The sequence below is a fragment of the Brevibacillus sp. NPDC058079 genome, from assembly GCF_042885155.1.
GTDB lineage: Bacteria > Bacillota > Bacilli > Brevibacillales > Brevibacillaceae > Brevibacillus.
This window is the reverse complement of the sequence record NZ_JBHVSO010000011.1, coordinates 57,672-115,342: the sequence shown is the minus strand read 5'-3', so window position 1 is coordinate 115,342 and position 57,671 is coordinate 57,672. Positions and strand designations below refer to the sequence as shown.

At 54.1% G+C, this 57,671-nt stretch carries 11 protein-coding genes and 1 pseudogene (2 of these 12 cut by a window edge); all 12 read right to left on the bottom strand.

Going from position 1 to position 57,671, the window contains the following annotated elements:
* Positions 1-14, bottom strand: a pseudogene (locus tag ACFVS2_RS34615) (beta-ketoacyl synthase N-terminal-like domain-containing protein) (its annotated part extends 2,947 nt beyond the left edge of the window); the annotation flags it as partial.
* 440 nt (positions 15-454) lie between these two features.
* The gene (locus ACFVS2_RS27270) at positions 455-6,286 is read right to left on the bottom strand and encodes an SDR family NAD(P)-dependent oxidoreductase (RefSeq protein WP_390239525.1); all 5,832 of its coding nucleotides are present in this window, start codon (positions 6,284-6,286) and stop codon (positions 455-457) included.
* A 16-nt stretch (positions 6,287-6,302) separates the two neighbouring features.
* Positions 6,303-7,049 carry a polyketide synthase gene (locus tag ACFVS2_RS27265; protein WP_144619018.1) on the bottom strand — a complete coding sequence of 249 codons (747 nt, stop codon included), beginning with the start codon at positions 7,047-7,049 and terminating at the stop codon, positions 6,303-6,305.
* Positions 7,050-7,055: 6 nt separating this feature from the next.
* Complete coding sequence (locus ACFVS2_RS27260) at positions 7,056-7,820, bottom strand: enoyl-CoA hydratase/isomerase (RefSeq protein WP_390239524.1); 765 nt, start codon at positions 7,818-7,820, stop codon at positions 7,056-7,058.
* On the bottom strand, positions 7,820-9,070 hold the full coding sequence (locus ACFVS2_RS27255) for a hydroxymethylglutaryl-CoA synthase family protein (protein WP_144619016.1): 1,251 nt from the start codon (positions 9,068-9,070) through the stop codon (positions 7,820-7,822). The genes ACFVS2_RS27260 and ACFVS2_RS27255 overlap by 1 nt, the downstream gene beginning before the upstream one ends.
* Before the next feature lie 25 nt (positions 9,071-9,095).
* On the bottom strand, positions 9,096-10,334 hold the full coding sequence (locus tag ACFVS2_RS27250; RefSeq protein ID WP_390239523.1) for a beta-ketoacyl synthase N-terminal-like domain-containing protein: 1,239 nt from the start codon (positions 10,332-10,334) through the stop codon (positions 9,096-9,098).
* Positions 10,312-10,554, bottom strand: a complete 243-nt coding sequence (locus ACFVS2_RS27245) for an acyl carrier protein (RefSeq protein ID WP_144619014.1) — start codon at positions 10,552-10,554, stop codon at positions 10,312-10,314. The genes ACFVS2_RS27250 and ACFVS2_RS27245 overlap by 23 nt, the downstream gene beginning before the upstream one ends.
* Positions 10,551-23,909, bottom strand: a complete 13,359-nt coding sequence (locus ACFVS2_RS27240; RefSeq protein ID WP_390239522.1) for an SDR family NAD(P)-dependent oxidoreductase — start codon at positions 23,907-23,909, stop codon at positions 10,551-10,553. The genes ACFVS2_RS27245 and ACFVS2_RS27240 overlap by 4 nt, the downstream gene beginning before the upstream one ends.
* A gap of 18 nt (positions 23,910-23,927) precedes the next feature.
* A complete protein-coding gene (locus ACFVS2_RS27235) occupies positions 23,928-29,453 on the bottom strand; it encodes an SDR family NAD(P)-dependent oxidoreductase (protein ID WP_390239521.1) in 5,526 nt (1,841 codons plus the stop codon).
* 24 nt (positions 29,454-29,477) lie between these two features.
* Positions 29,478-45,206, bottom strand: coding sequence for an SDR family NAD(P)-dependent oxidoreductase (locus tag ACFVS2_RS27230; RefSeq protein WP_390239520.1), 15,729 nt, complete (start codon positions 45,204-45,206; stop codon positions 29,478-29,480).
* 8 nt (positions 45,207-45,214) lie between these two features.
* Positions 45,215-53,212 (bottom strand): SDR family NAD(P)-dependent oxidoreductase, encoded by a 7,998-nt coding sequence (locus ACFVS2_RS27225; RefSeq protein WP_390239519.1) that lies wholly within the window; start codon positions 53,210-53,212, stop codon positions 45,215-45,217.
* Positions 53,172-57,671 carry the 3' end of an SDR family NAD(P)-dependent oxidoreductase gene (locus ACFVS2_RS27220; RefSeq protein WP_390239518.1) on the bottom strand. Its footprint extends 5,232 nt past the window's final position, so the window shows 4,500 of its 9,732 coding nt (coding positions 5,233-9,732); the start codon falls outside the window, past its right edge; its stop codon occupies positions 53,172-53,174. Before ACFVS2_RS27220 ends, ACFVS2_RS27225 begins: the two co-directional genes overlap by 41 nt.

Below are 57,671 nucleotides of genomic sequence, written 5' to 3'. Positions count from 1 at the left end.
TCGACAAGCGTCATCGATCCGTTCGGGAATATAATATCCGTAGCGGCCGTATTTCCGCACAGCACCTGCGGAAGTGCTCGGAGTGCAGCGTCGACAAGGATCATTTGCGCGCCGGAATCCGGGTGATGCCTCCACTGCTCCAAATGCCGATCCCAATGAGCCCAGACGTCTGCATGGTCTTCTTTCCGATTCGAATCGACGACGTATTCGCCGACAACCTCCGATATAAAGCCATAGCGAAGCAAATAATCGATGCTAGTCTCCAACCATCTGTCGTAAAGCCGAGATTGGCCCAGCAATCCGGCCAGCTCCTCCTTGGATTGCCGCTCTCGGTTAAAGAAGCCGGCAGCTTGCAGCTGCACCCAAAGAAGCTTGACCAGAAGCTCTTCTTCCAGGCGTTTCACATCCCGTATGCTCTCCACCATACCGTTCACCTGACCGCTCCTTTCGTCCATTACGATACACCCAGCTTCCCTCTTATATCTGCGATCCTATCCGCCAACTCTCTGAAGCTCCTGTGCCGAATGACCAGCTCCGGCGTTACATCTATTCCGAGCCGTTGATTGATCATTTCCGTGAGTAAACTCATCTTAACCGGATCAAGGCCGTATTCCGCTAATTCCGCGTCGGGTTCTATGTCCTGTTCGTCGACCTTCAAGAGCATTGCTACTGCTTCCCTCACGAGAGACAGCACCTCTGCCCGCTGCTTCGCATCCGAGATGCTTCCCGTCTTTTCCTCTATAGGTCGTGCTGCAGACGAGAGGGCTTGAAAGGGAGCCGGAGCGAAGACGCTTCTGATCCTGCTGATGACTGATCCGAAGCGTTCAGGTAGAACCGTTATATGCTGGTCTGCGGCGGTTTCCTCTATATACAGCGGCTTGGTCGTTTTGACGAAGCACAGTTGATTCACCTTCCCGGCAAGCAGTCTTTCCACGACGTCCATGGCTTCGTCCGGCTCGACGGACCCCATTCCGATCCGGGCCATTTTCTCGCGGAGAGCCTCGTTTGAAACCGTCCCCACACTTCCCCAATACCCCCAATTGATCGTCTTGACGGCACAAGACCATTCGGAGGCGAGCTTCGCTGCGAAAGCGTCGCTAAAAGTACACCCGGCTGTGTAATTGCTCTGACCACGCGATTTCAGAAACGAATTAAAGGATGAAAAGAACAAAACAAAATCCAACTGCTCACGATCAAATACTTGAGCTGTTCTTACAGCTGTGCCGTTTTTGGCTGCATACCCCGCTTCAAACCGCTGCTCGTCCATTTTTGCCAAACTTTGATCGAGCAGGACGATCGCGGAGTGAACAATGCCATGAATACGCGTATACCGCGCCTTTATCGTCTCGTAGGCCTGTTGGAGCGATGCCAAATTTGCCGCATCCGCCCGGATATAGGATGGCGCAGGTCCAAGATCCCCTAACCGTGCGATCTTAGCCCGAATGGCTTCATCCATCTCTCTGCGGCCAATCCACACGATTTGTGCTTGATAGGTACGGATCATATACTCGGTCCATACCTCGCCAATGCCTCCGGCTCCCCCGATGACGACATAAACGCCGCCGTGCCGGTAAGCGGTACGCTCCATCGGCAAGCTTTTGACAGGAACCAACATCTGCTTGTACCAATCGCCTTTTCGGTAGCCCCATGCGTTTCCCTTGGCATCCCTTGGCAGCGATGGCAGAACGTCCAACGGCAGTTCGTCCTTCAGGCCTATATCTAACAGACAAACGCTCCAGTTCGGATATTCCTTCGCCATCGACCCGACCAAACCATGGACACCGGCATGTGCAAAGCCAGATGTTTCGCCTGCACGAATCGGCTGAGCCTCCACGGTGATGATGGACCAGTGCAAGGGCCTCGATCCGAAGCCGATTTCGAGCAGTGACTTTATTAGCCTAAAAAGCTGGAATACCCCATCCTTTTGTTCGCTGATAATACCTTCGTCCCGCACGGTTTGAATCGGATGAACCGGCGAAATCCATATAATATGCTTCAGATCGTTATAGTTGCTCAGCTTCTGAGCCATATCCTCAATCGAAGCTTCGTTTTCAAATGACAGCGGCTGAGCCGCGGGATACCTGTGGTTGATTTGGTTTATTTGCTCTGGCGTTCCGCCGATCACGATGTCGGCATCCGGAACATGCTGCTGGGCTGGCGCTTCGTTGAATGCGGCAAGTTCCCAGGTAGGAAGCAGCAACAATCCATCAGGTAATTGGTGAGAACCATCAGTCTCGGCTTGATGGGGGTTAAAGCTCCATGCCCCTGATTTCCCTGCACTCTTGGTTGCCAATCCCCGCATGGCCGCACAAACATGGCCTTCCTCGTCACACAAATCGATATCGAAGACGCGAAGCGAATCTCCCGAAGCTTCTGCTTTCCTTATGCGGGTGACCGCCCACATCTCTGAAGTACAAGGACGGTAGACCGTAAGCTCCTGAATCGCAAATGGCACATAGGGCCCGTTTGCACAAGCGTCGATTTGGCGTCCATGATTGTGCAGGGCGAAGCCGATCGTGGACTGAGCGGCAGCGTCGAGCAATACCGGATTGCATCCAATCCGCTGCGTCTCGTCACTCAAGGCGGCCGGCAAATGAATCTTAGCGATCGCACAATCTTCGCCGATTTCAATCGTCTTTACTGCTCTATAACCTGGACCATATGCAATTCCCATATTTTCGAAAGCGCCATAGCACGTTTCCGAATCCAGCTTTGCCACCGAGCATTGGGCGCGAATGGCCTGCACGTCCAGCTGAGGAGGGGCAGAAGCCGCATGAATAACAGCTGTCCCTTTGCTATAAATCGGGCCTTCATTCGCATCAGCCTTCGAAGGTCCTGCCAGAATACAAAATGAAACTTGGTTGTCACCCTCCTGCGTTAAGGAAACATGAAGGTGTCCGGCCGTCGCTTTCGCAATAAAAGGCCGCAGCCATACCACATTTTCCAGTGTAATGGCCTGTCCCTTATGCACGTAATCGGTCGCAAGCTCGACTGCAGCACGGGCCATCTCAAGGTAGGCCATTCCTGGCATGATAGACTGTCCGGAGACAACATGGTCTCGCAGCAGCGTCTCCTCATTTGTAAAAGAAGCGCTGAACCGGGTCTTCCCTAACACCGACGTATTTCTGTGCACAAGCGGATGAAGGCGCTCAGTCAAAATCTTCGTATGGAGCAGGTCCCGGTCCGAAGCCTTCGCTTCAAGCCAATACCGCTCCTTCGCAAACGGATAGGTCGGCATGTGGATGCGCTCCCCCCCGTTCACCAAAGGCAGCGCTTGTAAACCCTGCACCCACTTCGTTGCGGCATCGGCAAGCTTTACCGCTTGAGAGGAACTGGTCTCATGCTCCGATGGAAGTTCTTCGCCTGATGCGATCGCATTCCTTATCTGCCGTCTGTTTACTTTCCCAGAGAATACACAAGAAGAAGGCCTCCGCAGCAAATGGTCCTCCATTGCCTGCAGGAGCTCCTCCTTCGTGTTTGCCGTGAACGCCGCACGGACATCCATCTCTTCCCTCCCCGCTTGCAACGTCAACGCCACATCTGACAAACAAATGTCTGTTTCCCGCAGAAGAAAGGCTTTGAGGGATGCGACAGCGTCGTCCAGCCCATCTTCGGTCTTGGCCGATACCGGGAATAATAGCGGTTGATCCATAGGTGGGGCCGAATGTCCGGGCGATTCCGGATTGTATTCCTCAATGACCATATAGGCGTTCGTTCCGCTAAACCCGAAGGAGCTGACGGAGGCCCGTCGAATGCCGGATTCGATCTCCCACTTCTTCAAGGACGTGTTTACAAAGAAGGGGCTTCCATCAAGTCGGATATGCTCATTCAAGGAATCGAAATGAATGGTTGGCGGCAGCATACGGTGCTTCAGCGACTGTACGACCTTGATGACGCCCGATACGCCGGATGCCGCGAGCAAATGACCGATATTGCTCTTAATGGAACCGAGTGCGCAGTAGCCCTTTTTGTCCGTATATGCGGCGAACGATGCCGTAAGGGCTTCGACCTCGATCGGATCGCCGAGCTTTGTTCCTGTACCATGTGCTTCGACAAGCGAAATGGTTTCCGGGTTAATGCCGAATTTATCAAAGACGGATTTCTCCAGCTCTTCCTGTGAAGCGGCGCTGGGCGCTGTAATTCCGTTTGTCTTCCCGTCCTGATTAATACCCCAGCCGCGTATGACGGCATAAACCGGGTCTTTGTCGCGGACCGCATCGGACAGCCGCTTAAGCAGCAGCACGCCCGTTCCTTCCCCCGGAACGAATCCGTTCGCCCTGTTATCGAACGTATAGCAACGCCCATCCTTGGACAGCATCCCGGATTTGCTCGTCATAATATGCATGGCCGGTCCGCTCATGACATTAACGCCGCCGGCCAACGCCATGTCGCAATTGTCCAGGAGCAAGCTGCTGCAGGCCTCGGAAATCGCGACAAGCGAGGAGGAGCAAGCCGTGTCGATCGCCATGCAGGGACCCTTCAAATTCAGCAGGTAGGAGATGCGTGCGCTTAAAATGGAAACCGAGGTCCCCATCAGATTTTGCGCATGGAGCTCTTCTCCTCTCTCCATACGTCCGTAATCGCCGGTGCCGCATCCGGCAAAGACCCCGCAGCGGCTGCCGGACAAGTCGGACGGACGCAGTCCGGCATTCTCGATGCATGCCCAGCTGTTCGCCAGGAATAGCCGCTGCTGCGGATCCATGTATTCCGCTTCCACGGGCGATATTTGGAAAAATAACGGATCAAATTTGTCCGCATCCTCCAAGACGCCCATCCATTTCGAATACGTTTTGCCCGGCTTCTTCGGATCGGGATCGTAGTATCGCTCGAGAGACCAGCGTTCTGCAGGAATCTCGGATACGCAGTCTTCACCTTTGCAAATGTTGTCCCATAATTCGTCAATAGTAGCTGCCTTGGGGAATTGGCCTGACATCCCGATGATGGCAATGCCATCCAGATCAGGCGTTTTCCGGCTTTTCTCCTTGGGCATATCTTCCTGGCTACGGACGGCCGCTTGCGCACTGTGCAATTCAAAGGATTCCTGCCTCTGACTTTTCTGCCTTCGCATCCGCTCGATCAGCTCGTCGGTCCGGTCCGTCATGTCCTCCGCCATACGGCTTATGACGACTTTGCCGATATGCTGGCCACTGCTGACATATTCAAGCGCCTCTTGAATTCGCTGAAAGGGGTAAATCCTGGATACGATGGGTACGATTTTCTCCGTTTGAAGCAGGTCAACCATCACATGGAGCAATTCCTTGTTAAATCCCTTCTGGGCACTTAACCGCCGTAAATCAATGCTATGAATCGTTTGGTTATGTACAAGCCCGGAAAGATCCAGATTTCCGCTCGTCTTCAGCGCATGCACGGCCAGCTCCAGGTAGCGGCCAGAAGGGGCCAAACAATTCAAGCCCTTCTGAATCGCGTCCCCGGCCAGCATATTTAGCACAACATCAACCCCGCGGCCATTGGTTAAGGAGGCGATTTCCCGATCAAAGGGCGAGGCGCTGTAATCGATCGCCGCAGCAACGCCAAGCCTATCAAGCAGATCGAGCTTTTCGGCTTTGCTGCTCGTGCCGTAAATCTTGCAGCCTTTCAAATTCGCCAGCTGCAGGGCGATAAGGCCGCAGCCGCCTGTCGCCGTCTGAATGAGCACCTGCTCGCCGGGCGCAAGCTTCCCTGTCTCGAAAGCGAGATAGACTGTGGAGAAAACGACAGGCAGACTGCACCCATCTTCAAACGTTATGTTGGCAGGCTTCCGGACGGCATTAGCGGCGGCAACGTTCACTTCGCTGGCATGGCCGCCCAGCTGCTTGCCTGTAAGAGCGATGACCTCATCGCCGATCCGGAACTCCTCTACGCCTTTGCCGATGCGTGTGACGATTCCGGCTACTTCAAACCCCGGCACGAATGGATAGTCGGGCATCGTCGGGTATAGCCCGTTTACGCACATGATATCCGGAAAATTAACCGCCGACGCCATGACTTGTATCGTCATTTCACCAAAGCTGGGCTCCGATACAGACCATGGCCGCAAAGAAACCTCGCTGATGTGATGAACGTTTGACACGACCAGGCCGGCAGAATCCGATTTCGCTGACTGCCGGCTGTCGACTTTCAATCCCGCTTTCTCCGGTTCCGGACTGCGGGAATCGGCTTGGTCAGCTGGAGACGGGATTTTCAACCCTTCGGCAGCCTTCAGCGCCATAATTCGACGCTTGGCATCTTCAGAACTAACCTCCCCCGCTTGCAAAGCGCTAAGTATCTCTTGAATATTCACCCTCACACCCCCTGCCTGTTCGCTATTTGCCAAATAAGGATAGAATCTTGTCCCGAACTTCTGTCTGATGGAAGGTTAGCTCATGCATCGCGACTTCTTTCGCAATATAATTCGGGAGCTCGGCTCGCATCGTCTCAACCAGATGGTCCTTCAAAGTAACCAACGAAAGGCGCGGCTTTTCCGCGAGCTGCCGCGCCAGCTCCAGAGCATGGCTCATCACTTGGTCCCGGGGAAGGACCGCGAAAGGCACGCCTCTCTTCTCCAGATCCGCCCCGCGGTAATTGCTACTGCTTAGCAGCATTTCATTGCCCAGGCTCAATCCCAGCTTTCGCGGCAAGATGTACGTTGCGCCCATTCCCGGTGTGAAGCCGTATTTCATGAAATTGGCCGTATAGACACTCTCACGGCTCATGACGACAAAATCGGCAAACATTCCGATCACAAACCCGCCTCCGATCGCATGGCCCTGCATAGCGGATATGACGGGAACCGGGCATTCCAACGCCAGGCTGTAAAAGTTGCTGTCCGTAAATTTCAATTGCCCTTCGAAAATGGCAAGCAAAGCTTCTTGCGTCCCGCCGGAAGCAAAATAAGTATCATACCCGGTCAAAATAACGGCTTTATACCGCTCTGTTTCCTTTACAGTTAGGAAAGCATGCGCCAAACCCTTTACCAGGTCGTCGGAGAACGTGTTTTTGTATACGCGGTCCTGCATTGTGATCAGTGCGATACCCGGCTCGATTTCACGTAGCTCTACAACCGGTTGCATTACACATCAACCTTCCCATGGAAATTGGCCTTTATTGACAAAATTATAGATAGCTGCGAGCGAATCCGGGTCGGCAAACATGGTTTGATTCGCAGCTATTGCCAGCTCCCTGCCTTCCCGGATTAAGGGCTGCAGCTCAATCATATAGCGTTTGTACTTCGCAATCCCTGCCTTCGGTAGACGCTTCAATCGAAGCAGATGACGGCGCAGCAGCGACTCGCTTTCCGGCTCCCAGGCATCGATCAACCCCCAGCGGAGTGCGGTTTCCGCATCGAAGGCCTGTGTCATTAGCGTCATATAATGCGCGCGCTGCATGCCCGTTTTTTGAATAAGAAACGGCATCACACAAGCCGGATACAGGCCGAACAGCAGCTCGGACAGGCTGAATTGGGCCGTCCCGTCCGCCAGAACGATATCGCTTGCGGCGATAAAGCCAAGCCCCCCGGCATTTGCCTTACCCTTGACGTGAGAAAGAACGATGTACGGTCCGGTCCGCATTCTCATCCATAACGCATACAGAGGTTCAGGATTGCTTCGCATGGATCGGCCTTCTGCCATATGAGCGTGAATCTCCTGGAAATCTGCGCCCGTGCAGAATACATGAGGCAGACCTTCCAGCACGACAACCGTCACTTCTTCCTCGCATTGGTCCAGCACGCAGCCCAGTTCCTCTACAAGCTGGTCATTGATCGCGTTGTCCGCTTCGGGCCGGTGCAGTCTGATAAAGCATACGGTTCCCTGATATCGAACATGCAGCGTCTTAAACTCCATTACAGCCACCTGTAAATCCGATGGAAGTCCCGGATCTCTTCCAGGTAAAGCCGTTGCTCGCCCCGCACAGATGCGGGAATCCCTTGCAAGTCGAGCTTCGCGTTACGAGTTCCAAACCGGATGCCGTGACCGCTTCTCAGCATCGCTTCATATTCGTCAAAGCCGAGCAGACGGCGCTCCTGTAGACGTTCGCTCAGCTTGAATTTACGCAGTGCCGCCTGGCTTTGACTTGTGGCGACACCGCTGTAAAATTCCGAGCAGCAGCCGGAGCCGTACGAATAACAGCCGATCCGCTTGGGCGTATCAAATGTCCCATGCTCGATTAGGCCTGCCAGTGACAGGAAAACGGTGCCGCCCATGATATTGCCGACACGCTGGCAAAATCGAATGCCGGGAAGGACACGCTGATTAAAGTCCGCGTCGATCTCCGGCGCTTTGGCCTTCGCGATTCTTCGCATCATCGTGCGATGCGCGCCCTTCACCATACCGCCGAAGGGAGTATGAAACGCTAAATATTGAAACGTATCCTTATAGTCGGCTTCAGGCACCCGCGATTTGTAGGCCATAAAGGTTTGTTCGCAGCAATCCAAATACGTGGACAGCGACAAATCGGAATTGCCTGCTTCACTGTCCGGCATCGGGCGGCACGTATCCATCACTTCATAACCGTAATAACCGCTCGCGCCCGTATCGATTTGGAAGACATACGGCGTATCGCTGACCAGAAGGGCAACAGCTCCGGCTCCCGCGCTTAGCTCTGCATAGGACCAGTCTTCGGTCAGCGAGCTCCCGCCCTTAGCCACGAAAAAACGGGATATGTCCGTGGCGATCACCAGCGCCTTGGCCCCCGGGGATGTACCGGAGAGAATAAATTGGACCGCGGCATGCAGGCCTGCTGTTCCCGAATAGCAGGCCTGCTTGATTTCGTACATCCGGCATCGGCGATTTAAGCCGAGATAATGATGGATATACGTGCTCATCGATTTGCCGAAATCGATGCCGGATTCCGTACAGGTAATCACCAGTTCGATCCGGTTCCGCTCTTCTTCAGACAGCGAATCCACGATCGGCTTCGCTGCATTGACACCGAACGTAATAGGGTCCTCGTAAGACAAGGCAACGGTTTTCTCGAGCATCATCAGATTCTCGAACCGGGCAGTATCCAATTGACGCCTTGCTGCAAGTTCCGGGACATCCAGAAAAGCAGTGCCGCCAAAAACATTCATCGCTTCTATTCCAACTTGAGTCAAGCCCCATTCTCCTTTTCCGTTCGTTTTAAATCTTTTGCAAGATGACCGCTGTATTCATGCCGCCAAAGCCCATGCTGAGGCATAAAGCCCGAGAAATGGAGTACGGGACGAATTGTTCCTTCACCCAATTGAACGACTCGTCAACCGGAAGCTCCAGATTACGCGTCGGATGAAGGCGGGAGTTGCGCATCTGAAGCAATACCGCAATAATTTCCACGGCTCCTGCCGCACTAAGGCCATGGCCTGTTATGGATTTGGTCGCATTAATGTAGGCATGCGACAATCCGCTGTCTTTAAGCGCGCGCAGCTCCGTTTCATCACCGACCGGGGAGCCCGTTCCATGCGGATTGACGTAGTCGATGTCGGCGGCTGCAATGCCGGCCCGGAGAAGAGCTTCGCGGATCACGCGCATTTCTCCCTCGTAGGACGGATTCGGATTTCGGTTGCCGTCCATCGCGATCGCCGTAGCGGTAATGGCTGCATAAGGAAGAACCCCTCTCTTACCAGCACAAGACGCGCGCTCAATGACGACGGCAGCGCAGTTTTCCCCGTAGATGAAGCCGTCCCGGCCGCGGTCAAATGGCCGGCATGCCAGATCCGGTCTGTCGGCATATTGATCGGAGCCCATTGCGCCCAGATTGCGAAAGGCCGCAAGCTCCATATAGGAAAGGTCGGCCAATGCCCCGACTGCGATGCAAGCATCGACTTCCCCCGAGCTAACAGCTTGAACGGCTTGAGCGATAATAGCCTGACCGCTTGCGGATGCGCCTCCCAATGTAAACGCAAATCCGCGAATCCCAAACTGCTCCGTGCAAAGTCCGCATAAATCACTGTCCATGTACGTCATCGCATAAGTGGGCCTCAGAAACGAAGGACGTTCCGAATACGAGGCATAGGCTTGGAGAGCCTCCCGCTGCTGTAAGTTGGAACCTCCGATAATGAGGCCGATACGCTCTGGCTCAACCTGATCCAGAACTGCATCCTCCCAAGCCTCATGCATCGTTGCCATCGCAGCCTGCCCGGAGAAGGAAGCCGTTCGCAGCAGCCGTTTAGAAAGACGTTCCGGCATAACCAGCGATTCGATCTCCGCCCCCAGGAAAGCAGAGCTTCCTTTTTGGCGACCTGGACGGTTCAGCACAGAAAAGGCGTGCCGGCCGTCAAGGAGGGCTGCCGCGAAGGCCGCCTGTCCTTGACCAATGGCCGATGTGATGCCGATGCCTGAGATGACGATATCGTCCGGCCTACAGCTTACCCAAGAACCCATCGGCCAGTTCCCCTATGCTCGACATTCCAATAAACTGCGATCTTTGAGTCTGCAAAAGCGACAAATCCTCCATCACCATCGAAATTAGATCCGCGCGATCGACGGAGTTCAATCCGAGATCCGAAAGCCGGTCCTCCGGCCTCAGTTCCCGTCCCTCTAATTCGGGGACGATCTCATACAAATTTTTTATGATAACGGCTGTTATTTCTTGTCTGTTCAATTCCGTTCCTCCTCAAGGATAAGACGACTGACGTAATCGTTAGCCTCATGAATGTCCAGCCTACCGCTTTCTACTTGCTGTAAAATGTCATCCAGCATAAGCGGAGAACGTACGGTCTCCTGTTCCGGGGAAGCGCCTTGACCCCGGCTCAGCTCGGAACTCAGATAGGCCGCGAACTGTCTAATCGTCGAATAGTCATATATTTTCGTCGCCGTGATGCTCGTGCCGTATTGCTTATTAACCGCCTTGATCCATTCGACGCCGACAATCGAATCAACCCCGATGTCCACGAATTTGATTTCAGGATCAATCTCGTCAGGCTGCATAAACATGGCCTCCGCCATGCTCTGGACCAATTGTTCTTCCAGTACCTCCAAGGAAACACCGTTGTTTGGAGGGGGCGTTCTTTCTTCGGCAGAGTTCTCATGTTCGGCTGCCGTAAGTGCTGCCGTTTGTTTCGGCAACCGGCTTACGTGATCGTAATCGTGTTCTGCTTCTGCTTTTCCTTCCGTTTCGTTCCCAACCGAAGCGGCCTTCTCAGCGATTACGCCGTGCAAATAGGCGGCAAATTCGCTTAAAGTCGAGTAATCGTATATTTTTGTCGCCGTAATGGATACGTCATACTTCTTATTTACTGCTTTGATCCATTCCACGCCGATAATCGAGTCCACGCCGATTTCGATAAACTTTCTCTCTGGGTCCAATTCGGCACGTTCCATAAACATCGCATCGGCCAAGCTCTCGGCCAGCTGCTCTGTCAACACATCGAGCGATATGCGCTGCTTCGATACCCCGTCGATCTTCTTCAATTTAATCGGCGGGAGCCGCAGCGAGTGTCCGCTTCCGTGATCGATTTGATCGGGAATGTTCGATAGTGGCATTAACGTAATTGTCTCCACTGCTTCCCGGTCCATCGTTCCAGCCTCATGAATTTGAACTTTTGGAGCTGGAGCAGATTCGCTTCCATATGTTCCTGCGGATTGTTGTCCATTGCCGCTAATGTTATACCAGCATCTTTCTTCAGCGAACGGATAGGCGGGCAGACTAATGCGTGTCGGTGCCGTTTTGCCGTAGACCAGCCGCCAATCGAAATCAATACCGCTTACCCATAAAGACAGAAGCGGATCAAACTTCTCAGAAGCAAACCATCCCAGCCAGGTCGATTCATCCGGCGCTCCAGCCTGCAGCTCAGACAGTGCCGCGCCTGACTTCACCCTGCCGAGGTGCAGCTTCTCCATTCGGCCGTTCTCGGCAATCGCCTGCAACCCGCGTTTTAGCTCCAGAACCGAAGAAACGGACATAGCCGCTCGTTCTTCCATCGCCTCACGACCCACCTGAAGGGTATAAGCCGCATCTGACAAGTTATCATCCGTAATCTGCCGCATCGCTATTGCATCCAGATAGCGAGAAGCCAATCGTTTCAATCCCTCTTTGTTCGGCGCAGACAAAACAATCGGAACGGTACTCCCGGCCTGATCGACCGAATGTACCGCTGCGGGCGGATTATATTCTTCCACGATTACGTGAGCATTGGATCCTCCCGCACCGAACGAAGAAATGCCCGCTATGCGCGGCATTTCCTGCTTTTCTCCGCCTGCTTCGACGACGGGCCGCTTCCATTCCTCCAGCTTCTGCTGCACCCTAAACGGTGTATCCGGGAAGACGATATTCGGGTTCAGCTTCTCGGAATGAAGCGATGGCGCCAGCTCCCCGTATTTCAACTGCATCAGAACCTTCGTTAAGCCCGCAATTCCCGCTGCGCTCTCGCAGTGACCAATGTTGGATTTTACTGAACCGATCGCACAAGCGGATGTCGGAAGGGCACTCGTTTTCCATGCATCACTTAAACCTTTTATTTCGATGGGATCGCCAAGCGCCGTACCGGTCCCATGCGCTTCGATATAGCTGATCGCGGCCGGATCAATGCCCGACTTCCGGATCGCCCGCTCGATCACACTTGCCTGCGCTTTCGGATTCGGAACCGAGTAGCCGTTCGTCTTACCGCCATGGTTGACGGCTGAGCCTTTAATGACGCCGTAGATGCGGTCATTGTCGGCAATGGCCCGTGACAACGGCTTTAACAGAACGGCGCCGACGCCTTCGCCCGGCACGTAACCGTCGCCTCCCTCGCCGAAGCTCTCGCACCGGCCTTTGCTCGACACGAATTTTCCTTGCGCAAGCGCCAAGTACTTATTCGGATGAATGGAAAGGTTTACACCCCCTGCTATAGCTGCATCGCATTCTCCCTCCCGCAGACTTTGGCAGGCCAAATGTATCGCGGAGAGTGAAGATGAGCACATCGTATCGATAGCCAGGCTCGGTCCATGGAAATTGCAAAAATACGAGACGCGGTTCGCAATCGACGAAGCGCTGCCCGACAGCGCCATCGGCCGGCCCCGAACCGTTTCTTCCGCACCATAAAGCTGATATTCCTCGTACATGACACCGACGTAAACGCCTACATTACCGCCAAGACCGGACGAATCGAGCTGCTGCAGGTCCTGCCTCGTGTATCCGGCATCCTGCAGCAGTTCGTACGTGCACTGTAGAAACAATCGCTCCTGAGGATCCATAAACGCCGCTTCTTTGCGCGAAATGTGAAAGAACAGCGGATCGAAGCAATCCACCCCTTCCAGGAAGCCTCCCCATTTGGAATAGGTTTTCCCCTGTTTATCAGGCTCTGCATCAAAGATTGCCTCATGATTCCAACGGTCTGCCGGGATTTCGGTGATGCTGTCGACGCCGTTCCGGATATTGTGCCAAAACGCCTCCACGTCTCTTGCTCCCGGATAGCGTCCGGCCACCCCGATAATCGCGATATCCTCCGGCCGCCATTCGGTTGTAGCACCTACCGATTCAACATCGTTATTGCCGGCTGGCGGTTCTACTTTCTCTACAGCATGGCTGTCATGACGCGTAAGCCCGGCGCGTTCAGGGATGGACGCTGCCGATTCGAACGAAGAACCGTCCTCCAAGCCCAAGACAGCAGGCAGACGGCCGAGGTGAGCACGCATCAAATAGCCGGCCAACTCCCTGATCGTCATATATTCAAAGAACAGCGTTTTGGACAACGTTCCGAATGATTGTTCCAGACTCGCTGTCAGCTGCATGATGGTCACTGAATCGACACCATATTTCTCGAATGGCGTATCCTCATGCATCCGCTGAATGGGCAGCTTAATTACCGCCGATACAAGCGATTTTAAGTACGCTATGGTCTTCTGCTCCAGCTCATCCTGCGGAAAGGCCGGAATGCCGTCAGCCTTTACAGGCTGCTGCACGACAGCTGCCGGCCGAGCTTGATCCTGCGGTGGAGACTGGCTCCCAGCCGTCAAGGCAGCCCGCATACGGGAAGGATCTCCCGCTATCGTCAGGACATGGTCCGCTGCAGATACTGCTGCGGCATATAAAGCGTGCAACCCGTCGGCGGTTTCGAGCACAGACATCCCGGTCAGCCTGTTCATCATGGAGAGCGTTTCCTCATCGATTTGCATGCCGCCCTTCTCCCAGAGCGGCCAGGCGATCGAGCAGGCTTTGCCCTTGCGAAGTCCTGAAGCCGTAAGATCGTTCCGATGCGCTGCGAACGCGTCCATAAACCCATTGGCGGCTGCATAGTCGGCTTGACCGAAATTGCCCAGCGTTCCGGCAAGAGAGGAATAAAGCAGCATAAAGTCGAGCTCCATATGCCTCGTTGAACGGTCCAGATGAATAAGACCAGCCACTTTAGCGGCGAATACCCGATCAATGTCTATTTCCGTTTTTTTCAAGATGAAGCTGTCCGCTCGAGTGCCTGCGCAATGAATGATGCCGGACAAACCGCCATAACGAGCTTCTATCCGTTCGATTGTTTCTTGGATGGCGGAAGCGTCGCTGATGTCCAAGCTGCAGTACTCTGCATGGGCTCCCACCGCTTTCAATTCGTCAAGATGCTTCTGTATCTGTTCATCATGAGCGGAGCGCCCCGTTAGGATCAGGTTCGCACCACTAGTTCGCGCGGCGGCATCTCGCGCAGCGATCATCCCAAGCTTGCCGCAGCCGCCTGTGATCAGATACGTGCCGTTATGTTTCCAAGGTACCGGAACCCCGTTTTTGAGTCCCATTTCCACAAGCCTTTGAACATAACGATTGCCGGCTTCATAACGAATGACGTCATCTTCCGGTTCAGACCCATTCTCTTCGATAATCCCGGCAATGACAGGGCCCGCCGAGTCCTTACCCAGTAAAATCGTCTGCCCGACGACACCGGGTTGTTCAAGAGCAGCGGTCTTTAGCATTCCGCTTAATCCAACCATGAGACGCTGATTGTCGTTGTACGGGAGCACCAATTGAATCAGCGTCCTGCCTTCCGTACCATGAAGTGCGGATTGAAGCTGTTTCAACATCCGTTTGGCATAAAACGTATAACGCGACTCCAACGTCATACTTTCCAGGCCGTCGCCCAATAGATGAACCTCAGCCCCGCCCCCCTGTTGCATGAGTTGATCCGCAAGCGAGCTGTCCGATCCGCCCAACAAGACGATACGCCTGGTATAAGTCACTGTGTTCTCCGTATAGCAAGGCTTCCGTTCCCATATCGGCTGGAACAAAAGCGTTTCCTTAGGGGTTGCAACAGGTTGATCACGAACCTCTTCACCGTCAATCCGTCTGGACGTCAATCCTCTCATCCGTACACAAACGATTCCACTGCTGTCGATAAGCTCGATATCCAGCTTGCGGATCGGGCTCTCCGGTAGAAGACCGCTGCTGAACCGGATCCATGCCCACATCTCTCCTGAACATGGGCCAAGGATGTCCAATTCCTCCAGCACAAAAGGAACGATTGGGCTCACGGACTGCGGCTGCCCCTCCATTGCTTCCAGAACTTGACGGGGAAACAAGCCGATCGTTGCCTGGAAGACGGAATCAATCAAACTCGGATGAAGCACATAATCATGCGGCGTGCCGGCTGCTTCCGCCGGAACAAACACGTTCGCCAAAGCTTGATCGTTGCCGGTATAGATAATTCTGATCCCTCTGTTGCCGGGTCCATACAAAAGTCCGGCTGATTCGAATGCCCGATAGCATTGCTCTCCTGACAGCTTCGGCCCGCTGCATTGTGCTCTTATGACTTCAATATCCATAATCGGGCTCTCTTCGGGCTCCTGAAGCGATACCGTTGCCGTACAATACAAGACCTCATTCTCGTCTTCGCCCTGATTGGTAAAGACCTCGCATGCCAATTCTTCGTCTTCCTTACGGAGCCGAATATGCACCTCGGAGGATGCGTCGTTCATGACAAGGGGTTTTCTCCATACGATCTGATGAAGACGAGTGCCTGCCGAACTTAACAGCTTGCCGGCTGCAGCCTCAGCGGCTGCGCGAATCATTTCGAGGTAAGCGGCGCCCGGCATGATCTTATTTCCATGAACAACATGATCGCTCAGGAACTGCTCCTTACCGGTAAACAGCGAACTGAAACGCAGCTGCGACACGTCCGATGTATTCCGGTGCAGCAGCGGATGAAGAGGCTTCCCGCCCTCTCCTTCCCGAGCAAATATGCTGTCGGTTTCCGGTATCCAGTACCTCTCCTCCGCAAACGGATACGTTGGCAGGCTCATCCGGCGGGGAACCGTATCTTCGTAAAGCAGACGCCAATCGATGCTCAGCCCTTTCACCCACAGACCGAGGATCTTCCCGAATTTCCCTTTTCTCATCCATGCCTTAAACGTCTCCGATAAATCCTCGTCTGTCCGCCACATTTGCATCAGTTCATTAGTCTGGATGTGACCGCGGAAAACGTTGTCCCTTTCTTCGCGATCCGCTAAATAAGCAAGCAGCTTATTCTCCAGCTCTTCGATCGAACCGACGAGCATCGCCAGCCGTTCCTCCATCGCTTCCCGGCCCACTTGGAGGGTGTAGGCCAGATTCTCCAGGTTTGTGTGATCACAGCCTTGATCGCGTATGAAGGACAAGAGACGCTGCGCAACGAGCTGTAGACGCTCTTCGTCGCGCGCTGAAAGTACAATGATAGCCGGATCGTGCCTATGGTAAGTCTGCTTTTCGGCTGTCACATGCTCGTCTGAAATATATTCTTCGATGACGAGATGCCCGTTGGAGCCTCCCGCGCCAAAGGAAGAGAGTCCGGCGATTCTCGGAATTTCCCTTGCAGTCCCGTCTATGGTCAGAACAGGTCGGTTCCAGGCCTCCAGCGTCCGCTGTACCACAAAAGGTGATTGCTCGAAATCGATGTTCGGATTGAGCTCCTCCGCATGCAGAGAAGGCGCCAGTTGACCGTATTTCATCTGAAGCAATACCTTCGTCAAACCAGCAATGCCTGCTGCGCTTTCGCAATGGCCGATGTTCGATTTGGCCGAGCCGATCGCACAAAAGCGATCATCTGCCGTATAGGCGCGGAAGGATTGGCTCAAGCCCGCGATTTCAATCGGATCGCCAAGCGAGGTGCCCGTGCCGTGCGCTTCGATATAGCTAATGGTTCGCGGATCAATACCGGCATCCTTGATTGCCTCGCCAATGACATCGGCCTGCGCAGCCGGACTGGGTACCGAATAGCCGTTTGTCTTGCCGCCATGGTTGATGGCCGTTCCCTTGATAATGCCATAAATGTGATCGCCGTCCGCAATTGCATCTTCGAGCGGTTTCAGCACAGCTGCACCTACCCCTTCGCCGGGTACGTAACCGTCGCCGTCTTTCCCGAAGCTTACGCAGCGACCTTTGCTGGAAACGAATTTGCCTTGGGAAAGGAAAATGTATTTATTCGGGTGGACGGATACGTTGACGCCGCCGGCCACGGCAACACGGCTTTCCCCTTGCCGCAAGCTTTGGCAAGCCAGATGAATGGCTGTCAGCGACGAGGAACACATCGTGTCCACCGCCATGCTTGGTCCTTTGAAATCGCAGAAGTAAGAGACCCGGTTTGCGACAGACGAGGGATTACCGGATAGTGCGATTGGCTTCCCTCGGGCAGTCAACTCCGCGCCATATAGCTGATATTCCTCGTTCATGACGCCAACGAATACGCCAACCCGCTTCGTCTTCCCTTGCCCCTCGGCAGCGAGCGTTTCCCGTGTATATCCAGCGTCTTCGATCGATTCATAGACGCATTGCAGAAACAATCTTTCCTGCGGGTCCATGATCTCGGCTTCACGCGGCGATATATGAAAGAACATCGGATCGAAGCGGTCGACGCCCTCCACAAATCCGCCCCACTTCGTATACACTTTGCCCGGCTTGCTCTTATCCGGGTCATAGTAGACGCTGTGATCCCAGCGGTCGGGCGGAATTTCGCTGATGCAGTCCTGACCGTCACGAAGCTTCTCCCAAAATTGTTCAACATTTTTAGCGCCCGGATAACGGCCGGCTATACCGACGATCGCAATATCGTGTACACGACTTCCGTCCCGTGCTTCTGTCGGCCGCTTGGAGATCGGGCGTGCAGCTTTGCGGCCTGCTTTCTTTGGCTTCAGTAATACGGTAATAGGACTCATGGAATCTTCCGCCGCCATTTTAGCGCCAACTAACTCGGCCAAACGGAAACGATGATGTTCGATGAAAAAAGCCGCCAGTCGACCGATGTTCGGATATTCGAAAAACAATGTTTTCGACAGGGAACCGAAGGATGCTTCCAGCCGGCTGGTGATTTGCATCACCATGACGGAATCGAGGCCGTACGTTTCCATCGGAGCGTCCGGGTCCATCCGGCTGGCGGGCGTGCCGGCCACGGATGATATCAAATTCGTCAAATACGCGACCGCTTTCTCCTGAAGCGCATCGCTTTGATCCCAAGCGGACGGCTCTTTCATACTGCTTTCGAAAGCCTGCACCTTCCCTTCGTTTTGTGCCATCCGCATAAAGACGCGTAACGTTTCTTTCTCACCGTCGATAACGGTGATTTGCGATTTTCCAGCAGCCAAAGCCATGTAAAACGCTTGAATGCCCGTGCTGCTTGCCATTGCTCGCATGCCGCTCTTCTGCTTCAACAGCTTCGCCGTCTCGGCATGAACCTGCATGCCGCCTTCTTGCCACAGCGGCCAACAAATCGACAATGTGCGGCCATGCCGTTGTCCGGCTCCCGCTAACTCGTTACGGTAGGCAGCAAAACGATTCAGAAAAGCGTTGGCGGCCGCATAATCAGCCTGAGCGAGATTGCCTATTACACCTGCTAAAGCCGAGAAAAGTAGGAAGAAATCCAACGGAATATGGCGAGTCGCATCATCCAGATAGACCGTTCCGGATACTTTTGGCCGAAGGACCTGCTGAAGTTCAACCGCGGACTTTTTCTTCAAATAAGCATCTTGAATAACACCGGCGCCGTGCAGGATCCCGTTCAATGTACCGTATTTGCGGCAAATCTCTTGGATCAGCGTTTCCACCGCCTCCGGGCTACCGACATCCGTTTGCCTGTATTCCACCGTCAGCCCTCGATTGGTTAATTGCTCTATCCGTTCGCGCTTGTTTTGGTCCAGCGCTGAACGTCCCGCAAGGATCACGGCAGCGCCACGGGTCCTTCGCGCAATTTCTTCCGCAAATAGCACGCCAAGCCCGCCTGTTCCCCCGGTTATGAGGTAAACGCCGCCATCCTTCCAAGGAACGACTGTAGACGACTCGGGAACCGTTCGCATCTCGCGCCAGCGCAGAATGCTCTGCTGCTCCCTATTCAATCGGATGTGCTGTAATTCTGGGTGCTTTGCGTACGCCGCTAGCAATTGGGCGAGGTGCTGCTCACTCGACTGAGCTTCAAGCTCGATCAGCTGGCCGGCTATTCTCGGCTCTTCCATGGCCGCTGTTTTGAGCATTCCCGACAACCCCGCAGCCAATTGCTGTTGATCGGTATGGCCGATAAGCAGCTGTATCATAGTGGAGCGGTTATCCTGCAGCACTTCCTGTACGATACCGAGCAGCTGTTCTGCATAAGCATGGTAACGCAGGTCGATCTTATCCTGATGTTCGGTCTGCAGGGCGATGCACCGGACGTCATCCCCCTGTCCTTCGATTTCCTTCAGAGCGAAGGCACAGTCTTCAGTAGCGACGACAATTCGGCGCTCATATCGGTGCACAGCTTCGTTTGTACCTATAGAATCCTCCGCCGTTTCCCATATCGGCTCGAACAATAACACCCCCTCGTCCGAGTGAGTGTTGGCTTGTACAGAACGGGCAGCATACCCTTTGATCCGTACGCATAAACGGCCCTGAGCGTCAACCAAATCGATATCAATCTTCTTAATGCCGCCATGCATCCCCGAGTCGTGGCTGAATCGCAAATACGCCCACATCTCGGCATCCATGGCATGTACGATATCGAGCGTTTCAATAGCGAAAGGCAGAAGCGGGCTTAAACGAAGACTGCCATCCAATGGGCTTACGTTATTTTCTCCGAATACAAGACCGGCCATCGATTGGAGTGCGGCATCCAGCAGACCTGGATGCATCGTAAAAGGCTCCACGCTCCCTTGATCAGCAGGCATCGACAGCTTCACCAGCGCAGCCTGTTCTCCAATATGAAGCTGCTCGATGCCCTTGTGGGTGATGCCGTAATGAAAGCCGATCTGTGCAAACGCCTCGTAGCATGCTTCCGACGAAACCGTATGGCGGCATGCCGCTTGCGCCTCCCGCACATTCAGCCGCTCCTCCGGCGCGGCTGCCGTCCACCTTCCCGAACCTTGAAAATGAACAACCGCTTCTTCCCTGTCTTTATCCCCCGACAAGCTGTATACCTCGAACGTAATTTCCTCATTCTCTCCGGAAGCGAGCGCGATGTGAAGGACAACCGGTTCATCCCGCGCAATGAGGGGTTGTACCCATCCAACATGCTTCAGCTGCAGGATTCGTCCGTCGTCAGCAGCCGATTCAGTTGCAAGCCGTACGGCTGCATGAGCCATTTCCAAGTAAGCGGAGCCGGGAAAAATCTTCTGGCCGTTTAGCACATGGTCCGTGAAGAAGGGCTCATCGCCCGTGAATACGGAGCTATACCGCTGCTCCGTAAGCGTCGACGTATTGCGGTGCACCAGCGGATGAAGAACTTCCGATTGCTGCCGTTCTTCCCGCTTCACCGACTCACTCACTCCGCTAAGCGGCACCCAAAATCTCTCCCTTGCAAAGGGATACACCGGCAATGAAATCCGTCTGTATTGACTGGCTGTAAACAGCTTGTCATACGCCAGCTCATATCCTTGCTGATACAAGCGGGCAATCCTTTCTAACATCTCCGGCTTATCGAGCTCCGAATTACGCCATTCCATAATGCACACCAGACCCTCGTTCTTCTTGATCGCATCCTCCTGCAGTTCCCATTCGTGCACGACCGACGCAAAGAGGCCTGGCGCGCTCCCCTCAAGGAGCCAGCGGTTCAGCACAGCGACAAGGGCAGTCACATCCTCGATGATACAGGCCAGCCGATGCGGCAAATGCTTACGTCCGATCAGCAGTGTATAGCTCATATCCCCGATATCCGCTTCGGGATGCTTGCCGCAGTAAGCGATAAGCTGCTCCGCCTGCTGACGTAGCTGCGCGTCGGAATGCGCCGACAGCACCAGCAGATGACTGCGCGTTGGCCTTGGCTGACGATCTATCGTCGGCGCTTCCTGAAGGACCATGTGCACATTCGTCCCGCTGAAGCCGAATGAACTGATCGCCGCGAACCGGCTTTCACCCGGCTCAGCAGGCCATTCCTTGAGGCGGGTGTTGACGTAGAAGGGGCTTCCCTCCATTCGGATATTCGCATTGCCCTTCTGATAATGAAGAGATGGCGGAAGCTTTTTATATTTCAATGACAGCATCAGCTTGATCAACCCCGCGATGCCCGCTGCAGCGATCGTATGGCCGATCGTTGTCTTGATAGAGCCAATCGCACAGTATTCCGTTTTGGCTGTGTAATGTCTAAATGCGCGCGTCAACGCCTCATGCTCGATGGGGTCGCCAAGCTTAGTACCGGTGCCGTGTGCTTCTACCAGTTGAATGCGCCCGGGATCGATGCCGAATTGTTCATACACTTCGCGCTCGAGCTCTTCCTGTGCAGCGCCGCTCGGTGCCGTAATCCCGTTGGTCGTGCCGTCCTGGTTCATGCCCGATCCGGCAATGACACCGTAGATATGGTCTCCGTCGGCAATCGCATCGCTTAACCGTTTGAGAACAACCGCACCGGCGCCCTCTCCCGGCACAAAACCGTCCGCCCGTTCATCAAACGTATAACAGCGCCCGGAAGCAGACAGCATGCCTGCCCGCTGTGCACTGTCGTGGAAAGTCGGGGTAGACTGAATGAACACACCCCCGGCCAAGCTCATATCTGTCTCACGCGCCCACAGTCCCTGACATGCAAGATGAACAGATACGAGTGAGCTGGAGCAGGCGGTATCGACTGCTATCGCCGGGCCTCTCAAGTTCAAATAATACGAAATTCGGGCAGCTACGATAGCACCGGCATTTCCCCACATCGCCTGCGCCGGGGGATTGTCGCCGAGCAGATGCATATAATCGCCGATATTGTACCCGACATAAACGCCGCACCGGCGGCCTTCCATTGCCGATCCGGCATAGCCGGCGTCCTCCAGCGCTTTCCAGGACTCCTCCAGAAACAACCGCTGCTGAGGATCCATGTAAACCGCTTCCGTTCCCGAAATATGAAAAAAGTACGGGTCGAACTCGTCATAATCATCAAGTAAGCTACCATAGCGAACGATATTGGAGTCCGACTGTTTCCATCGCGTGATTTCCCCGACCAAATCCGTTCCACTGGCCAAATGCTCCCATAATTCTTCCATGCTACGGGATTTGGCAAACCTTCCGCTTATGCCGATGATGGCAATCGGCTCCTTATGAGCCGGCCCTTGGGCTCGTGCATCCGCCTTCTGGAACGCAGGGGGCGATTCGACTTCGTTCAGCCTAACAGCCGCCTGCGGCGCTATGCGGTCCGCAGCTCCGAAGACCCGGGAAACGGCTTCGCCGTGCTCAGCCAGCAAATAGCCTGTAAACTGATTAATCGAGCTGTATGTAAACAGAACGGTCGTCGGCAGCTCCAGTCCAAGCTCCTCATTAACCAATTGGATTAAGTGAACGCTCGTAATGGAATCCAGCCCGTAATCGGCAAAAGCATGGTTCGGAGCGATCTGATCGCGGTCAACCTTAAGTGCTGTCGAGATGTGCTTTCTAAGCATGAGCTTGACAGCTTGCACGTATCTGTCATTGTCCTGAGCAGTCCAATCCGCTTTCGGTTCCACTTTTCCGGTATCATCTGCCGTTGTGGAGACAATCATCGCCGCAGCGGTATCCATATTCGACCCAGTTCGTTTTGCTGACGATGTGCCGGATTTTCGTACAACGCCATCGCTCTGGCAAGCGATAATCTGCTGTCCCAAGTTCCGGGATGCCTGCGCCGGGAAATAAACCGACTGGAACCCCTCCTGCTCCAAAACTTTCGTCCAGGTCTCCGAAGTTAAGGCGGGCGAACCCGGAATGCGCAGCCAGTCGTCCTCATAGAGCCACCAGCCATCCAGAAGACCGAATGTCAGGTGAGCGAAGAGCGTATTGTTGCTCATCTCATTTAGCAGCAATAAACCATTTTTTTTCAGTGCAGATTTAACGGTGCGCAGCGTAAGCCGAATATTTTTTGTCGCATGCAGCACATTTGACGCGATGACCATATCGAATGTGCCTGACGAAATCCCCTGTTCCTCCAAGGGCTCTTCAACGTTCACGATCCGGCAGCTTAAATAGGGAACTGCCGGTCCGTATTGTTCTTGTGCACGGATAAGAAGTGCTTTCGATAAGTCGCTGTAAACGTACTCCGCGATCTGTACCCGATAAGGCTCCAGCTTGCGGAAGACCATCTCGCTCGTACCGCCCGTTCCCGCTCCCAGCTCAAGAATGCGCATCCGTTGCCCTTGACCCAGACTTTTTACATATGCGGCCGCTGTATTGGCCAACACCTCGTTAAAGTAATCCGATACCGGATTATATTTATAGATGCCTTCGACAAGCTCCATCGAGCCGTTTGGAAACAGAACGTCAGTGGCGGAGGTCCGGCCGGTCAATATCGCCGGAAGCGCCCGAAGCGCTGTTTCCAACAGGTTGACTTGGGCATGTAAATTAGGATTGTGCAGCCATTCCTTCTTGGCGGCCGCCCACTCTTCCCACACCTCGTTCAGATGAACAGGAGGAGCTGCTTTCGCAAGGCCCTGTCCTTGTGGCAGCCTGATATACCCCTGTTCGGTCAGCTGTGTCAGGCTCTCTTTAAGCCAGCTTCCATAGCGCGAATGCACCTTGGCCTTCAGAGCGTCCAAGTCAAACGGATGCTGTGTAAACTGTCCGAGTTCCCACAGCTGCCCCCACAGCAATTTATAGGTTAACGCGTTTAATTGATCCAAGACGAACAGGCCCCTTTCTTATGGCGTGATTTCCGATCGTCCGACAAAACGGGACACAGCTTGTGCCATCTGGTTCAACGTCGTCCAATCTGTGAAAGCCTGCATTTCCACTTCCATCATGAAGCTTCTGTTAAGCTTGCTTAAAAGCTCGGCCAGCTGGACCGTATCCAATCCGTATTCCGCAAACTCAGCGTTCGGGTCGATTTCGTCGGGATGGACGTCCAGCAAACGGGACGTTTCCCCGATCAAATCATGCAAAATCAGTTCGGCTTGACCGTACGGCCCAACCGCTTGGCCTCGTTCTATGTTCATACCGGCAATGAGATCAGGAAGTGCCGGCAGCTCCACCATTGACCTGTAATCGCCGCTGAAGCCCGGGGTGTCGAACATGACGTCTATTAGCCTCTCCGAAGCAAAGCCTGCTTCCATGACACTCTTCGAGGCTTTAATAAATGCCATCTGCTCGATCGGACTTGCAAGCAGCGTCTCCAACGCCTCCATCGCATCGGCAGGCGTTATCGAACCGATGCCGTCACGCACCATTCTTGCCCGATAATCGTCCGAAGCGACAATGCCCGCACTTCCCCAGTAACCCCAATTCATTATCTTCATCGCACACGGCCAGTCACTGGCCAAACGGATCGCGAAGGCATCCTTAAACGTGCAGCCTGCTGCATAATTGCTTTGACCCGCTCTTCTGGCGAAGGACATCATGCCTGAGAAAAACAAAACAAAATCAAGCGGCTCTCTGCGGAATATTTGCGCTAGCCGTACACTGACGTCAATCTTGGCTCCAAGCCCTGCCCGGAAGTCGTCCTCCTGCATATTGGCGAGACTATGGTCTCGCAGGACGATTGCAGCATGAACGACACCATGAATGGCGCCGAAACGTGCTTTGATGACCTGATAAGCATGATCCAGCGCTTGGGCATCCGCTGCGTCCGCCTCTATATAGAATGGCTTTGGCCCCGTAGTGGACACCCGTTCGATTGACGCGCTGATCGACTCATCCTGCCTACGGCGTCCAAGCCAGACTATCTGGGCCTGATAGCGGCGGATCATGTACGCCGTCCAGACTTCACCTATACCCCCGGCCCCGCCAATAACGACGTAGACGCCGCCTTTCCGGTAACCGTTGTGCTGCATGCCAGAGGCGAGATTCACGGGAGCCAACCTTTGACACAGCCATTCCCGTCCCCTTAAGCACCACGTGTTTCCTTCCTTATCCGGAGGAAGCGTCAACAGCGTTTCAATTGAAGTCTCCCAGCCGGGCTCCAAATCCAGTAAACGAATCTGCCAATGGGGATATTCTTTTGCAAGCGCACCTATCAGTCCATGCACACTCGCATGAACGGGATTTATCCTGTCCCCCGTGTATGCCCGCTGGGTTTGGAAGGTGAGGACATCGACACTCAGCCTTTTCCCGCCATATCCGGCGTGCAGCAACGCCTTGATCAAGCGGAATAACAAAAGGACACCACCCTTTTGCTTGGCAAGGAGTGAATCGTCATGAAGCAAAAATTCGGAAGGCGGCGCAAGCCAAAATAAATGATCGATGACGCCGAATCGTGCCAGCACCATAGCGATCTGCTCGATATCATCCTCTTCACCCACGTTGACTGTAAAGGCGTTCGGATAATGAACCAAGAGAGCATCCCGGCTTTCAGCCGTTCCTCCGATGATCACAACGCTTCGGCTGTTCGCTCCGGGGTACGCAGGCCCGGATTCAACAGGCACAGGCTCCCAAACAGGTGTAAGCAAAACATGTTCAAACGCTTCCGGACGGTTCTGTGGTTCGCGGATAAAGCGCTGCTTCTCAGCTGCCAAGTCTGGACTAGCTTCAGCTTCCTTCTTCTTGCCGCTGCCCGGCAGCCAGTACGTTTTGCGTTCAAAAGGATAACCCGGTAAACTCACTCGCCTAGCTGGCTTGTTCTCATACATCCGGGTCCAGTCTACCTTCAGACCCTTCACCCATAATTGCCCAAGCCTGTCAACATTCTGGAGCTCGATCCAACGGCTTACACGGCTTGCAAGATCGTCTTCCGCTCCGATCGAGGCCAACTGCTCCTTATCCGATTTCGCATGGCCGCGGTATATCGAACCGTCATCCGACGTCTTATTCAAAAAATTTCGTAAGCGAAGGGATAACTCTTCCTTCGAAGCCGTGGTAAAAGCAAGCCTTTCATCCATCGCCTCGCGGCCGATCTGAAGCGTATAAGCGATTTCCGCCAATTCCGCATCCGCCAATGATCCGCTGTCCAAAGCCGAAAGCAGTCTCTCCGCCTGAATACGCAGCCGTTGCTCGTTGGCGGCCGACAGCAGAATAAGCATCTCTTCACTAGCGGATGTTTTTTTTCGAGCTTCACTCACAGGCGGAATATACTCCTCGAGCACAATATGCGCATTGGCGCCGCCTGCGCCAAAGGAAGAAATGCCCGCAATTCTCGGATACTCTTCCTCTTTGTCGTTCAGGCGAACGACGGGTCTATCCCAATCCGCCAGCTCCTGCTGGACCATAAAAGGCGTGTTTTTCATCGGAATATTCGGGTTTAGTGTACGCGCATGCAAGCTCGGTACGAGCTTCCGATGCTTCATTTGCAGCACGATTTTCGTTACGCCGGCCACACCTGCCGCCGCCTCAAGATGACCGATATTCGATTTGACCGAACCGATCGCGCAATATTGGTTATCCTGCGTATCTTGACGGAACGCTTGCGTCAGCCCGGTAATTTCAATCGGATCACCCAGCTTGGTGCCCGTACCGTGCGCTTCGATATAGCTTACAGTTCTGCTGTGAATACCGGCTTTGTCGAGCGCTTGCCGGATCAGCTGTCCCTGGGCATTCGGATTTGGAACGGTGTAGCCATTTGTTTTGCCGCCATGATTCACGCTGGTGGCTCTGATCACGGCATGAATCCGGTCACCGTCGGCAATGGCTTGCGACAGCCGTTTCAGCAGCAAAACACCTACTCCTTCTCCAGGAACGAAGCCGCTGCCGCCGCTGCCGAAGCTTCTGCATTTGCCGTCGGTGGACAGCATCCCATGAGCGCTAAGCTCGATATAATTAGACGGATGAAGATATAAGTTGACGCCTCCGGCGATTGCCAATTCGCATTCCCCGCGCAAAATATGCTCGCAAGCTTCATGAATAGCGGTTAACGAAGAGGAGCACATCGTATCGATTGGCATGCTCGGACCATTGAAGTCAAATAAGTACGAAACTCGATTGGCCACGGAGCTAAAAGACGTAAAGGGAAGCATGCGCTCTCCCTGTTTTCTGAACTCAGGCCCGTATAGATTAAACCCTGTTTTCGTTATTCCGGCGAAAACGCCGACTCGGCCGCCGTACTGCGAAGCCAGATGCTCTCTCGTGCAGCCAGCATCCTCAAGCGCATGCCAGCAGCTTTCGAGAAAGAGCCGTTCCTGAGGGTCCATGCAGGATGCCTCCAGCGGCGATATTTTAAAGAAGAGCGGATCAAAGCTTGTCGCATGCTCCAGAAATCCGCCCCACTTGCTATAGCTTTTCCCCTCGGCGACCGCAATCTCCGAATTGGGCTCATAGAAACCTTCGACCGGCCAACGACCCCCGGGAATTTCGGTTATGCAGTCCATGCCTGCGGCAAGATTTCGCCAAAACGCGTCCAAATCTTCGGCCTGCGGATATCTGCCGCTCATCCCGATAATCGCGATCGGTTCCTTCTCTGCCGGCTGACCGCTCTTGCCGGCATTGCCGGACGATCTGCTGACCGTTTGAACACTTTCAACGATCGGTGACAAACGGGGCGTCACATCGGAGGACGAAGCTGTCGCTGCGTTATTTTTCTCCTGTGTATCTTTCTCGGCCAGTCCAATCCAATTGAGACATTGATGCGGATACGTTGCGGTCAAATAATCGGCTACGCCTCTTAGTGTCTTGAATTCGTAAAACAGCGTTTTGGAAAGCTCACCGAAGTCATTCGCGAGATTGCGGTTCAACTCGGTAATCATAATCGAATCGATGCCATACGTTTCCAACGGTTCATCTGGATCAATGCTGTCCGGATTGAGCCTCGTATAGCCCGAGAACAAATGAATCAGCCGTTTCAGGGTCCGCTTGTCCAAATTTGGATCCAGACTGACTCCTTCGACAAGATCGGCCGAAGAGCGACTTCGGTCATTTTCTACAAATCGGGTTAGCTTAGCACCAGCACCGTAGAGTACCATGGCCCGGCTCCCTCCGCTTGCAAGCGCAGCGTAGAATGCACGGATGCCGATCGTTCCCGGCATCGCCGCCATCCCGGTCTCACGTTCCAATGCTTCCTCGGCTCCGGGTTCGAGCTGCATCCCGTTCGATCTCCAGAGCGGCCAGTTGATTGCGATCATTCCTGACCTGTTGCGGTCCGTCTGTTGTCTCCATGCGGTATAAGCATCCATAAAGCCATTCGCCGACGCATAGTCTGCTTGGCCGGCATTGCCATATACACCTGCTACGGATGAGAAGACGGCAAACACGTCCAGCTTGATATCCTTGCTAGACCGATCCAAATGAACGAGTCCCTTCACCTTCGGACCGAGCACCTCGATAACCTGATCACGCGTTTTGCGGTACAAATATTCATCGCGGATGATACCTGCCGCATGTAGAATCCCATTCAAGCCGCCATATTGATTCCGAATTGCATCGATCAATGCAGCAACTTGACGTTCTTCGCTTAGATCAACTTGCCTATATTCAACCTTAGCGCCAAGAGCCGCCATCCGTTCGATTCGGCCGGATGCTTCGTCATTCAGCGTTGCCGATCGTCCGATTAGTATAAGAACAGGCAGGCTCACCTGCCTTGCGATTTCCTCAGCAAATAACAGGCCGAGTGCGCCCGCTCCGCCTGTTATTAAATAGATGCCGCGGTCTTTCCATGGCATTCGCACCTGCTCCTGCAGGATCGTCTCCTTCTTCCACGCGGAACGGTAACAGCGACCACGCTGGGATTGGACAACACTTGTGCTGCCGCCCCCCCAAGCACCTGCCTCGAGCGCACCGGCAATATCTCTCTTATCATTGTCCGACCATTCGAGACATTCTACCGTGAGCTTCGGATTTTCTGCACGTGCGGTTAACAGTACGCTGTATAATCCGACAAGCCATGGCGACTCCTCTTTATTTGCGATGAAAAGCTGCACAAGCGTTTCCCGGCCAGTGTGATTATGCAGAAGGCGCTGGAGGCGGTCGACGATTTGGAGTGTATAAGCCTCATACCGCTGCTCGATCGGCTGCTCTGAGAATTCAAGAACAAGCCATTCGGCTTTGCCTGTCATGCATTCTAATTTATCTGCGCGGACCTCGATCGACTCGCCAAATATGATCAATCGGTCCTGATTGAGCCCAGGGGAGTCCGATGGAAACTTTGCAATTTCCTCTTCGGACGGCCGAAAAAGCAGCACGCCGTATTCATCATTTGCTTCGGATGGGGCGCTCTGCTTATACTTGTTCAACATTCGAAGGGCCTCCGGCTTGGACAGACGGCCCTCTTGGACTCCACTCAACACATCTTGCAAAAAATCTCTCATATTGACCTCCCGGTTAGAAGCCTACTAAGACAAAGATGATAGGATTCGTTCCGCTTTCTGGACGGCGGTCTCCAACGTTATGGTTTCGTCGAGAAACTGATCTAGAAGATCACTGAAGCCGTCTTCATCCGTCTTCGCCTCTTCCCGTTGCTCCGCTTTCTTTACCCAATGGCTTTCTTTGGCAAAGGGGTATGTCGGCAATGGAATCCGCTGCTGCTCCCCTTCCAGGAACAGCTTGCGTAAGTCCAGCGGATAACCGTGAACAAAAAGCTCGGCACAAGCCAGCAGATGCTCTCGTGCCAGGCCGTCGACATTGTCTCGGTATGCCTGGATGCTTTGATTTACTTCGTCGATTCGCCGCTCTTCTTCATCCCGCACCCCGGCAGGCTGCAGCTCTGCTTGGACAACGTCTTGCGCATGGCCGTTATCCAACCATTCGCCAAGCCGTTCGAGTAGCTCATGCCGGGAGGCGGCGACGCATGCAAATCGGTGCTTCATGTGCTTACGTCCTGCCAGCAGCGTAAAGCTGACCGCTGCGCAGTCCAACTGCGGGGAGTGTCTGCAGTGCTCAGCTAGCTTTTCAACCTGTTGGCGCAGCTGTACCGCGGTCCTTCCCGACAGCACGAACAAGTACGCGGATCTCGCCTCCGGTCTGCGAACCGGCTGAGGAGCTTCCTCAAGAACAAGATGCGCATTCGTTCCACTGAATCCGAATGAGCTGATGGCCGCCATTCGTTTCGTTCCCTCGCCAAGTGTCCAATCCCTAAGCTCCGTATTGACGTAAAAGGGACTATTTTCGAAAGCAATGCTTGTGTTGCCCTTTTCAAAATGGAGGGAAGGCGGCAGCTTTTTGTGACGCAATGACAGAATCACTTTCAACAAGCCCGCAATGCCTGCGGCAGCAGCCGGATGGCCGAGATTCGATTTAATCGAACCGACAGCGCAATAGCGGTTATCTTCCGTGTAATGTCGGAACGCCCGGGTCAGCGCCTGAAACTCGATCGGATCTCCCAACTTCGTTCCCGTTCCATGCGCCTCCACCAGCTGAATATGGCGCGGATTGATGCAGAAGGTATCATACACATGCCGCAGCAGGCGCTCCTGTGAATTCGCACTTGGTGCCGTAATGCCGTTTGTCGTGCCGTCCTGATTGATGCCGCTGCCGCGGATCACGCCATAAATATGATCGCCGTCGGCAAGCGCATCCTTCAAACGTTTGAGAACAACCGCACCAGCGCCTTCTCCAGGCACGAAGCCGTCGGCCCTTTCGTCAAAAGCATGGCATCGGCCTGTAGGAGAAAGCATACTGGCACGATTGGAGACGGTATAAAATTCAGGCGTTGATTGGATGAATACGCCGCCCGCGAGCGCCATGTCCGTTTCCCTTGTCCACAGGCTTTGACAGGCAAGATGAATCGCAACCAGCGAACTGGAGCAGGCTGTATCCACCGTTACCGCAGGCCCCTGCAGGTTCAGGTAATAAGCGATCCGTGCAGGTATGACGGATCCTGCATTGCCCCAGAACGCCTGAGCCGGCGCTTCGTCTCCAAACAATCTCGCGTAATCGCTGCCGCAGCTTCCGACATAGACGCCGCATCGCCGCGTATGCTCTCCCGGTCCCGCGTATCCAGCATCCTCCAGCGCCTTCCACGATTCCTCGAGAAAGATGCGCTGCTGAGGATCCATGTAATCGGCTTCCATGCCAGTGATGTTAAAGAAAAGCGGATCGAAGCAATCAATTGAGCTTAGAAAGCTTCCATGACGGCAGCTTTTGACCCCTTCCGGATCCGAGCCGCTCCCACGGAGTTCCCAGCGCGTCACTTCTTCTACCAGATCGGTCCCTGCCTCAAGATGCGACCATAGCTCCTTCACCGAATCCGAACGAGCAAAACGGCCGCTTATCCCGACAATGGCCACCGGTTCTAAAGGCGTTGGAACCTGCGGCATGCTTGCATTCTCCATAGCAGAAGAACTGGCTTCGGGTTCGGACAGGTAATCGCCTCCGGGTATACGCACCACAATCTTGCCGATATTTTTCCGGTTCTCCAACTGACGATAGGCTTCTTTAAAATCAGAGAGCGCGTAAACGCCGCCGATTGTCGGCCGTATGACCCCTTGCCTAATCAGAGCTGTCAACTCGTCCCAATAAGCTTGTATCGCAGCTGGTTGTTCGGCTGACAACGCTCTTAAGTCAACGGAATGGAACGCCCTGTTCTCGTTCAACAGCGACAAGTCGATGCTCCGCGCGGACTTCAGCGCGGTTAAGGCGAGCTCAATATACCGGCCTCCCGGCGCCAAACACCGGAATCCTTTCGACATCGCGTCCCCGGACAGTGTGTTCACAACGATCTGTACCCCTTGTCCGTCCGTAAGCCTCTTGAGCTCCTGCTCGAAATCGTCTTCCCTGTAATTGATAAGCTTTGAAACACCAATACCTGCAAGATAGTCCAATTTTTCCTTGGAGCCTGCGGTAGCGTATATTTCCGCGCCGTAATGACGGGCTAACTGTACGGCCATCAAGCCGATTCCTCCCGCCGCCGTCTGAACAAGGACCTTGTCGCCGGGTTTGACTGCCGCTTTGCGAAAAGCGTCCATCATCGTAAGGCCGACTGCCGGCAGCGAACAAGCTTCTTCGAAGGACAGAAAGTCAGGCTTTGGAAGAAGCGACTGCTCCGAGCATACGATGTAGGTCGATTGCGCGCCTATATTCCCCCCTCCGATCACAACCACTTGATCACCACGCCGGACGGAGGTCACCGCTTTACCTGTATCGATGACAACACCACTTGCCTCAAAGCCGGGTGTAAAAGGAAAAGGCGGCATCACTGGATACAGTCCTTTGGCACAAAGCAGATCGCCAAAGTTCAATGAAAAGGCGCGTACCTCAACCAGCACATTATGCTCCGTCAGCGGCGGCACTGCCGATTGTTTCAATTGAAGCTCGTCGATACCGCCGGGGCGTTCAACGACTATATGATGGCGTACCCGCGGCTTCTGACTCTTTCCCGCCAGTTCGAAGGCAGCTACATCTTCTGCGGCTCGATACCCGTCCTCCGATGCTCCCGGCGCCGGGGCCCGTTCTTCAGCCATGACCTGCGGCGGGGATTGGGCTGCGTTTTTATCCTGCTGCCGGTACTTACTCAGCAGTTCCTGCCGATGCTCGCGAAGCAGCCAATCGGATAGCCGCTCGACGCTGTTATAGTCAAAAATGATCGTCGTCTGCAGCTGCGTATCGCAGTGCTCATTAATGATGTTTATGAGGTTGACCGCAATGATGGAATCGACACCGTAATCCGAGAAGCTCCGATCGTCCTGGATTCGGCCTGCATCGATTTGCAGTGCATCCGCCACCGCTGTTCGAATAACGGTTTGGATAAACGAGCCGAGTGCCCGGTCCGTAACGTCACCAGCACCGTTTGTGCCGCTTGTGGACGGGCTGATCGGGAGCGGCTCCTGCCCCTGGAAATCCGACGGAACGCTCGCGCAACCGCTTAGGTACTGCCGGTACACGCCGTCGCTCTCCGCAGCAATGACAGCGGCGCCGAGAAAATGACCTTTCCGTGCCGGATAGAAGATGCTCCGGAAACCTTCCTCCGCCATAAGCCGCTGCCACATTTCCGTAGTTAGCACCGGACTGCCGGGAATGCGTACTTCGGCATCCTCATGCAGCCACCATCCTTCCAATAACCCGAAAGTAACGTGCATGAACAGGCGGTTTGCATGGATCTCATTGGTCAGTAATAACCCGCCCGGGCGCAGGGCTGCCTTTGCATGACGCAACGTACGGCTTATCCGTGCAGTGGCATGGAGCACATTCGTTGCTATGACAAGATCAAAGCTTCCTTCTTCAATCCCTTGCTCGGCAAGCGGACGTTCAATATCGACCATTTTGCAGGACAAGTAAGGAGCCTGCGCCCCATACGCCTGCTTTCCGTGAATCAGAAACGCCTTTGATAAATCCGTGTAAAGGTAGTCGTCCATGTGGGATTGATACGGTTCTAAGCGCTTGAGTACAACCGCACTCGTCCCTCCCGTACCTGCTCCGATCTCCAGGATTCGTATCTTGGCCGACTTGTCCAGCGCCAAGCGTTCCTGCACATAAGCCACCGCCGTATCCGCAAGCGCTTCATTGAAAAAATCAGCCATCAGATTGTTTTTGTAAACAGACTCCACCAATCCGAAGGAACCGTTCGGGAAAATAACATCCGTTGCCGGTAATTCCCCGACCAAAATGCGCTGGAGGGCGTGCAACGTTTTTTCTGCCAACTCGGCTTGTGTATTCATATTGCCGTTGCTCTTCCATTCGCTTCTCATCTGGTACCATTGACGCCACTCTCCATCCAGATCCAGAGAGCGTGTGTCCAATATGCGCAGCGTACCGTCCTCGCGCCGAATATAACCGGCCCGTTCGAAGGCGGCTATGGTTTCTTGATGCCATCTGTAGTAGGCCGGCAGCATCCCGGACGCACCGTCTTCAACACTACTAAGCCAGCCGCTTTCTCTGTAGATCGCCCACATCAATTTGCAAATGGCAGCGTCCAGCAACGCCATGGGGTGCCCCATATCGGATTGTATACGGCCAAGTCGCGAATCATCTGCTTCCTGCATGCGGTTTCGAATTCCTGGAAGCAGTGAGCTGCGGTCAGCCTGCATGACTAGACGTTCATCATGCAGCAATCCTGCAAGCGGCACCGGCTTTGTCATCTTCAGCATCACCAGTTGTTCCAATGGTCCTACAAGCAGCAATTCCAGCGCGGCCATTGCCTCGTCTGGTTCAATGGAAGCTACGCCAAGCGAGGCCATTTTCTTCCGGTACTCCTCCGAGGCAACGACGCCTACGCTTCCCCAATAACCCCAATTCATCACCTTGACCGGGAAGGGCAGCTCCTTGCCAAGCCGATGGGCAAAAGCATCCTTGAAGGTGCAGCCGGAAGCATAATTACTTTGACCGGCCGGTTTGGTATACGAATTAATGGAAGAAAAGAACAGCATAAAATCAAGCTGTTCAGTCGCGAATACTTGTGCCATCCGAGTGCTGATATCCACTTTCGCCGACAGCGCCGCGCGGAAGCGTGCTTCATCCATGTTTGCCAAGCTTTGATCCAGCAAGACGATAGCGGAATGGATGACGCCATGGATCGCGCCATAGCGTGACTTCACTTCGTCAACAGACCGCTGCAAAGACTGTTTGTCTTTGGCATCGGCCGAAATATACCACGGCTCTATCCCATAAGCCGCACCCAGTCGGTCAATCTTAAGCTGAATGGTTTCATCCAGCGATTTCCGGCCAATCCAAACAATTCGTCCTCTATATTGGCGGATCATATATTCGGTCCACGCCTCGCCGATCCCGCCTGCACCGCCGATGACGACATAAACACCGCCTTGACGGTAAAGGCTTTGTTTCGGTACGGCTGCGGCTACCGGAAGTATTTGTTGACGATACCATCGGTTATCCCGATAGGCCCATACGTGGCCTTCCGGGTCAGCAGGCAGACGGAACAATTGATCAAACGAAAGGCTGCCGCCTGCTTCCAAATCGGCAACCCGTATCGCCCATAGCGGATATTCCTTGGCGATCGCGCCGGCCAATCCGTGTACACTGGCAGCGGAAGAACGCACGGCGTCATCGCGTTGGACCGAAACGGCTTGCTGGGTGATGAAGCTCAAGGCGATACGCTTGCTCCCATACCCCAGCGCCAATAAGGCCTTTACGAGTCGAAACAGATGAAGGACGCCCTTTTCCTGTTCTTCGATGGGAGCATCCGAAGCGGCAACTCCGGCCGGTTCCCGTGCCGCAATCCACAACAGATGCTCGAATTCGCCGCACGCCCTTAATTTGTGGGCCATCTCCTCGATCGTATCCGAAGCCTTCAGGATGATGCTCGGCGCTACCGGCCACTCATGCTGATTTTCACGAACGGCCGCGCTTTCGTCTTCCGCAATGATTACGGTTCGGTTCGGCGGCTGGACGCCGCTTGTTTCTAATTCCACCTCGTCCCAGACGTAAGTCAGCAAATCCGACAAGGTCTGGTCAGACTTCCCGGAAGCATAATCCGTGTTCGACGACATCGCGTTATCTGTCGCGTTCCGATCCATCAAACGGGACGAGAATCCCTTTATTGCCACGCATACGGTCCCTTGTTCATCACACAGATCGATATCAAGCTTATGAATGTGGCCGTCTGCAGCCTCGCCGCGTGTTGGCCGAAGCCAAGCCCACATAACCGTTGCGCAGCGGTCAAACAGCTCAAGCTCATCGATTGCAAACGGGAGCTTCATCTTGTTCTCTTCCGTCCTGTCCATAAAGACAACCGCCGCTTGCAGAGCGGAATCCATCATGCTTGGGTGCATCGTGTAGCGATCCTGCGTACTCTGAACGCTCGCGGGCAGCAAGAGCTTGGCGAGTACGCCCTCCGGCCCTGTGTAAACCTCGTCCAATCCTCTTTGCCCGGAACCATATTGAATACCCATTCGTTCAAATGCCTCGTAGCAGCTCTGAACGGACCGCTTCTGCGTCAGCGTAGTTTTCAACGCTTCAAGCAACACCACAGGTCGTTCCCGCATCTCGAAAAATGCTCCTGCCCCTTGACAATGGAGAACGCTCTCTTTCTCGATTTGGCTCGTAATCCGATAGCTGACGTCTCCGCTTTGTTCCCGCTTCACCCCGATCCGAACGTCCAAAGGCTTGGCAGCCACAGTCATGGGCCGTGCCCAAACGACTCGTTTCAGACGGATCCCGAGACTGCTCTCCCGCTCACCGCCCGCCATCATCCGAATCGCGGCTTGAGCCATCTCCAAATAGGCGACACCGGGCATAACCGGTTCGCCGTTCACGACGTGATCCCTGATGAAGAATTCCTCACCTGTAAAGGTCGAGCTGTATTTCATGTCCTGGAAATCCGATGTATTTCTTTGTACCAATGGGTGGAGTACGGCTTGCTTTGTCACATCACTTTCCGTCTGCGCATCCGCATGCGGTTTGACTTCCGGCACCCAATACCGTTCATCGGCAAAAGGATAGGTAGGCAGCGGAATTTTGAAATTCCTTCCCTTCGCGAACAGCTCGTGATAATCAAGCTCATAACCTTGTACGTAAAGCTCGGCTATCGATGACAAACGTTCCATATAGTCTGCGGCGCCGTCCGCATGCTGCAGCTCGCGAATGCACTGGTTTCCATACCGTTTCAAAGCAAGCTGCTGCCGCGCTCCATTGGCGTCTAACTCGGACTGGAAAATCCGAGGCGTGGCCTCACTGCCGATCCACGAAGACAGCAAGGACGCTAATTCACGGGTATCACGGACGACAAGCGCCAGTCTGTGATGGAAGTGTTTCCGCCCTGTAAGCAGCGTAAAGCTTATGCTGCCGCAATCGGCGCCAGCGTTGGCTAAAACGTAATCCAGAAGCTGTTCCGCTTGCCGGCGCAGCTGCTCCTGCGTACAAGCCGACAAGACGATCAGGAAGCCCTGCCGTTTGACGGACTTACGATCGATTGCAGGGGCTTCTTCGACAACAAGATGCGCGTTCGTCCCGCTGAACCCGAACGAGCTGACGGCTGCGCGGCGCCTGCTTCCTGCTTCGGCCTCCCAGCTCCTCAGCTCGGTATTGACATAAAACGGACTTTCTTTAAAATCAATGCCGGGGTTGCCGTTACTAAAATGCAAGGACGGCGGCAGTTGCTTATATTTGAGCGCCAACAGTACCTTGAGTAAGCCGGCAATACCCGCAGCGGCTGCGGCATGGCCCATATTGGTCTTGACGGAGCCGATGGCGCAGTACTCCCGCCGCTCTGTATAATGACGAAATGCATTCGTCAGAGCTTGATATTCGATCGGATCGCCCAATCGCGTGCCGGTTCCGTGTGCTTCGACCAGCTGTATACTTTCTGGGTCAATGCCGAATGAATCGTAAACATCCCGTTCGAGACGCTCCTGGGATAACGCGCTTGGAGCCGTAAGACCGTTCGTTGTACCGTCCTGGTTTATGCCTGAGCCTTTGATGACACCATAGATGTAATCACCGTCGGCCTGGGCGTCACGGAGCCGCTTCAGAACGACAGTCCCCACGCCTTCACCGGGTACAAAGCCATCTGCCCGTTCATCGAAAGTGTGGCACCGTCCCGACGCGGACAGCATGCCCGCTTGATTGGCGCTCTCATAAAAGCTTGGTGTCGACTGAATGAAAACACCGCCGGCCAGCGCCAATTCTGTTTCCCCGGACCTTAAGCTCTGGCAGGCCATGTGGACAGCAACAAGCGAGCTGGAGCATGCGGTGTCGATGGTTACCGCCGGTCCGTGCAAGTTAAGATAATAGGCGATTCGTGCAGGAATGACTGAACCGGCATTGCCCCAAAACGCAGGCGCCGGCGCCTGCTTGCCCAACAATCGGGCATAGTCGCTTCCGCTGCTGCCGACAAACACGCCGCATTTTCGCCCATCCATTCCCGCTCCGGCATAACCAGCATCTTCAAGCGCTTTCCACGCTTCCTCTAGAAATAAACGCTGTTGAGGATCCATATAATTCGCTTCGTAACCCGAAATATTAAAGAAAACCGGGTCGAAACGGTCGATTGCATCGACATAGCTGCCTTTCGAACAGAAACTGTTTTTCCCTGCCTTGTATGGGCTAAGATCCCAGCGGCTTGCCTCCTCGATCAAATCGGTCCCGTTTGCCAGATTGGCCCAAAATTCCTCCAGCGTTTCCGACTTGGCAAACCTGCCGCTCATCCCGATCACGGCAATGGGCTCCGGCTCCCGGCCTTGTTCCCCGCTGTGCGGTGCTCTCGGCAGTTCCGCATTGTCCAACCGCTTGACTAAAGCCGCCGTTTCTTGATATCGATAAGGCTCTGTAACCGTAACGACGAGCTTGCCGATGGCCGTCCGATCCTCAATAGACCGGTACGCATCCGCCACCCGCTCAAACGGGATAACCCCATCAATGACAGGGCTTATCGTTCCTGCTTCAACAAGCGCAAGCATCTCTTCGACATAACCGCGTAGCTCAGCCGGATTCTCGTTAGCAAGCTTTCTTGAATTGATGCTATAAAAGGTCTGATTCTCATCAAGCGCTGATAAATCGATCGTCTTCGCGGTTTTGAGTGCCGTCATCGCCAGCTCGATATAACGGCCTCCCGGCGCCAGACAGTTGATTCCTTTCTGAATGGCGTCCCCAGGAAGCGTATTGATAATGACATCGATTCCATTACCGCCAGTCAGCCTGTCGATCTCTTCCTCGAAATCGGTCTCCCTGTAATTGATCCTATAGTTCACACCGAGCGTTTCCAAAAATTCAAGCTTGCGGTTGGACCCGGCTGTAACATATATTTCCGCACCATAATGACGCGCAAGCTGTACCGCGATAAGTCCTGTTCCGCTTGCCGCGGTATGGATGAGAATTTTCTCACCTTTCTTGAGATCCGCTTTGCGGAAAGCGTTGATCATCGTCATGGCGGCTGCCGGAATGGTGCAAGCCTGCTCAAACGTGAGGTAATCCGGCTTCTTGAACAGCTGGTCTTCCCGGCATGTGATCATGGTGGAATGTCCGCCGAAAGAAGCCCCGAGCGCCACAATCACTTCATCGCCCGTGCGAACGGTCGATACGTCGGCACCGGAGGCTACAACAACCCCGCTTGCCTCAAAGCCCGGTGTGAACGGGTATGCAGGCATGGTCGGGTATAGACCCTTCAAGCAGAGAAGATCACCGAAATTCAGCGCAAAGGCACGGACGGCGATGCGAACCTCATCGGATCTCATCTCCGGAACGCCGGATTGTGCAATCCGCAGCGAATCAACGCCCCCGGGCCGCTCGATCACGACATGGTGATACGTCGGCTCTTCCGCAGGAAGGGGAGCGCTCTGACGCTCACTGACTGCAGGCGCCGGGGATCCTGCCGGTTGCGATCGAAAGCGATTATTCAAAGCAGGCATGCTAAGGCCGCTTTGGACGGGCTGCTTTGCCGATGCCTGCAGGGCTCGTGCGCCCTCTTCCTCTCTGTCGGCAGCCGGTTCGCTCCGCTTGAGAAGAACGGTTATTTGATCCGTATGCTCCTTGATCAAAAACGCACATAACCGCTTCACGTTATTGTAATCAAACAGCACCGTTGTCTTGAGAATAAGGCCGAAGTGATGATTCAGACTGTTCACGAGACTGACTGCCACGATAGAATCTACGCCGTATTCGGAGAAGCTTTTCTCATCCTGAATACGCTTCTCGTCCATTTTCAAGGCTTGCGCGACATATTCCCGTATCGTCTTCTTGACATAATCTTCAATCCACTGTTCTTCCATATGTTCACCGCTTCGGTCCGTATTGGTTAGGTCATGAAGCCGCTCGTGCCGCTCTCCGGCTGCAAGCCGCTTAGGTTGATCTAATATGCCGTCGCTCAACGCGGCGATAATATGCTGGTCCCATGAAAGGCGACCATCGGAAGGAATCATGATCCCGTGAAAGCCTGTCCGGGCAAGCAGGGACTGCCAGACCGGCACATGCAGGCCCGGACATCCCGGAATGCGAAGCTCCGGATCTTCATAACGCCACCAGCCCTCCAGCAGACCGAATGTCACATGATTGAACACCGTGTTGCCGGTAAGCTCGTTTAACAGAAGCAGTCCGTTTGCGCGCAGTGCGGATTTGACATGATACAGCGTCTTTTTCATAACGCGGGTCGCATGAAGCACATTGGCCGCAATCACGATATCGAAGCTGCTCTTCGCAATTCCCTGCCCTTCCAACGCTTGTTCAACATCGAACAAATGGAAGGAAAGGTACGGATATTCTTTGCCATACTTCTGTTCCGCATGGAGCAAGAACGATTTGGATACATCCGTGTAGCTATAATCGATGATATGCGCTTCATAAGGCTTCAGCCTCCGAAGCACCGCATCGCTCGTTCCGCCGCTTCCGGCGCCAATTTCCAAAATCCGTATTTCTGCATTCGGATCAAGTGCAATCCGTTCACGCACGTAATCCGCCGCCGTATCCGCGAGCAGGTCATTATAAAAGTCGGCTACGCGGTTATTTTTGTAAATCCCTTCCACCAGCGCCGCGGATGAACCCGGGAACATGACATCCGTCGGCCTAACGCGATCGGAGAGAATCTCGGAAAGCGCGCGCATCGTCGCCTCCACAAGGGAAGCTTGTGCAGAGACATCGTCATGGTCCAGCCATTTGTTCTTGTTCGCTTCCCATTCCGCCCAGGCTTGCCCGAGAGTTACAGGCTCTTGAGCCGGGGCGTAAACGCCGTTTGCCTCCGGCATTAAATAGCCGCTGCGGACCAGCATTGCGACGCTTTCTTGAAACCATTTCCGATAGGAGCTCAGCAATTCCGTCTCCGAGGGTATATAACCTCCGAAGGCTGATAAAGAGGCCACCCATCCTGTTTCGCAAAAATATGCCCATAGCATTCGGCACAATGTGCGGTTCATTTCGTTCATTCGATCGATTGCTTCCGACACTTTGGCTTTGTCCTGCGACGTCTCTTCATCGCCATCCAAAATTCGCGATACTCCTCCGGATCCGCTAAGATACTCCGCTATTGTATTGATCGTCATCGTCTTAAACGCAGGCAATTCGGATGGCCATATTTCAAGCTGACAAGCTTCGAACAGCTGATGAGCCCATTCATTCAGCTTGATCGGGTCCATACCGTATTCCTCCATCTCGGCGTCCGGATCAATCTCGTCTTCCTTCACTCCTAAAATGGAAGCCGCAGCTTTTATCAAAACCGGCCGCAGCTGAATGGCTGTGCGGCTTTCAGCGGAACATGCCTGAAGCGCAAGTTCTCGTTTTGCGGTCAACGCCCGAGTTACAAGACCTGTCATTCGGATACAGACACGGCCTTGGTCATCACATAAGTCGATATCGAATGTGAGATCCCGGTCCTTACCATTGCCTTCCTCCGTGACGGTCCGGATATAAGCCCACATAGATGGCGTGCAGCCGCGGAACACCTCAAGTGACGTCAACGCAAACGGCATCGCAAGCGGTGCTTGCCCGTATTCTACTGCAGCCAAACCGATGCAAGCCTGCAAGGCGCCATCCATCATGCTAGGGTGCAGCACAAAGTCATCCCTTGTTTCCGCAATCAATGAAGGCATCGACAGTTGCGCAAGCAGCTGCCCGTCACCGATATAAATCACGGATACCGAGCGATGCGAGGGACCGTAATGAATGCCCATCCCCTCGAACGCTTCGTAGCATTGCTCGGTCGATAACTGTCGTCGCGAGCATTGCTTCCGAATCTCATGGTAATCTAAAACGGGCGGCTCAGCCGCTTCTACGACCAGTACGGTTCCTTGACTGTGCACGTTCTCCCCAGCTTGTTCCTCCGGTGCCCCGGTATAAATCCGATAATCAATTGTCCCATTGTCGCTTGGCTTCAAGGTGATATAGGCATGTACAGGTTCATCGCCTGCAAGGATCGGCTGTGCCCATACCACCTGTTGCAATCGGATGGATACCTCCGGCAGCGACTTGCCGATAGATAGGACAGCCGCTGCTCGGGCCATCTCCAAATAAGCGACTCCCGGAAGAATGCGCCTGCCTTCAACCTGGTGGTCCTCCAAATAAAATTCAGTTCCTTCAAACCGCGAGCTGAAGCGCTGTACGGTGAAATCCGACGTATTGCGGTGCAGCAGCGGATGAAGCGCATCAGCACCCGCTGCCGTTTGGGTGCTTCTCATATCCGGGATCCAGTATCTCTCCTTGGCGAACGGATACGTCGGGAGCGAGATCGGACGAGGCTTTAGCGCTTCGTATCGGCGATTCCAATCATAGACGCCGCCCTGAACCCACCGTTCGAGGACCTTCGATATTTCCTCGTGCTCGAGTATTTCGGGCTTGCTTCCCCTGCTGCCGGATCCAACACTTCCCTTGTACAGCAACGGAATTCCTTGGCGGCCATCCAAATAAGCGGAGAGCTTATAGTGAAGCTCCTCAACCGATTCAACGGCAACGGCCAACCGTTCTTCATGCTCATCCCTGCCGGTCTGCAGCGTATAAGCAATCTGCGCCAATTCCGCTTCGCTATTTTTCGATGTGCTCATCCACTCGACGAACTGGCGAACCCGCTCACGCAGCCGTTCTTCATTTTTGGCCGACCATATCAGCGCATAAGGAGTTCCTATTACCAGAGCGGCCGATGCTTCTTCCACATATTCTTCGATGACGACATGGGCATAGGAGCCGGAAAAGCCGAAGGAGCTGACACCCGCCCGTCTCGGAAGTCCGTCCCTTTTGTCCCAGTATTGATTCTCCCGGTTTATGTAAAGCGCCGAGTCTTCTAGTTGGATGTAAGGGTTTATTTGATTAAGCTTCGGCATTGCCGGTATTTCCCGATGTCTCATCTGTTGGATGACTTTGATGACGCCGGCGATTCCGGCAGCACCTTCCGTGTGGCCGATATTCGACTTCACGGAACCGACCGCGCAGAACTGCTTCTTGTCGGTGAAACGCTCAAACGCTTTCTTCAAGCTGCTTATTTCGATCGGGTCCCCGAGTGCCGTACCGGTGCCATGCGCTTCGATATAACCGATCGATTCCGGCTCAATCCCCGCGTCCTCCCAAGCTTTCGCAATGACATGTTCCTCGCCCTCGATACTTGGTGCCGTAAGGGACGGCGTATGTCCTCCATGCAGCGCCGCTGAACCTTTTATGACGGCGTAGATGCGGTTGCCGTCTTTCTTCGCTTGCGACAGCGGTTTAAGCAGCATGCTGGCGATCGCCTCTCCCGGTACATACCCGTCGGCGGCTGCATCGAATGTATGGCAGCGGCCGGTGGGAGATAAAGCGCCGATACTGCTGAAATACCGGTAGTGCCAGGACGACAGCAGCAGATTGACGCCGCCGACAAAGGCCATCTTACACTCCCCATTTTGCAAGGAACGGCAAGCCGTATGTAAAGCGAACAAAGACGAGGAGCACGCTGTATCTATCGCCATGCTCGGGCCTTTCAAATCAAAGATGAACGATACCCGATTGGCGACGACGGTCTGCGCATTGCCTGTCCCCATATGAGGATCGACGGGGAGATTCATTTCCGCGATTCGGTCCGCGTAATCATGAACACACACCCCGACAAATACTCCCGTGCTGCTTCCCCCTAACTGTTTCACAACGCCTGCATCCTCCGCGGTTGCGTAGACGCTTTGCAGCAGCAGACGGATTTGCGGATCCATCCATTCGGCTTCTCTTGGCGATATGTTAAAAAATTCCGCATCGAACTTATCGACGTCATCGATAAAGCTGCCCCATTTGCAATACGTCTTATCCTTGGCCCGGCGGTCTTCGTCGAACCAAGGCCGGAAATCCCAATGGTCGGGCGGAATCTCTTTGATCAGATCCTTCCGGGATACGATATTTTCCCAAAACGTTTCGATATCGGACGATTCTGCAAATAATGCGTCCATCCCGATGACCGCGATATCTTCATGGTCGACTTCGTTTCCTGCGATCTGGCCGACGGTCGACGAATGAGTCTTCGGCTTTGCTTCCGCAATCGGTGCAGATGTCGTTCCCAGCAACTTCTGGAAGGCCTCCCTATGCTCCTTGCCAAAATAGGACGCAAGCTCCTCAATGCTTGGGTACTCGAAGAACAAAGTCGGATAGAGCTCGGAGCCGATTTCCTGTCCAATAACGCCGGTAAGTGCAATAAGCTGGGCGGAGTTTAGACCAAGCTCCATTAAATTCGCCGTAATGCTGCAAGACTTTAACTGGCCATCGGTGACCGTCTCCACCTGACGCACCAAATAGCCGATGATGCGCTCTTCCAGAGTCTCGATTCCGCCATCAGCGGAATCATTCGTTGCAGTCTCTTCACGTGAGATTGCTGACAGACGGAGGCGCTTGATCGAACATTCCGTCAGCTCCGCCGCCACTATGCCGGTGTTTTCAATCAGCTCTGCATCGAAAACGATCATTTCGTCCGATTCTTTCAAATGATGGATATGGATCCAGCATTGGTGCAATCGTTCGGTTTTACGGAAGAGCACATCCTTGACCGCAAACGGCAAATAACCGTCCCAACCGGTCGCCTTATTCAAAAGGGGGACGACCGAGAGAAACGCACTGTTCAAAAGCAGAGGATGAATATTCGATTCGGATTCCTCGGAAGCCGATTCACCGGTCAGTTCAGCCCGGACAAGAATATAGTCCTCCCCTTTGTATACACGCTGAATGGTTCTGAAGCTTGGCCCTAATTCAACGGTTCGATTGATCTCATAGATCCGATCCAGCTGCTCGTACAGTTCGGCTGATGCCTGCAGCCCAGCCAGATCCAAAACCCGTTTGCTTGCCGGCCCTACAAGAAGCTCACCTTTAGCGGTGAGCTGTCTGTCCTCGGAGGAGAGGTCCCCATACACGGTCTCGAAGCCCGCGGCTTCATAGCTGTCCTTCTCGAGCTTCATCTCGACGATCACCGGCTGCGCAGGATCGACTTTTATAGGGCTGATGAAGGAAAGATTCCGAATTCGGCCGCAGCGTTCCCTCTCATAGAGGGCAAAATAAGCATCCATAGCCATTGAAGCATGAGCGACGCCTATGATAACGGGTTTGCCGCCGACTTTGTGGTCACGCAGAAGCGTCTCATCGTAATGATAGGTTCTCGTCCACCGGCGGTTGGCCGCTTCGAAAGCAGGCCGTTGCGGAATCTGGCTCGCAAGCCGCTGGACTTCCCGGACTTCCTGAAGCGCCTGCTCGACCTCCAGATTGCCGTTTTGTACCCGTTCAAGAAGACGTTCCAATTCTTCCTTTTTCATGTCCATCCTTACACCTCGATATCGAAAAAGTACTGCATAGCCTCGCTTTTGGACATTTCGCCGCGCGAAACTCTCTCCAAAATCACGCGCAGCTGGGCTTCCCCGCTTCCATGGACGGAGGCTTCGCCATCATCCGTTCCATAATCGAATGCGTAATGGGGAAGATTCACTGTTCCCGTTGCAGGGTGATGCCTTAGACTTTCCAAATCTACGGATCTTCCTTGAACCCATTGAAGGGCAATCCGGAACAGCTCCCCAGCATGGTCCTGCCGTTGCGTGTTTACCGCATGTACAGATTTGCCCAGCCTGCAATTTGGCGAGATGAACATATCCGGGTCACGCACTTCTTCCCCTGCTCTCAACGCTTCCAGCTTCAGTATCAGATCATCAACAGAACGATAAATGATAGCCAAACGGTATTCCAAATCGTGGTTAATCCGAATGAGCGAGTCCGAAAGCGCTTCTGCCGGGAGAGTGCGTTCCTTTCTTAGCAGTCGTAGCATACGATCCGTATAGCCTCGTAGGCTATACTCGGTTTTGGCCGACCAAACGGCCAGATACTCTGACGGCGAGTCAATAGCCGCATCCGCCCCGGTTTTTGTCCGGATGAGCGGACCGATATACTCTTCAACTATAAGCACGGCATATGAACCGCCCGCACCGAACGAATTGATCATACTCCTGCGTGGGAGCGGGTTCCCATTTGACGGGTCAACCTTCTGTTCCCAGGGCTCGAATTTCTCCTGCAAGTAAAAAGGCGTGCCTTCCAGTTTAAGATTCGGATTGCGCACGTCAGCATGAATCGATGGAACGAGCATGCGGTATTTCAATTGCAGCAGCACTTTACTGAGCTGCGAGATGCCGGAAGCCGCTTCAAGATGCCCGATGTTGGATTTGACCGAGCCGATGGCACAATATTGCTGCTTGCCGGTAAATCGCGAGAAAGCGCTTCGTAAAGCCGCGACCTCGATGGAATCGCCCAGCGGCGAACCGTTAGCGGCGCACTCGACGTAGGTGATCGATTCGGGATCGACCCCCGAACGCTTGATTGCCGATTCCATGAGCTGTGCCTGCTGCTTCGGATCGGGGACGCTATATTTTTGCCGGCCGCCGCCATGATTAACGCCGCTGTACGTGATGACCCCGAGGATCCGGTCTCCGTCACGTTCAGCCAGCGAAAGCGGTTTGAGCAGCACTGCCCCGACGCCTTCTCCGGGAACATAACCGTCACCGTCGCCGAACGATTTACTCTTGCCGCCGGTCGCGAGAAAATTGACCTGCTCCAGCGCCTCGTATTTGGACACGTCAAGCGTCAGGTTGACTCCGCCGGCAACAGCCATAGAACACCCGTTCTGCATTAGGCTTTCGCAAGCGAGATGTATCGCGGTAAGCGAACTGCTGCAGGCGGTATTAACCGTTAAGCTAGGACCTGTCAGGTTGAAGAAATGCGATGTCCGGTTTGCGATCTGCCAATCGGTCCGATTCGAATGAAGCGCCGCCTGCTCCAACGACGGCATCTGCCAGCCATATTGGCTGTACATCGTTCCGGCAAACACGCCGATACCGGCCTGCTCCCGGTTCTGCCAATGCTGTATCGCCGATTTGGAATAACCTGCGCTCTCGAACGTTTCCCAGACCGTCTCGAGGAAGAGCCGGGCTTCCGGGGGAAGATCCCGAGCTTCTTCGGCATCCATTTCGAACAACCGATGGTCGAAGCGATCGATCGCATCTAAAAACCCGCCGTAATACGGGGCCTTCTGTTCGGTTTCTTTGACCGACGACCCCCGAAGCAACGTTCGGCACCATCGGTCAGCAGGCGCTTCCGTGATGCAGTTCTCTCCCGACCTGAGCCGCTCCCACAGCTCCTCCAATTGATTGGCTTTCGGGTATCTGCCCGCTACCCCGATTATGGCGATACCTTCCTGCTTCAAGGCATTCGAATTCACATCCTGCCGTTGCGTATCGACAAACGCTTCACGGACAGGGACCGAGCCTGAGGGCGGCGTTACGGAAATATGCGGGGCTGGAGGTTGCTCCATAACATCCGCCTGCCATGATTTTCGAATCTGTTCCGCATAATGATCGGCCAAATGAGCAGCTGCCTCACGGACAGTGTTATGTTCAAAAAGGAGCGTTTTGGGCAACTCTCCGGTCAGCTTCTCCAGCTCGCGGATCAGATCCAGCTGCATGATGGAATCCATGCCGTATTTATCGAATGCCGTATCGAGGTGAATATCGTCCGCAGGTATCCCGATAATACCGGCCAGCTTCTGTTTTACCCATACCGTTAATTCGTCCCGGAGCACCGCCCCATGATGATGAGCTTTAGGTTTCCTTGGACGGGTCGGACGGTTCACCAAACGGATGTAGGCCCTTAACCGTTCCGGATCGCCATGCATGGAAAGCAGTTGATCCCGGTCGGTGCCAAATGCCCGGTACAAAGCCTGCATACCGTTCATTGCCTTCATGGGAGCCATACCGATCCTGTCTCTTAGGCTCTGCTCCGTTTCGCGGGTAACTCGCATACCGCCATCCTGCCATAATGGCCAGTTAATGGAGAGCATTCTGCCTTTACGACCGCCGGCGGATGATTGACCGTTTCGATATGCAGCGTAGGCATCCATAAAGCCGTTCGCCGCAGCGTAATCGGCTTGTCCGTAATTGCCGAGCACAGCCGCTGCAGCGGAGAATACAAGTACCCAGTCGACTTCCAGCTCCCGGGTTGCGTCATCCAAATGGACAACTCCCTTTACCTTCGCACCCATAACATCAGCAACCTGAGTCTTAGTTTTATGAATAAGAAGACTGTCTCTCAGCAAGCCTGCGGCATGAATGATTCCGTTCAGCCGACCGTACTTGGACCTGACGGCTTGGATGACGGCAACGGTCTGCTCCTTATCGGATACGTCCATCTGCATGTACTCCGCTTGTGCGCCTAACCTTCCTAACGCGGCAAGCTTCTCGTGGATCGCTGCACCGGCCGGCGTTCTTCCGGCAAGCACAAGCGTCGGAGAGGCGACTTTCCCTGCGATCTCCTGGGCAAGTGCGTAGCCCAGCCCGCCGGCACCGCCTGTAATGAAATAAACGCCCTCATGCTTCCACGGAATGTCCGCCGCCGAAGGGATCTCCTCTCGTTCAACCCAATGCTGAACCTGTCGAACGCCCTTGCGATAACGAATCATAAAGTCTTCCGGATAGCTCTTGTTCTCGAGAAGCTTCCGAATTAAGTCCTCCGCTCGAACATTTTGTTCCAGCTCGATGTACTGCCCGATGAAACCGGGATACTCCAGACATGCCGTCCGAAGCAATCCGGTCAGACCCCGGAACAGCCAATCGCTTTCCGAACGGAACGAAGCAATCTGGATCAGCGACTCCCCGTGAACACCTTCCGAATGGATGGATTTGAGTTCTTCCATCATTTGAATGGCGTAGTTCTCGTAACGCTCCGTTATTTCCGCTGCACGGCCTGCGCTAAGCGTCACATATCGGGTCATGCGGCCGGATTCCGATTGTACGAAGTTGACGATCGATTCATTCGGTTCGCATAGGAAGACGATATGCCGTGATGCCGTTTCGGAGTCGTCTTCACGGACGGCCTCCTTTTCTACCCATACCGGCTCCCACAAGAGTGTTTCATTTCCTTGTTCGGCTGCTACGTCTTCCAATTTGGGCTCCCGGAATGCTAGACCAATAAGCCGTGCACAAACGTTCCCTTGTTCATCGCACAAATCAATGTCGGTCTGCCGGGTCCGTTCATCGAACGGCGCATTCGCGCTCCGCCTTATATGGGCCCACATGTCCGATGTACAACTCTTATAAACACGAAGCTCCTTAAGTGCAAAAGGAATGACCGGTTTAATCCGGTCAAGAACGTGGCTTCTGTCCGCGAGGTCCGCCGTGGCTACGACGCCCGCCGCTTGAAGCGCTGCATCCAGCATGCCGGGATGAAGCCCGTAATGACTGGCCGTTTCCCGGGCGGCTGCCGGCAGCCGAAGCTTGGCCAGCGATTGTTCCTCGCCGATATATAGGCGTTCGATGCATTGGAAGGTCGGACCGTAATGCATGCCGATCTGCCTGAAAGCCGTATAACACTGCTGTGCATCCAGCATCGCCAAGTCGCACTTCTGCCGGATTGCGTCCAGGTTTACATTCTCCGCGCGAGAATACGGTACGACCGCGGCTTTGCCTTGGTGGCAGCGTACCGCTTCGTCCTTGTCGGCAGCTGCTGCGGCATATACCTCATAGTCAATGGTACCGTTATCTCCGGTTTCCATATGAATTTCAAGCTCCGTATGCGGACCGTCCACGCTATAGGGCCGGGTCCAGAACAGATCCTTCAGCCTGATTTCATAGTCTCCGCTGCTTGATCCAAATGCCATCCCGACAGCAGCTCGGGCCATCTCCAGAAAGGCTACACCTGGTAATAACGATCGTCCCATAATGACGTGATCCGCCAGAAAAAACTCGCGGCCGGTGAACGTGGAACGAAAGCCTGTTCCTTCAACTGCCGGTATTTTACGGTGAAGCAGCGGATGCAGGACGGCGCCCTCCGACGGTTTTGTCCGGACAGCTGGCCTTGCGGCGGATTCAGGCACCCAATAACGTTCCCGCGCAAACGGATAAACAGGAAGCGCCAGCCTGATGTAACGGCCATCCGCGAATAAACGATCGAATGACATCTCATAGCCTTGCGTATACAGCTCCAAAATCGACGCAATCCGTTCCAAATAGTTCATTCGCTCGGTTTCCCGCGCACACGCATCCATACAGGCATAGCCATAATGATCGCTCGGGAGCTCTTCTAGAGGCAGCTCGGCTCCGGGATCGGATTGAAACAGGTCTACGGCTTGCCCGTTCTCCAGCCATGCGGTCAACCGCTCCGCCAACTGTCCGGCGTTCTGCACGATGCAGGCGATCCTGTGAGGAAAGTGCTTTCGGCCCAGAAGAAGCGTAAAGCTTACATGTCCAAGATCGACATCCGGTTCGCCTTTGACGTACGCCATCATTTGTTCCGCTTGCCTGCGCAGTTGTCCGGCTGTCCGAGCCGACAGTGCGATGAGGTAGGCGGGCTTGTGCGTACGCGGCGGCGCCGTATCTGGAGCTTCCTCGATTACCATATGGGCGTTCGTTCCGCTAAATCCGAATGCGCTGATGGCAGCTCGTCGTTTCCCCCCTGCCTCAACCTCCCAATTCTTCAGCGAAGTATTGATGTAAAATGGACTATCAGATGCCTCTATGTTTCCATTTATCGATTGAAAATGCAGCGAAGGAGGCAGCTTCCGATGCTTCATGGCCAGCAATATTTTCAGCAATCCCGCAATTCCTGCTGCGGCTGTCGTATGTCCGATATTCGTTTTGATCGAACCCAATGCGCAATATCCGTTTTTGCTCGTATGCTGACGGAATGCCCGGCTGAGCGCTTGGTACTCGATCGGATCGCCCAACCGGGTTCCGGTCCCATGCGCCTCGACCAATTGGATGTCCGCCGGGTTAAGACCGAATGAATCATACACCTGACGCAGCAGCATTTCCTGAGACCTCGCGCTTGGTGCCGTTATCCCATTTGTTGTCCCGTCTTGATTCGTGGCGCTACCGCGGATGACACCATAGATGGAATCGCCGTCTTTCAACGCATCCTGCAGCCGTTTCAACACGACGACACCTACACCCTCGCCCGGAACGAATCCGTTGGCACGGTCGTCGAATGTATAGCATCGCCCATCTGCGGAGAGCATTCCAGCCCGGGTTGCGCTAATATAAAAGCCTGGCGTAGGCTGAAGAAACACCCCTCCGGCAATCGCGGCCTCGGTCTCCCGGCTCCACAAGCTCTGACAAGCCAAATGGATGGCCACAAGCGAGCTGGAGCACGCGGTATCTACCGTTACTGCAGGACCCTGCAGATTGAGATAGTACGATAGACGTGCGGGAATAACGGACCCTGCGTTCCCCCACATCGCTTGTGCCGGAGGCCGATCCTCGATCAGCTCGGAGTAATAATTCATATTAAATCCGGCATAAATCCCGCAAGCTCGCCCATCCATTCCCTTTCCGGCATAACCGGCATGCTCCAGCGCCTTCCAGGTCTCTTCCAGAAAAAGCCTTTGCTGCGGGTCCATATAGGCAGCTTCCGTCGGGGAGATGTTAAAAAATAACGGGTCAAAAAGATCGAATCCTTCGATGAAGCTGCCGAAATTGCAGAAAGAATCGTTCTCCATATAAGAAGACAAGTCCCAACGCGTCACCTTCTCCACGAGGTCGTCGCCGTTTTCTAAGTGCTTCCACAATTCCTCGAGTGTATCCGATTTGGCAAATTTACCGCTCATGCCAATGATAGCGATAGGCTCTTTATAAAAGGCCTCTCCCAACTGGTCCGTATCATCGGAGGAAACGGTTTTCTTCTCTTGCTGCACGGGCGGCTTTCGATGGCCTGCCTCCTTATCAGAGGACATGGAAGGTACGTTGCCATCTGTTTCTGCTTCTGCCCATTGAGCCGTAATAACCGGACCGAACGCACTCCACAAATAATCGGTCAATTTCCGGATCGAGCTGTAATCGAACAAAATCGTCGTGGGTAAGGCCGTCCCCAAGACGTTGTTGATCTGCTTAACGAACTGAACCCCGGTAATGGAATCCAAGCCGTAATCGGAGAACGATTCATCCGTATCGATACGCTGTTTGTCGAGCTTTAGCGATACGGACAAGTTGTCCATTAATATACTCCGGATGCGGCGTTTAACTTGTCCTTCGTCCATTGCTTCATGTACAGAGACAGAGTCTTTCCCCGTCTTCTGCACCGTGATGGAAGCAGAACCGGCCGCTGCCTCCATCCCTGCAACATCAGCTTCGCTGATTCGCGATTGGCGAACGATACCGTCGCTTTGGGCCATAATGATCTGCTGCCCCAGCGCATGAGCTTCCTTGACGGGGAACAGCACGTGCTGAAAGCCTTCTTGACTCAGAACCCTTCTCCAGGCTTCCGGGTAAAGGCCTGGACAGCCCGGGATCCGAATCATTTGATCCTCATATAGCCACCACCCTTGCAGCAGCCCGAATGTTAGATGGGCAAACAGCGAATTGACGCTGATCTCATTGATGAGCAGCAGACCGTTTTTTTTCAGCAGCGTCTTGGCGTTTCTGAGGGTTGACCGAATATTCGCCGTCGCGTGAAGCACATTTGACGCAAGTACAAGATCGTAGACGCCTGTTTGAATTTGCTGCTCGGCGCATGGCTTCTCGACATGATAGAGCTGGCAGGACAAGTATGGCGCCTTCGTTCTAAAGACGGCTTCAGCATGCTGAAGAAATCCCTGCGAAATGTCCGTATACTTATATTCCGCTATCCGGTCCTGATACGGCGTAAGCTTACGGATCACCATGGCGCTCGTCCCGCCTGTGCCCGCACCGATTTCCAGCAATCGAAACCGCGCATGCGGATTTTGTTTCAAACTTGCTTCGATATAGGCAACAACCGCATTAGCCATTCCCTCATTAAAGTAATCCGCAATCTCATTGTCTTTATAAATACCTTCAACCAATTCCATGGAAGAGTTAGGAAAAAGGACATCTGTAGCTGGCAGCTTGCCTGTTAAGATGTCCGGGAGCCGATGAAGCACCGCATCAAGTAAGGTGACCCGCGCGCGCAAGCTCGAATCTTCCAGCCAGGCCTGTTTGCGGTTATTCCACTCGCTCCATGCGGCTTCCAGCCCGTTGCTTCGATCATTAGCAAAATAAGCCGTATCCTTCATCCTCAGCCAGCCGTGTTCTGTCAGAACGGCCAGGGTGTGCTCAAACCAGCGCTCATATTTACCGTCTATTCCTGCTGCTGCCATTGATGCGGACGTAATAGAACTGGCTTCCGCAAATTCCCCCATGGTTCGAAGCTGCTGCCATAGCAGCCGGCATAGCAGCTCTTCCATTTCTCTCATACAGAAGCCTCCATCTCCGATTTTTTCCGAATCCGGTTGTTTATCCGATCTGCTCCGCAAGGAAGGCCTCCAACTGTCCAAGCGTTGCCTGTTGAAGGAGCGTATCGCTTGTCATAGCAAGCTTATAGTGATCGGAGATCCACCGGGAAAATTCGGCCAGCTTAACAGGGTCGAATCCATATTCATAGAATGGGATGTCCGTTTCGATTTCTTCCGCTTGCACATTTAATATGCTCGCTGCCGCCCATAGCAGGGAATTTCCAATCCGGTCCGCAGACTCTCCCTCTCTAAGCAAGTCCGAAGCTTCAGCCTTCGGAACCGCGGGCAAACGAAGATGATTGACGATATGCTCGAAAGACAGGCTGTCCTCTTCCGGATAAGCTTCCAGCTCATCGGCGATCGACTGGCCAAACATTTCATTACCTGCCGCCGTTTTCATCAGGGCAAGCTGATCGAAAGGTCCGGCAAGCAGCGATTCCAGCGCGTCCATCGCCTCGCCCGGTTCAATGGAGACAATGCCTGCTTGCGCCATTCTCCGGCGGTAATGCTCTGACGACACAGCGCCCGTGCTGCCCCAATAGCCCCAGTTCATGATCTTCACGGCACATGGCCACTCCGTCGCCAGACGCTGCGCGAACGCATCCTTGAACGTGCATCCTGCCGCATAGTTGCTTTGCCCCTCCTGCTTCAGAAACGCGTTCATTGATGAGAAGAACAGGACAAAGTCCAGCTTTTCATGGCCGAATATTTGCGCCATTCGTACGCTCACGTCTGTCTTCGGGCGCAAGCCAGCAGCGAACCGCTCCTCTTCCATGTTCGCCAAGCTTTGATCCAGCAGTACGATGGCCGAGTGGACTAGTCCGTGGATGCGTCCGTATCGGTTTATTATTTCTTCATACGCCCGCTCCAGCGCCTTCCCGTCAGTCGCATCCGCTTGGATATAGCGTGGAGCCGGTCCAAGCTCCGCCAGCCGATCGATCTTGGCCTGTATACCGGTATCCTTCCCCCGTCGCCCGATCCAAACGATGTTCGCCTGATAACGCCGAATCATATATTCGCTCCATACTTCTCCGATGCCACCCGTACCGCCGATGACTACATAGACGCCACCCTTCTTGTATACGGTACCTGCAGTCTTGGTCATACGCAACGGCATCAGTCTCTGCCGGTACCATTCCCCGGACCGGTACGCCCATCCATCACCCCGCGCATCCGGTGGGAGTGCGAACAGTTCCTCGAGCGGCCAGCCGTTATCCGTCTCCATGTCCGTAAGACAAACGGACCAGTTCGGATATTCCTTGGCCATTGAGCCGATTAACCCGTGGAGACTTGCATGGGCAGGCTTAATTGCTTCTCCGCGGTAAACCTGGACGGTTCGAACCGTGATGATGCTCCACCGTAACGGCTTCATGCCATATCCAACGGCCAACAAGGCTTTTAGGGTCCGAAACAGGATCAGTACCCCTTCACGCTGCGCCTCCAACATGGCCTCCGATTGCGCTGTTTCTATCGAATCATCCGGAGCAATCCAGATCAAATGCTCGATCGGACCGGACAGCTCCAGCTTCCGTGCCAATTCCGCCGTGTTCTCTCCCGCATGCAGCTGCACATCCGATGCATCCTCCACATGCCGCCTGATCTCCGCGACCCTTGCGGCCGTACCGCCAATAATAACTGTGCGGCCATTCGGCTTCCGATCAGCCGCGTTTCTTACTGTCGGTGGTGCAGGGTCCCACACCGGCACGAGCAATCCGTTATGTGCAAGCGGAGATCTAAATTCCTCAGCGGAAATAACCTTTGCCTTCTCATCAGGCTCAAGAGCGGGCTCAGAAGTATGTCGTTCTAAAGAGCGGAACGCCCCTGATTCATCCATAGACGATACCGACGGCAGCCAGTAACGCTCCTGTGCGAACGGATAGGTGGGCAGACTGACCCTCTCCGGCTTATCGCCTTCTTCATAGAGACTGCTCCAGTCGATATCCAGCCCTTTTACCCATAGATCCAGGAGCTTCGCGTATTTACCTTTGGTCATCCATGCCCCGACCGCTTTCATCATATCTTCGTCCGCCACAATGAGCGCAACGGTTTCCCGGTTCTGTTTTACTGATCCTCTGTACAAATCCGGAATTCCTAGCTGCCCATCCACATATTGGATAAGCTTTGCCCGCAGCTCCTCGATCGTTCTTACGACGATGGCCATACGCTCTTCCATCGCCTCCCGGCCTACCTGGAGTGTGTAAGACATGTTAATCAGGAAAGAATCGTCATTTTCAAGGTCTTTATTAACCGCCTGCAGCAGACGCTGAGCCCGTTCTTTTAATTGGTCTTCACTTCTCGCGGAGATCACGATCATGCATTCTCGCTGAGCTTTTGGCGCATGCACGGCACGCTTACGATCCGGAATATACTCGGCAACGATGAGATGAGCGTTCGCACCGCCGGCTCCGAATGACGAAAGGCCGGCCATTCTCGGCTGCTCCTCGATTTTCCCGTCAAGCACCATCGCTGGACGCTCCCACTCCCCTAGCTCCCGCTGAACCTGAAACGGCGTAGTAGCAAAATCGATATATGGGTTGGGCGTGTCGGCATGCAGCGACGGTACCAGCTTCCGGTGCTTGAGCTGCAGCAGCACCTTGGTCAGACCCGCTATGCCTGCGGCACTTTCGCAGTGACCGATATTCGATTTGACGGAGCCGATTGCACAATATTGCTTGTCCTCGGTATAAGCTTCAAACGCTTTAGAAAGCCCGGCAATTTCAATCGGATCTCCAAGAGATGTGCCCGTACCATGGGCCTCTACATAGCTGATCGACCTCGCGTCTATATCCGACTCCTTCAACGCGCGCGCAATTGCGGAAGCCTGCGCATTCGGATTTGGAACATAATAACCGTTCGTTCTCCCGCCGTGATTAATAGATGTCCCCTTAATGACGCCATAAATCTGATCACCGTCGGCGACGGCCTGCGCAAGCGGCTTCAACAGGACGGCTCCAACGCCTTCCCCGGGGACATAGCCATCTCCGCCGGCTCCGAAGCTTTCGCAACGGCCTTTGGTGGACAGGAAATTTCCTTGGCCAAGCAACAGATATTTGTTCGGATGCAGCGAGACGTTTACGCCGCCAGCAATGGCTGCATCGCACTCTCCTCTTTGCAGGCTGTGGCATGCAAAATGGATGGCCGTCAGCGAGGACGAGCACATCGTATCAACAGCAACGCTCGGACCGTTAAAATTACAAACATACGATACCCGATTTGCAATCGACGCCGGACTTCCGCTCAGCGCGACCGGATTACCGTTCATCGTCTCCCGAACTCCGTAAAGCTGGTACTCTTCGTACATGACACCTGCGAATACCCCTACACTGGAACCGGCATCGTCCCCTTTTCTTCCTGCAAGACTGTCCCGGGTGTAGCCAGCATCCTCGATTGTTTCATAGACACACTGCAAAAAAAGCCGCTCCTGAGGATCCATGAGCTCGGCTTCACGCGGCGAAATATTAAAAAACAACGGGTCAAACTGATCGACGCCCTCCAGAAACCCGCCCCACTTGCCATTTGTTTTGCCGGTCGTTCCTTTGGCAGGGTGGAAATAAGGGGTATGATCCCAGCGTTCCTTTGGAATTTCTGTCACGCAATCGACGCCACCTTGCAGCAGCTCCCAAAACTCATCCATATTTCGCGCACCCGGATATCTGCCGGCAACACCGATTATCGCGATATCAAGGGGGGCGCTGCCGGGGAGGCTGCGCTGCTTAGGGGCGGCATCCTCGCTTTCCTTCTCTGTTAAAAGTACGGTTTGCCGCGCGGCAGAATGTTCCGGCATACGCACCTCTTCCTGCAGCACCTTCGGCTGAGGACGATCGCCAAATAATTGCGCACAACGTGATTCGTGCCGCTGTATGAAAAACTTCGCCAAGTCACGCAGATTTTGATATTCAAAAAACAGCGTTTTCGGCAAGGAGCCGAACAGACTCTCGAGCTGTCCCGTCAATTGCATGACGATAATGGAATCCAGCCCGAACGTCATCATGTGCGCATCCGCTTCCACCCGATGCAGCGGCAGCCGAATGACGGAGGAAACGATCTCCCTCACTTTTAGGAGGACACGTTCTTCCACTTCGGTCGAAAGGGTGTCCATTGCCGATTCGTACTGCTTCACGTCATCTGACGATACTTGGATATCCCCTGTCAGGGCTTGCTCCAATCGATCAGCGCTTCCGGCCGCGACGATCACGTTCGGCGAACCGATTGACATCGCCTGATCGAAGGCCCGGATTCCGGCTTCGGTGGACATCGGAATCAATCCGATCGCCTTGGCGAGCTCACGCTCCGCATGTTCGCCTGCCCGCATGCCGCCTTCTTGCCATAACGGCCAGTTAATGGAACAAGTATGGCCTTTTCTTTGGCCCTCCGCTGCAAGTTTGCTGCGGAAGGCGGCATACGCGTCCATAAACGCGTTCGCCGTGCTATAGTCCGCCTGCCCGGGATTGCCAAGCCAAGCAACCACAGATGAAAACATGACGAATACATCCAAAGGGAT

Excerpts from the sequence above, each read along its gene's own strand:
- ACFVS2_RS27265 (WP_144619018.1), bottom strand. The coding sequence starts at position 7,049 with ATGCAACCGGTTGTAGAGCTACGTGAAATCGAGCCGGGTATCGCACTG.
- ACFVS2_RS27260 (WP_390239524.1), bottom strand. The coding sequence starts at position 7,820 with ATGGAGTTTAAGACGCTGCATGTTCGATATCAGGGAACCGTATGCTTT.
- ACFVS2_RS27250 (WP_390239523.1), bottom strand. The coding sequence starts at position 10,334 with ATGGGTTCTTGGGTAAGCTGTAGGCCGGACGATATCGTCATCTCAGGC.
- ACFVS2_RS27235 (WP_390239521.1), bottom strand. The coding sequence starts at position 29,453 with ATGAGAGATTTTTTGCAAGATGTGTTGAGTGGAGTCCAAGAGGGCCGT.
- ACFVS2_RS27230 (WP_390239520.1), bottom strand. The coding sequence starts at position 45,206 with ATGAAAAAGGAAGAATTGGAACGTCTTCTTGAACGGGTACAAAACGGC.